At 41.4% G+C, this 57,671-nt stretch carries 41 protein-coding genes, 1 tRNA gene and 1 pseudogene (2 of these 43 cut by a window edge); 20 read left to right on the top strand and 23 right to left on the bottom strand.

The annotated features are described in order from the left end of the window. The 3 genes in view from RM347_RS21430 to RM347_RS21420 are tightly spaced (at most 10 nt apart) and all read right to left on the bottom strand, a layout consistent with a single transcriptional unit that may run on beyond the window. A protein-coding gene (locus RM347_RS21430) for a type 1 glutamine amidotransferase domain-containing protein (protein WP_322718338.1) crosses the window boundary here: on the bottom strand, nucleotides 1-258 show its beginning. It extends 594 nt beyond the left edge of the window; the window shows 258 of its 852 coding nt (coding positions 1-258); its start codon is at nucleotides 256-258; its stop codon lies beyond the left edge, outside the window. Between the two features lie 4 nt (nucleotides 259-262). Continuing rightward, a complete protein-coding gene (locus RM347_RS21425) occupies nucleotides 263-934 on the bottom strand; it encodes a DJ-1/PfpI family protein (RefSeq protein ID WP_322718339.1) in 672 nt (223 codons plus the stop codon). A 10-nt stretch (nucleotides 935-944) separates the two neighbouring features. After that, the gene (locus RM347_RS21420) at nucleotides 945-2,960 is read right to left on the bottom strand and encodes an AGE family epimerase/isomerase (protein WP_322718340.1); all 2,016 of its coding nucleotides are present in this window, start codon (nucleotides 2,958-2,960) and stop codon (nucleotides 945-947) included. Nucleotides 2,961-4,740: 1,780 nt separating this feature from the next. Here RM347_RS21420 and RM347_RS21415 point away from each other — a divergent pair. Further along, on the top strand, nucleotides 4,741-6,129 hold the full coding sequence (locus tag RM347_RS21415) for a CHASE2 domain-containing protein (protein WP_322718341.1): 1,389 nt from the start codon (nucleotides 4,741-4,743) through the stop codon (nucleotides 6,127-6,129). Between the two features lie 18 nt (nucleotides 6,130-6,147). Further along, nucleotides 6,148-6,909, top strand: coding sequence for a DUF928 domain-containing protein (locus RM347_RS21410; RefSeq protein ID WP_322718342.1), 762 nt, complete (start codon nucleotides 6,148-6,150; stop codon nucleotides 6,907-6,909). Here the strand turns inward: RM347_RS21410 and RM347_RS21405 are convergent. The 11 genes and pseudogenes from RM347_RS21405 to RM347_RS21355 form a co-directional block, all read right to left on the bottom strand. Beyond that, the gene (locus tag RM347_RS21405) at nucleotides 6,906-9,836 is read right to left on the bottom strand and encodes a CHAT domain-containing protein (RefSeq protein ID WP_322718343.1); all 2,931 of its coding nucleotides are present in this window, start codon (nucleotides 9,834-9,836) and stop codon (nucleotides 6,906-6,908) included. The two genes, RM347_RS21410 and RM347_RS21405, sit on opposite strands and share 4 nt — an antisense overlap. Nucleotides 9,837-9,948: 112 nt before the next feature. Then, nucleotides 9,949-12,627 carry an S-layer family protein gene (locus tag RM347_RS21400; protein WP_322718344.1) on the bottom strand — a complete coding sequence of 893 codons (2,679 nt, stop codon included), beginning with the start codon at nucleotides 12,625-12,627 and terminating at the stop codon, nucleotides 9,949-9,951. 183 nt (nucleotides 12,628-12,810) lie between these two features. Continuing rightward, nucleotides 12,811-16,620: a filamentous hemagglutinin N-terminal domain-containing protein gene (locus RM347_RS21395; protein WP_322718345.1), complete on the bottom strand. Its 3,810-nt coding sequence runs from the start codon at nucleotides 16,618-16,620 to the stop codon at nucleotides 12,811-12,813. A gap of 341 nt (nucleotides 16,621-16,961) precedes the next feature. Continuing rightward, nucleotides 16,962-18,800, bottom strand: coding sequence for a ShlB/FhaC/HecB family hemolysin secretion/activation protein (locus RM347_RS21390; RefSeq protein WP_322718346.1), 1,839 nt, complete (start codon nucleotides 18,798-18,800; stop codon nucleotides 16,962-16,964). 109 nt (nucleotides 18,801-18,909) lie between these two features. Beyond that, nucleotides 18,910-19,029, bottom strand: a pseudogene (locus RM347_RS21385) (IS630 family transposase); the annotation flags it as partial. A 61-nt stretch (nucleotides 19,030-19,090) separates the two neighbouring features. After that, a complete protein-coding gene (locus RM347_RS21380; RefSeq protein ID WP_322718347.1) occupies nucleotides 19,091-19,465 on the bottom strand; it encodes a hypothetical protein in 375 nt (124 codons plus the stop codon). 22 nt (nucleotides 19,466-19,487) lie between these two features. After that, nucleotides 19,488-20,015: a type II toxin-antitoxin system VapC family toxin gene (locus RM347_RS21375; RefSeq protein WP_322718348.1), complete on the bottom strand. Its 528-nt coding sequence runs from the start codon at nucleotides 20,013-20,015 to the stop codon at nucleotides 19,488-19,490. A 292-nt stretch (nucleotides 20,016-20,307) separates the two neighbouring features. Further along, a complete protein-coding gene (locus tag RM347_RS21370) occupies nucleotides 20,308-20,439 on the bottom strand; it encodes a hypothetical protein (protein WP_322718349.1) in 132 nt (43 codons plus the stop codon). Between the two features lie 11 nt (nucleotides 20,440-20,450). After that, a complete protein-coding gene (locus tag RM347_RS21365) occupies nucleotides 20,451-23,126 on the bottom strand; it encodes an NHLP bacteriocin export ABC transporter permease/ATPase subunit (RefSeq protein WP_322718350.1) in 2,676 nt (891 codons plus the stop codon). Next, nucleotides 23,119-25,395 (bottom strand): CHASE2 domain-containing protein, encoded by a 2,277-nt coding sequence (locus RM347_RS21360; RefSeq protein ID WP_322718351.1) that lies wholly within the window; start codon nucleotides 25,393-25,395, stop codon nucleotides 23,119-23,121. The genes RM347_RS21365 and RM347_RS21360 overlap by 8 nt, the downstream gene beginning before the upstream one ends. 3 nt (nucleotides 25,396-25,398) lie before the next feature. Beyond that, nucleotides 25,399-26,079, bottom strand: coding sequence for a DUF928 domain-containing protein (locus tag RM347_RS21355; protein ID WP_322718352.1), 681 nt, complete (start codon nucleotides 26,077-26,079; stop codon nucleotides 25,399-25,401). Nucleotides 26,080-26,669: 590 nt separating this feature from the next. Between RM347_RS21355 and RM347_RS21350 the strand changes: the two genes are divergently transcribed. The 3 genes from RM347_RS21350 to RM347_RS21340 all read left to right on the top strand — a co-directional run bounded on the left by RM347_RS21350 (nucleotide 26,670) and on the right by RM347_RS21340 (nucleotide 31,571). Then, nucleotides 26,670-27,710, top strand: a complete 1,041-nt coding sequence (locus tag RM347_RS21350) for a cyclic nucleotide-binding domain-containing protein (protein ID WP_322718353.1) — start codon at nucleotides 26,670-26,672, stop codon at nucleotides 27,708-27,710. A gap of 121 nt (nucleotides 27,711-27,831) precedes the next feature. Continuing rightward, entirely contained in the window at nucleotides 27,832-29,274 is a 1,443-nt protein-coding gene (locus RM347_RS21345) for an NHLP bacteriocin system secretion protein (protein WP_428850592.1), read from the top strand. Between the two features lie 152 nt (nucleotides 29,275-29,426). Beyond that, nucleotides 29,427-31,571 carry an NHLP family bacteriocin export ABC transporter peptidase/permease/ATPase subunit gene (locus RM347_RS21340; protein WP_416211894.1) on the top strand — a complete coding sequence of 715 codons (2,145 nt, stop codon included), beginning with the start codon at nucleotides 29,427-29,429 and terminating at the stop codon, nucleotides 31,569-31,571. Here the strand turns inward: RM347_RS21340 and RM347_RS21335 are convergent. Further along, the gene (locus tag RM347_RS21335) at nucleotides 31,551-32,558 is read right to left on the bottom strand and encodes a cupin-like domain-containing protein (RefSeq protein ID WP_322718355.1); all 1,008 of its coding nucleotides are present in this window, start codon (nucleotides 32,556-32,558) and stop codon (nucleotides 31,551-31,553) included. The genes RM347_RS21340 and RM347_RS21335 overlap by 21 nt on opposite strands. A gap of 105 nt (nucleotides 32,559-32,663) precedes the next feature. Between RM347_RS21335 and RM347_RS21330 the strand changes: the two genes are divergently transcribed. From RM347_RS21330 to rnc, 10 genes are all read left to right on the top strand, one after another. Next, on the top strand, nucleotides 32,664-33,506 hold the full coding sequence (locus RM347_RS21330) for a thiopeptide-type bacteriocin biosynthesis protein (protein ID WP_322718356.1): 843 nt from the start codon (nucleotides 32,664-32,666) through the stop codon (nucleotides 33,504-33,506). A gap of 343 nt (nucleotides 33,507-33,849) precedes the next feature. Beyond that, a complete protein-coding gene (locus RM347_RS21325) occupies nucleotides 33,850-34,215 on the top strand; it encodes a hypothetical protein (RefSeq protein WP_322718357.1) in 366 nt (121 codons plus the stop codon). Between the two features lie 209 nt (nucleotides 34,216-34,424). Continuing rightward, on the top strand, nucleotides 34,425-35,633 hold the full coding sequence (locus tag RM347_RS21320; RefSeq protein ID WP_322718358.1) for a YcaO-like family protein: 1,209 nt from the start codon (nucleotides 34,425-34,427) through the stop codon (nucleotides 35,631-35,633). An 8-nt stretch (nucleotides 35,634-35,641) separates the two neighbouring features. Further along, on the top strand, nucleotides 35,642-37,354 hold the full coding sequence (locus RM347_RS21315) for a TfuA-like protein (RefSeq protein ID WP_322718359.1): 1,713 nt from the start codon (nucleotides 35,642-35,644) through the stop codon (nucleotides 37,352-37,354). 324 nt (nucleotides 37,355-37,678) lie between these two features. Continuing rightward, on the top strand, nucleotides 37,679-37,987 hold the full coding sequence (locus RM347_RS21310; RefSeq protein WP_322718360.1) for an ArsR/SmtB family transcription factor: 309 nt from the start codon (nucleotides 37,679-37,681) through the stop codon (nucleotides 37,985-37,987). A 21-nt stretch (nucleotides 37,988-38,008) separates the two neighbouring features. Next, nucleotides 38,009-38,863, top strand: a complete 855-nt coding sequence (locus RM347_RS21305; RefSeq protein WP_322718361.1) for a phosphate ABC transporter substrate-binding protein — start codon at nucleotides 38,009-38,011, stop codon at nucleotides 38,861-38,863. Further along, nucleotides 38,844-39,335 (top strand): PstC family ABC transporter permease, encoded by a 492-nt coding sequence (locus RM347_RS21300; protein ID WP_322718362.1) that lies wholly within the window; start codon nucleotides 38,844-38,846, stop codon nucleotides 39,333-39,335. Before RM347_RS21305 ends, RM347_RS21300 begins: the two co-directional genes overlap by 20 nt. Nucleotides 39,336-39,383: 48 nt before the next feature. Then, a protein-coding gene (locus RM347_RS21295) for an IS5 family transposase (RefSeq protein ID WP_428850591.1) occupies nucleotides 39,384-40,144 on the top strand; the annotation gives its coding sequence in 2 pieces (ribosomal slippage) (nucleotides 39,384-39,719 and nucleotides 39,722-40,144; 759 coding nt in all). A 130-nt stretch (nucleotides 40,145-40,274) separates the two neighbouring features. Continuing rightward, on the top strand, nucleotides 40,275-41,075 hold the full coding sequence (locus tag RM347_RS21290; protein WP_322718323.1) for an NYN domain-containing protein: 801 nt from the start codon (nucleotides 40,275-40,277) through the stop codon (nucleotides 41,073-41,075). A 138-nt stretch (nucleotides 41,076-41,213) separates the two neighbouring features. Then, nucleotides 41,214-41,900 (top strand): ribonuclease III, encoded by a 687-nt coding sequence (gene rnc / locus RM347_RS21285; protein WP_322718322.1) that lies wholly within the window; start codon nucleotides 41,214-41,216, stop codon nucleotides 41,898-41,900. Nucleotides 41,901-42,051: 151 nt separating this feature from the next. On the opposite strand, the gene ftsH2 is transcribed toward rnc, so the two are convergent. The 8 genes from ftsH2 to RM347_RS21245 all read right to left on the bottom strand — a co-directional run bounded on the left by ftsH2 (nucleotide 42,052) and on the right by RM347_RS21245 (nucleotide 53,007). Further along, a complete protein-coding gene (ftsH2, locus tag RM347_RS21280; protein WP_322718321.1) occupies nucleotides 42,052-43,938 on the bottom strand; it encodes an ATP-dependent zinc metalloprotease FtsH2 in 1,887 nt (628 codons plus the stop codon). Nucleotides 43,939-44,225: 287 nt separating this feature from the next. Continuing rightward, the gene (locus RM347_RS21275) at nucleotides 44,226-44,720 is read right to left on the bottom strand and encodes a hypothetical protein (protein ID WP_322718320.1); all 495 of its coding nucleotides are present in this window, start codon (nucleotides 44,718-44,720) and stop codon (nucleotides 44,226-44,228) included. 223 nt (nucleotides 44,721-44,943) lie between these two features. After that, nucleotides 44,944-46,389 carry a glutamate--tRNA ligase gene (gene gltX / locus RM347_RS21270; RefSeq protein WP_322718319.1) on the bottom strand — a complete coding sequence of 482 codons (1,446 nt, stop codon included), beginning with the start codon at nucleotides 46,387-46,389 and terminating at the stop codon, nucleotides 44,944-44,946. A 138-nt stretch (nucleotides 46,390-46,527) separates the two neighbouring features. Continuing rightward, nucleotides 46,528-46,601: transfer RNA gene (locus tag RM347_RS21265), tRNA-Asp, on the bottom strand. A 110-nt stretch (nucleotides 46,602-46,711) separates the two neighbouring features. Further along, entirely contained in the window at nucleotides 46,712-48,235 is a 1,524-nt protein-coding gene (locus RM347_RS21260; RefSeq protein WP_322718324.1) for a serine/threonine protein kinase, read from the bottom strand. A 101-nt stretch (nucleotides 48,236-48,336) separates the two neighbouring features. Further along, nucleotides 48,337-49,959: a serine/threonine protein kinase gene (locus RM347_RS21255; protein ID WP_322718318.1), complete on the bottom strand. Its 1,623-nt coding sequence runs from the start codon at nucleotides 49,957-49,959 to the stop codon at nucleotides 48,337-48,339. Between the two features lie 286 nt (nucleotides 49,960-50,245). Continuing rightward, nucleotides 50,246-51,430 (bottom strand): esterase-like activity of phytase family protein, encoded by a 1,185-nt coding sequence (locus tag RM347_RS21250; protein ID WP_322718317.1) that lies wholly within the window; start codon nucleotides 51,428-51,430, stop codon nucleotides 50,246-50,248. A gap of 116 nt (nucleotides 51,431-51,546) precedes the next feature. Beyond that, nucleotides 51,547-53,007, bottom strand: a complete 1,461-nt coding sequence (locus RM347_RS21245; RefSeq protein ID WP_322718316.1) for a TM0106 family RecB-like putative nuclease — start codon at nucleotides 53,005-53,007, stop codon at nucleotides 51,547-51,549. 299 nt (nucleotides 53,008-53,306) lie between these two features. Here RM347_RS21245 and RM347_RS21240 point away from each other — a divergent pair, with 299 nt between their 5' ends. The 5 genes from RM347_RS21240 to RM347_RS21220 all read left to right on the top strand — a co-directional run. Continuing rightward, on the top strand, nucleotides 53,307-53,765 hold the full coding sequence (locus RM347_RS21240; protein WP_322718315.1) for an HIT family protein: 459 nt from the start codon (nucleotides 53,307-53,309) through the stop codon (nucleotides 53,763-53,765). A 116-nt stretch (nucleotides 53,766-53,881) separates the two neighbouring features. Beyond that, nucleotides 53,882-55,072, top strand: coding sequence for an aminotransferase class V-fold PLP-dependent enzyme (locus tag RM347_RS21235; protein ID WP_322718314.1), 1,191 nt, complete (start codon nucleotides 53,882-53,884; stop codon nucleotides 55,070-55,072). Nucleotides 55,073-55,205: 133 nt separating this feature from the next. Next, the gene (locus RM347_RS21230; RefSeq protein ID WP_322718313.1) at nucleotides 55,206-56,288 is read left to right on the top strand and encodes a glycosyl transferase; all 1,083 of its coding nucleotides are present in this window, start codon (nucleotides 55,206-55,208) and stop codon (nucleotides 56,286-56,288) included. Nucleotides 56,289-56,507: 219 nt separating this feature from the next. Continuing rightward, nucleotides 56,508-56,921, top strand: coding sequence for a secondary thiamine-phosphate synthase enzyme YjbQ (locus RM347_RS21225; protein WP_322718312.1), 414 nt, complete (start codon nucleotides 56,508-56,510; stop codon nucleotides 56,919-56,921). 296 nt (nucleotides 56,922-57,217) lie between these two features. Beyond that, on the top strand, nucleotides 57,218-57,671 hold the 5' portion of the coding sequence (locus tag RM347_RS21220) for a hypothetical protein (protein ID WP_322718311.1). It continues 296 nt past the right edge of the window; only the first 454 of its 750 coding nucleotides appear in the window; it begins with the start codon at nucleotides 57,218-57,220; the stop codon falls past the right edge of the window.

Raw genomic sequence — 57,671 nt, 5'->3', positions numbered from 1 at the left:
TTTTGGGTTGTTTAACCGTGGATTGTTGGTGTCATCTAGTTGTCTGACCTTATCAGCCATATCTTGGGTGGTGACTGGTCTGCCTAATGGTGGGTCAACAAAAGTAGGGTCCATGCTTACCCCTAGTGCTACAGGTCTTTTACCATTTGGGGTGGCGAAGTCAACTTGATACCCAGTTGCATCAAAGGTTTCTAGGGGACCCACTAGTTCTTCTCCCCAGTAACCCCACTCTGATAGCACAATCAGAATCTTGGTCATCGGATCATCTCCTTTGTGTTTCTAAGCAACGTTGTTCTTGAGATGCGATTTGGTGAGCGATCGCATCAATAAAGGCATACACATCATGTCCGGCTCGTCCTGTTACTAAGTCTCTATCAACCACAATATTTCCCGGATCATTTGGTTGAGAATTTACAGGTGGCGGTACGTAAACAGCACCAGCATTCGCAATATCCGCCAGCACCACTTCATGGCAGATTACCCTTCGTCCTCGGAGTAGTTCTGGCATTGGAGTCAGTAACCACAATCCATGACACAGTAAACCTTTGATAATCTTGTGATTTGCCATTGCTTGAGCAAAAAACTGAACTGCTGGTGCAGTACGAGTTTGCTCTGGACTAATCTGCTGTCCTGGCGGTGGTTGAAAGTAGCGCAGACGTACACTGGTGTAGTTAGCTGCCATAATTACGGCCGCATATTCATTCACATCTACGCTTTGAAAGTCGATATTGACATCTAGATATTGCAGAGATTTACCAATTTCATCCACATCACTAACAAATTGTACAGTTTCATTTCCCCAAAGCCGAGACATGAAATGCACAGTCGCCCCAAGTTCCTGAAAGTGTTGCCGATAAGCTGCAATTTCCTCAGGAATGAACTCTGTTTCTACAAGGATGGCGACTTTCTTTCCTTCTAGCATTTGGGTCACCATAACTTATCTCCTAAGTCTTGGGTGTAAATTCCACAATGATTTCTGCTTCTGAACCAAGTTCAAATTCTTTCTCTCCCAGTTCAATTTGAAAATTATCAGGGTCGATTGTGGTGCGATCGCTACCATTAATGCTGACTCTGTTAACTTCCAAAGTATTAGGTCTAAAAAAATCTGGTAAAACATTGAGAGAGCGCTGGCGACAATGTTTGTCAGGTTTGAAATACAAACAAAAGGGTTCTTTTGTCACATAACTACTGATATAGATATGAGCCAAATAATTTAACTCAAAGGCATGGTATCCAGAAATTGCATGTCCGCCTTTTTGTGCATATTGCCCTACAGTAATTGCATCTCCACTCTCACTGACTCGGAAGAAAATACCTTTATTGTCTTGGTCGAGAAAGAATAGATTCCAAAATGCGGCAGTTTCTCGTGCTAACCGCAAATACTCTTGTTTTTGGTCATTATCTTCATGACTGCAACCATGAAGAATTAAGTAGGCTAATAGGGCTTGTTCTTGTTGCCAGAAGTCTTTAGTGTTGAACCAAGGAAACTCTAGTGGCGTTCCATTTTGAGGGTTACGTTCTAAAGTATCAAAGATTCCACCCCTAAATAGATCTACGCCAATCTCTGCCATCTTCATGCCTAAATTGTCTGCTAGCTTCATCAATTTATCAGCTAAACGTTGTGATTCTTGGGCTTCTTGCGCGTTATCAGCAGCAGATTGGGCGGCTAAGGAGTAATAATAGTTAGCAACACGAGTCAGGTTCCAGGCTATCTTCAAATTGTGTCCGATAACGGCACGATCTTGTTGCCACCGCCAATTATGGTCTGGTTTCCAATCTCGCAAAAATCGCTCATTTACAAATGGAACGTTGGGATCGGGATCGGGAAATCTATCAGCAATGATTGTGGAGGCTGTTTTGAGAATCTTTTTGCAGGTTTCTAAAAATTTCCCGATTTCTTCATGACCATGATCGGTTAATGGCAAAGGTTCTAATGCCAAAATTACGTTAATTAAATAAGCCGGTATATGATCCCCAATCGAGTTCCAATTTTTTTTGGCTTGGTTATCACCAAGAGCAGGACTATCCCAATTTAACGTCACAGAATCAAGGTGTGAGAAATAATCACCGTAAGCATGTTTACCGTACTCTGATTCTGGATCGATGAAGAAATCATTAAAGACACGAACAGTCCGCTTGATATCATCAAGTACTTCCCAATCTAAAGTGATTCGATAGTACTGAGCTAATCCAGCTAAGGCGTAAATTTGTTCGTAAAGCGGGATTGTATCTCTATCATCCTCATTGAGAGAACGTATATACAACTGATAACTGTACTTTGTCTTGCGCTTGCCAAAAGCCCAAAAACAATGTTTGCCATCAGATGTCAAACTGCGAAAAGTTTCACGTTGGTATTGAACTCCAGCACGAGCCGCTGAAAGATAGCGTTCACCTCCAGTTAGCAAGTAAGCAGAGGAAAGACCATAGATCAGCCTGGAAAGAGTAGCACATTCTTGAATCTCATCATCTGTTGGTAAACCGATGATGTTTAGGTTAGTTCGGTAAAGAGCAAAATCATCGATTTCATAGGTTTGTTTATTTGGAAATAAAAAGCCTAACCAACTATCTGCTAGGCGGGCAATTTGGGTCAGCCACCAGTGAGTTTGCTCAAAAACTAATTCGTCTTGACCTCTATATGAATTTAGTAAGTTAACAATGCGGGCATCATATTGGCAGCTACCATTATTTTCTTGATACACCCCTTGCAGAACTACTAAGCTATCCGACTGGATGTATTTTCTCACTAAATCTGCTGGTGAGGACTGATGAAAATCTTCAGGATTCGGGACGCGATCGCGGTTTATACCATCTAAATTTTGTAGAAATTGAAATCGTGTTTCCCTACCAACTGCAACCTCGAACTCATCTCCACTACGGCATTTAATACTAAATTTTCCTTGCTCCTGTGCAATATCCGTAACTTTGCCCATCAGGGTTGTGTTCACAGTGAATTTTCTCATGTTTATTATCCTTTCGGTGTTATTTCAACCAAATACTTTTTATTGCTGTTTGGAGATATCATGGCTAACTATTTGTAACGATATATCCAAAGCAAAATCTTGTTTTCAAGAGTTATGACAAAACTAAAAATAGGCATTTTAAACAAGTCTCGTCAATGATTAATGAGAGACGGCTTTGTGAAACGCTAGAAAGAAAGCTTCAGATTTACTTGACGATTCGGAGTTGAATCTATATTTTTTTCACAAATTGAATATAAATTCTGAAACATAGCAATCCTAAATCATTTGTGAAAGCTTCTCTTTTTTTATTTTCTACGAGACCTATGCGTTTACGGAAGCCGACACACCACAAGGCGTTTCCTTAATTCTCAAAACTCTCAGATAGAATAGCTATAGTTATTTTTGTAGTGAAAATGAAAAACTTTTCAAAAAACTTTGAGCGTATTGAAATTTACCTTAATTTTCTCCGACTATAATTGAGTCAATCGACACTAATTCTCTATCTATGGTTAGAGAATTATGAATCGTTAGATGTAGATAACCTTCTTTAAAAAAACTATAAAAACTATAGCGGTTCTCACTTGAGTGGAATACAGTGTGGGAGGATGGAGTATATCAAGAACCATCTGCATCGATATCCCTCTCCTAAGAAACCGTATTTGCTTCGGGCTGAGGAATGAGTTCAAAACCTAAAGCTAAAGCCTTTTTTTGTAGGTTATTGATAGTTGCTGATTATTACATTGAGAGGACAGCGACCAGATTATTACGATCTCTGAAAGGTTCTGGTGGCTCTACTCCTCTACACCGCATTCAGGTTTCAAAAACAGTCATTCAATATTCGTTGGATCAAAAGCTAGCACAGGTAAAGAATACAGGACACGGGTTTTTGTTATCAGTCGTTGAAGATAGCTGATTTTAGGAGTAATTAAATACTCTAGCGTTTTACTCAACTACATCTTCTGTGCTGAGTTCCAGAAAGTAGAAGGAGTGACATGAAATTATTGGTAACTCTAAACTCTAACTTTTGACTAAACCTGATATAACTTTGGTTAGAGATTAAACCTTTTGGAATTGGTAATATTGATGATTATACTCCGTAGTTAAGGACAAATGAATAAAGCATCTAGTATTTATTTTTCATCCTAAAGTAGTATTTATACACGCTTGCAAAACTTATATTCATTATTGAATATAAGTTTTTTAATCTAGGATGGACTTTCCCTCGCTACATTTACAAACTTCAGTAATTTTTTAAGGGATAATTTATTACAGTAAATAACTTTAAAAGCAAAATTTTTAATTATTAAGTTACTTATCCCTCTTCTGTCACTCTCCGAGAGGGCGATCGCTAGAAGCCTGATGAGGCAATCAATGCAAGCTATACTATTAGAAAAAATGGGTCTTGTATTTGTTATTAGAAAAGAATTGTGCGTAGGCGTAGCCCGTCGTAGACATCGCTTGCTATACAAAAGCTCTAGAATCCAGAAATGGCAAAAGTTTTCGGAGAGTGACAGAACAGGGATAATATTTTAGAGATAGCTTAGAACCCAGGGCGGCCGCATCTAAATTACTCTTGATCGCAACGAAAGTTAAAAACCAACGAAAAAATCGGGATTTCGCGTTTAATTATTTTTTAAGACCCAAAGCGATGCCTGCGGTGGGCTTTGCCTACGCCTAAATTTTTCGCAATAAACAAACATACAAGTTCTGGTAAATAAGTTGGTATCGAAGCCAAAATTCCCTCTCATTGCCTGTTGGTAAACCTTTCTGGAGGTGTCCGATGGATTTTACCACCTTAATTTCAGCACTAGCAGGAGCTGCTACCGCATTAATAACAGTTTTACGATTTATGCGGGACACAGGAAGTACAGGAGAACTCTCAAGGACAAACGGAAAGGAAATACCTCTGCTACCTATGAGGAAATTCCAAACTGCATTCCTAGCTAGTGTAATAATAGTTGGTTTGTTGATGGGGTTGGTACGACCTTTAGGAATATTGCAGCCATCGGAGTTGACAGCATTTGATCGTTTGATGCGATCGCGTCCTACCGAACAACCAGATCCTCGCCTACTGGTAGTCACAATTAACGATGACGATCTGGAATATCAAGATCAGAACAAAATGGAAAGGGGAATTGCGTCGTTATCCGACAAAACACTTCAAACACTTTTACAGAAATTAAATCAGCATCAACCGCGAGTCGTTGCTTTAGATACTTTTCATGAATTAAGTATCAATTCCGAATTTTCATATTTACAAGAACAACTCAAGAAAAACGATAACTTAATTCTTACGTGCAGCATTGGAGGTATAAAAGCTCCTCCGGCAATTACACCAAAACAATATGAACGCCTTGGGTTTAGTAACATCCCCGAAGATGCGGATGGGGCGATCCGTCGCCAATTCTTTGGGATGCCACCTAGCTCGCAGTGTAATACAGATCAATCATTCAGCCTACGGGTTGCACTTAGTTATCTGGAAGCGGAAAATATCTCACCGATCCAACAAACTTCAGATGAAAGTTTACAAATTGGCAAGGTGATTTTCCCAAAGTTAATTTCAGATACTGGTGGGTATCAGTTACCGAGGTCAGAAGAACGAGGCAGCCAAATTCTCCTCAATTACCGAACACTGGAACCTGATAACTCAATTGCCCAGCAAATAAGCCTGACAGATATCCTTGATGGTTCGCAAGACGCTAAACTACCAAGTCTCGTTAATAATCGCATTATTTTAATCGGTACTACTGCCCCTAGTTTTAGGGATTTTCATATGACTCCCTATGGTACAGAAATGCCGGGAGTGTTAATTCAGGCACACATGGTAAGTCAAATTATTAGTGCTGTGTTAGATCAGCGCCCCTTGTTGTGGTGGTGGCCACAGGCGCTAGAAATTATCTGGGTTTGGCTTTGGGCAGTCCTCGTAGGGATATTGATTGAGTATTGGCGATCGCCACTTAGTAGGGCGTTAATTGTGGTTATAGCGATCGGCATTTTATATGGACTGTGTTTTTTAGCTTTTACAAAGGGTGGGTGGTTTCCACTTATACCCACGGCACTTGGTTTGATGCTAACTGGAGTGTGTGTAGTAATTGCCTTACCGTATGTGCAAATTACTACTACTACTCCTACTAATCCTACCACTCCTTTTACTCCTACCAATAGTTGATAGTTTTTAGAAGAAATTATGAGTATCAAGAAGTTAATTTTTTCCAAACATTCTCTTGTTATCTCTCTATCTTGGGTCATGGCTGGCTTGACTAGCTACCCCATTTCGGTACTCGCAGAATCTACTAGCTCAACCATAAATTCCCCCTTTTTGATCACACAATCATCTCAGAAACCAAAACTTGATTTTTCTTCTACAGGTAGACCAAATCGACAAACAGATGCTGCTAGCCGTGGCAATTGTGACGGAATAGAAAAAAAAGAACTAACTGCTTTGGTGCCTAAAGATGGAGGATTAACCATCTCTGAGTATCCTATATTTTGGGTTTATGTTCCCAATGACCTAAAAGATATTAGATATGCTGAGTTAGTCTTGCAGGATGAAGCTGAACAGAAAACCATAGAAAGAACCCGATACACACTGCAATCAACACCGGGGTTTGTTAGTGTTACTGTGCCATCAAAACCCAAAAATCCACTCGAACAAGGTAAAATTTATAATTGGTATTTTCGCCTTGTTTGTAATAGTGGAAATAGTTTTGATGTCGGTGGAACAGTGGAACGAGTAAGTTTGAGTTCTGCTGCTACTAATGATTACCAAAGTTTGTTAAATAATAAGCTTTGGTATGATGCGTTGAATAATTTAGGTGAACGTCGTCGTCGCAATCCCCAAGATCCAACTTTGAATAAGCAATGGGCTGATTTATTAGAAGCTAATGGTGTTGGTTTAGAAAGGCTTACTCAAGAGTCTGGTTTTGGTACTGTAGTTCCGCAAAGTTAAAGCCAATTTCCTACTAAAACAAAGGGGGCCCAATAATAAGGGCGCTCCCATTTTTTATTGGGATTCTTTAACAGCGCTAACTGAGCTTGCTGGAGAGCTTCAGCTTTATTGATATTTTTTCTGCCATTGGCATGAACTAATTCCCGATAAAATTCACCCATGAATTCAGATGTAGACTCATCATTTACTGACCACAAGCTGGCTAATGTACTCCTTGCTCCGGCTCGCACAGCAACACCAGCTAGCCCTAAAGTGGCGCGACTGTCTCCTGTGGCTGTTTTACAGGCACTGAGAACTAGTAGTTCAATAGAAATGGGTTGATTCGTCTGACCTGCTCGCAGTAAGCTATCCAAATCTTTGATTTTAATCAAGTGATCCCAGGTAGCAATAAAAGTCTTTTCGGGATCAGAGTTAAACTCTCCGTGAGTTGCTAAGTGAACAATAGTGTATTTGGCATTTGCTAGATGCTCTTGCAGTGTAGCTTTGAGAAAATCCCGATCCAGTAACTTTTCATTGTTTGGCACTTCCTTTTGAATTTTTTTTAATTCATCAGGTACAAAATTAAGATTAGAGAATAATTGATTTTCGTCAGGAAAACTACGCGGTTTACTCATGCCAGCAAGCATGGCACTTAGGCGGACATCTGCTAAAGGGCGAGGACTGATCAGTTGAAGACCAGGGGTAATAACTAAAGCATATTTTTGTACTAAATATTCCTGACTGGCGCGATCGTAGAGAACTGCCATCGGAATATTTCGTAATAGACCATCCAAGACAAATACTAAGGTTTTGACTTTACTATCAACTAGCTTGTTTTGTGCTGGTTTAATTAACCATTCGTATGTTTGCTGAGATAATTCCTGAATTTCATCAGCAAAGCGTGTTTTATCGTCGAGACGCTCTATTAATTGTGTTAGGTTGTCTTGTAATTGTGCTTGGGTAACTGTTGTAGTGTAGTGTTCTAAGTTTTCTTGCCCCGGCAATTTGAGAATTAACTCTAAGCGATCCGGCAAGGTAATTGTATATAAAACTGCTGCTGCTGGAGTAGCTCGATCTACCACTCGATCAATCTGTTGTGGTTTAGCTTCAATGCAAGCATCTCGAAAGTAATCATCCAGTTCTGCCAGCTGAAGTGCTTCAATTGCATCACGAGCTTGTTTGAGGTTTTTTTGGTTAGAGTTATTAGCTTGCAACAGTAAATCGACAAATTCCCGATAAACTGGTCCTACACTGTCTCGAAACGTGTATTGTACCTCTGGATTAATTACAGTCAGGTCTTTACGCAGTGACTTGAGAGTTTCAACGGCAGCTGTATACGCTGCGATCGCTCCTTGTTGGTTCTCCTGAATTCGCCGCAGTCGTCCTAATTGCCATTGCCAACGATAGGCAATGTGTGGTGCATCAAAAGCCGAAACGAGCTGTAATGCTTGTTCAGTTAACCTTTGAGCCTTTGGTATTTTCCCAATTTCTTGGTTAACTCCGCCTAAATAACCCAAAGCATAGGCTTCTGCTGACTTGTCTTGTAAAGCTTGAGCCTGGTTGCGAGCAATGGTGACAATTTTTGCAACATCTTCCCATGCAGGAATCAGTGCAGGTTGCAAGGTATTACCCCCAGTGTTAGTTGTTTTTTCTTGGGTTGCACCACATTGCTGAAGTAGAGGAGATGAAAGTTGAGATGCTTCTGGATTTACTGCTGATTTCAGACAGATGAGATTTTGTGCCAAATTTATTTGAGCATAGATAGCTTTGTGGCTAATAGGCAATTTATTTAGTTGGGGTTGGATTTTAGGCAGTAGTGTTGATATATCAGACCATTGTTGAGTCTGGATTAAAAGACTGAGTAAATTTAGTTCTGCGTTAGTCCTAGTGTTTGCATCGGTGGATAACTCAGCTTGGTGATAGCAGGCTGCTGCTTGTTGGTATAGTTCGGCAGCAGTATTATTTGCTCCTGCTATGCAGTCTTGAGATGATGTGAATGTAATTGGCGTGGGAATAGTTTCTGTTTGGACTTTTTGATTACCCAGAGAAAGCGCTGTATTACCTAAACTGAGGTAGCTTGCAGCCAAGTTTTGAGTATCGCCTAATTGTTGTGCTAATTTTACACTTGCTGTCAAAACCAGTTGGGACTGTTCCTTGTTACCAATGACTCGTAAAACATCACCGAGGCTACGTAATCCCAAGACTTGTAAAGATGCTAACTTTCCTGTCTTTGAAAGTTTTGCTGTCAGGCTTTGTAGCTGTTGTTTTGAGATAATCAAGTTTTGATGCTCAAGTTCTAAAGCTGCTAATAATGTTTCACAAGCTCGGCGATAAAGCCCTAATTCTTGCATTGCCTGAGCTTGGTTAATCTGATTCTGGATGAGTTCCTGTTTATTGCCGATATTTTTATATATATCAGCTGCCTGTTGCCAAGTTTTCAGGGCTGCTTGCGATCGCCCAACTCCTAGTTGTAGCTGTCCTTGAATATCGAAGGTTTGCGCCTGGATGCGGCGTTGCGCTGGTGTTTTTTCCTGAGTTTCTACGAGTTTGAGACTAGTAGCGATCGCCTGCTTTGCTTCATCCCATTTACCCAGTTGTTGCTGTGTAAGCGAAAGATTACTCAAAGCCATTGCCTGATTGAGCTTATCCCCTTGAGCAGCAAAAGCTTCAGCCGTTTGTTGCCAAACTAAAGCCGCCTGCTCAAACTGTCCGGTAGTGTAGAGTTTTTTGGCTTGTTCTACCAGTTGTAAGGGATTTTGCTGAGTTTGAACGATGACAGTTGATGCAGAGATTTGGTGAGCAACCAGAGGAATGCTCAAGGAGAGGACAAATAAGAGTATTAATAGGATGAGCGATCGCCTTTTGCTGACTTTAGGCGATCGTTTGGTATATAGTCTTTTGACCAGATTTTGTAATCTCTGAAATAGGTTAGACAGTTTGAAACTCATACTCTGCCTTCCTTGTCAATCTTTTCTATAACTTAATAGGCTACAGACGCAAACCTGGAAATCTAGATGAAATCTGACTTTCTTAATTACGAATTACGAATTACAAATTAGTTCAAGGTACTGGACAAACATCTGAATTAAGGGGACGTTGCGAACCTGTGCCTGTGGGGTCGTATGCTGTAAGCATCACCTCACCCTTTTTGTTGAATATCCATCCTTGTGCAGGCACAATTTTTTCCAAAGTTTGAGTTTGATTAACTACAGAAGAATCTAAATGAATTTTAGGTGTCTGCCGTTGTAGATTCCTTGATGGTGCTGGCTCAATCAAATCAACCTGGACTGCATCCGTATTGAAAGTTTCAGTAGGTCCGGGTGGAATTCCTCCACGTCCCGTAATCACAAATTTACTGCCAAGACCCCGCGTACAAGGATTTTGGGAGATTAAAGCAGCCGGATCAATAACATTGACAGGGAATTCTACAATATTTTTGGCAGGATCAAAAGTGGGAAGCTTCAGAGTGATTTCACCATTGAATGTGGGAGAAAGTTGAGAGATAGCTGTAATGTCACTTTTTGATGTAGGATACTTGCGAACTTCTAGCCCAAAAACCCTTTTTGCGGTGATGTTGATGGCTCCACCCTTACCTCCAGAGGAATCAGCAGTGATGTTGCTATCTTCATTAGGGATAGCAACTAGGAAGTCAGTGTTAATATTCATATTGCCACCTTTACCAAGGCCACGAGCAGTACCTGCGGTCGTGGAAATTTGACTGTTGCGACGTAGCAGAATCAAGTCTGGCACTTGCAGCGTGATATTTCCGGCATCTTCAGAAGCTGCCTTGGCATTGATAGCGGCTTTATCTACTAGGCGGAGGGTATTGGCAATGATGTCGATGTTACCTCCTATTCCCATACCATCATTATCTGCTGAAATGCTTGCACCATTTCTCACACTCAATTGGTCAGCTTTAATAGTTAAACTGCCGCCCTTGCCTTTGGGTGTATTAACTGTTCGCGGATCTCTTTGAATACCAACGAATATACCCGTGGAATAGTAGTTATTAGCGTTGGGTGTGTTAGACACGTCAATGTCGGAGGCCTTAATAAACAAACTGCCTGCATCACCTTGACCAAATGTAGCTACCTGCACTTTACTGCCATCACTAACACTCAAGCGTCCAGTGTTGATGGTCAAATTACCGCCACGTCCCGTACCATTGATATCAACTTGAGCAAACAAGCCACCGGGATATCCTTTTTCATTGCCAGGTATCTCGCCATTCAGGTCTACAGACTCAGAGGCGTGAACAGTTAAATTTGCTGCATTTCCTTTGCCAAAGGTAGTAGCTGACACTTGCGAATCTTGAACATTTAAATGCTTGGTGTCAATTGTCAAATTTCCTGCATCACCTTCACCATAGGTATTAGAAGTTACTTTTGCTCCATTCCGAACAATCAGCTTATTTGTTATAACCTTTAAATTTCCAGCATTGCCCGTACTAGTAGCCCCAGTATACAAACCGCTTCTATACAAACCGCTTCTATACAAACTGGCTCCTGTAAGATCCGCGTATTCGGAAGCTTGCACAGTCAGATTTCCTCCGTTTCCTCCGCCAAAAGAATAATTTCGTATATATGCACCATTGGTAGCAATTAACTTCCCTGTGTTAATCCTGATGTCTCCAGTTGAACCAGTACCTTGAGCTTCAATGGATAAGCTACTGGCATACTGACGATCTACTAATTCTCCAATCAGTTCTACAGAATTTGAGGTGTTAACAATAAAATTCCCCCCTGACTTTGAACCTTGGGTAATAGACAAAATTGCTGAACCGCCACGTAATAAAAGATGCCCACCTTGTACTTGGATTTCGCCTCCACCCTCACCGCTTACATCTACTAAGGCTTTTTGAGACAGTTCTATATCTCCGAAATGTTGCACGCCGGAATATCCCAAGGCAAAACCAGAGTCATTTTGGTTAAGAGTAACCAAACTGGGTGAATCCACACTCCCTAGTTCTATTCGTCCTGACTCAGCTGTGAGACTACCACCCTCTAGAGCTATATCACCACCTACCAACGCCAGAGTTTTCCCAGATGGTATCTGGAGACCTAAACTATCAGGTCGAATAGTTGAGCCTGTATTTGCGTAACTGAGATGATGACCCGACCCTTGCACGAGAATTTTCCCGCGAAGCTCACCGAATTGTAAACCCACAGGAATACTTATGGTCAGCAGAGGTGTGGTTTCGAGAGCATTGACGCTGAATTTTGTGCCATCGGCAAAATTCAAGCTAGTGGCTGTGCTAGCTAGGAAAGAACTTTTGATATCTAATTTGGCATCCCGACCGAAAATAATCCCATGAGGATTAATAAAAAATAGGTTGCCATTACCAAGAACACCAAGAGTACCAAAAATATTGCTAGGATTTTTACCTGTAACCCGACTGAGAATGTTTTCGATTCCAGCAGGATTGGAAAAATAGGCTTTTCCTTCTTGACCAACATTAAATTCACGAAAACTATGAAAAAGGTTTGCTCCCCGACGTGCACCGCCATTAATTAGATCGGTGTTGGCATTCGAGTTGACAACTGACTTTTCAGTACCGAGACTATTATCAGGAATTATCTGCCCTTTGGCGGTGTCTATAGAAGCAAGACACCCTAAGGTACCTAAAGGTAAGCTGATGACAAAGAGCGATCGCCATTTGCTGACTTTAGGCGATCGGCAGTATACTATTTTGACTAGATTCTGCAATCTCTGAACTAGGTTAGACAGTTTGAAACTCATATTCTGCCTTCCTTGTCAATATTTTCTAGAGCTTAATAGACTAAAAATCCCAAATTAGGCTACAAAAGCAACTCTGGAAATTTAGATAAAATCTGACGAATCTTAATTACCTAGCTTACTTACCGCAGGATATTACGTAGCTTGCTTCTCACCGGAGGCGAGTATTATGGATTACGAATTACTTCAAGGCACTGGGCAAGAATCTGGACTGAGAGGACGTTGAGAACCTGTGCCTGTGGGATCGTAGGCTGTGAGCATCACCTCACCATTTTTGTCGAATATCCATCCTTGGGTAGGCACAATTGGTTTGGTAACTGAAGATTTAGTTTTCTCTTGTGCACCTCTGCGCCTATGCTCCCCTGCTCCCCTGCTTCCCGCAAGTGCAGGCTCGACTAAATCGACTCGCACAGCGTCACTGCTAGTTGCGTCATTGGGGCTAGGTGGTAAGCCACCGCGTCCAGTGATGATAAATTTGCTGCTTACACCCCGCTGACAGGGATTTTGACCAATTTGCTCAGAGGGATTGACTAACTTTACTTGGGGAATTTCTGACGGCTGAACCTTTAGGTTTGGTTCTATCTTTAATTCTCCCGCAGCACTGATAATACTGTCGTGAGAAACAAGGACAACGAGTTTTCCATGCAAGTTAGAAATTTTGATATTGCTGCCTCCTTTTTGTGAAGTGGAGCCAACAGTTCGAATTTTGCTACTTCCATGTAAAACTAGTGTCTCAACCTTAATGTCAATATTACCTTCAAAAGCCGGGCCTGTATTGCTGCCAATAGATGATATATTACCTCGACGAATTAATAAGATGTCACGTACTCCTAGGACAATATTCCCGCCTTTCCCTATTGCAGATTCAGCTGGAAGACTTCCATTCTTGTTGCCACCTGTAATATATATGTCTACTTCTTCTCCCTGAACAAGGTTGCTGGCACTGATTTTAGCACCATTAGTAAGAGCTAGATTTTTTGTAGTGATATTAATGCTACCAGCAGCAGCAGAACTAGTGGCTTCCTTGTCCACAAAGCTAAAAGCTCCGCTAGAGAATCCATTCCTTCCTACTCCATCGAAGGATACGGTATCAGCAGCAGTAATATTAATCGTACCTGCTTTTCCCTTACCACTCCCAGGTATACCAACATAAAGTCGAGCGCCATCAGTAAGATTTAAGTTTTTTGTCTCGATAGTAATGTCACCACCATTGCCTATGGCTGTATTTTCCACACGGCTTAAAGCTCCACTGAACAATTGATTGCCTCCTACTCCCTTAAACTCAACGTTATCAGCACCAGTAATCGTAATATTGCCTGCATTCCCTTTACCAAAGGTACTAGCATTCAGCCGAGCGCCATTAGTAAGATTTAAGTTTTTTGTCTTGATGGTAATGTCACCACCCTTAGAATTATCCTTAGCGGTTTTTTGCACAATGCTAAAAGCTCCGCTAGAGTTTTCATTGCTTCCTACTCCGTCAAAGTTAACTTTATCAGCAGTTCCTACTCCGTCAAAGGATACGGTATCAGCAGCAGTAATCCTAATATTGCCTGCATTCCCTATTCCAGAGGTACTGCTATTGATCTGAGCGCCATTAGTAAGATTTAAGTTTTTTGTAGTGATATTAATGCTACCATCACCAAAACTAGTGGCTTTCTCGTCTACATAGCTGAAAGCTCCGCTCAAGAATCCATTCTTTCCTACTCCGTCAAACTTAACGTTATCAGCAGTAATATTAATCGTGCCTGCTTTCCCTTTAGCTTCTTTAAGTAGACCGACATACAGCCGAGCGCCATTAGTAAGATTTAAGTTTTTTGTCTCGATAGTAATGTCACCACCATTGCCTATGGCTTTATTTTCCACACGGCTTAAAGCTCCACTGAACAATTGATTGCTTCCTACTCCGTCAAAGGATACGGTATCAGCACCAGTAATCCTAATATTGCCTGCATTCCCTCTTCCCAAGGTGCTAGCATCCAGCCGAGCGCCATTAGTAAGATTTAAGTTTTTTGTCTCGATAGTAATGTCACCACCATTGCCTATAATATCTGTATCGTTCACAGCGCCATCAGTAAGATTTAAGTTTTTTGTACTGTTGTTAATGTCACCACCATTGCCTATATCTGTATCATTCACAACGCTAAAAGCTCCGCTCGAGAATCTATTCTTTCCTACTCCGTCAAACTGAACGTTATCAGTGTCAGTAATATTAATCGTGCCTGCATTCCCCTTACCACCTGGAAGTATACCGACATACAGCCGAGCACCATTAGTAAGCTTTAAGTTTTTTGTAGAGATATTAATGTCTCCACCATTCCCCTTACCTTCCGCTTCCACACGACTCAAAGCTCCACTGAACAATTGATTGCTTCCTACTCCGTCAAAGGATACGGTATCAGCACCAGTAATCCTAATATTGCCTGCATTCCCTCTTCCCAAGGTGCTAGCATTCAGCCGAGCGCCATTAGTAAGAATTAGGCTCTTTGTACTGATGTTAATGTTACCACCATTACCGTTACCTGTATCGTTCACAACACCATTAACAGTACCCGTATCGTTCACAACACCATTGCCGATACCTGTATCGTTCACAACGCTAAAAGCTCCGCTAGAGAATCCATTGCTTCCTACTCCCTCAAACTTAACGTTATCAGCGTCAGTAATATTAATCGTGCCTGCTTTTCCCTTACCACCTGGAACTATACCGACATACAGCCGAGCGCCATTAGTAAGATTTAAGTTTTTTGTAGAGATGTTAATGTCTCCACCATTCCCCTTGCCTTCCGCTTCCACACGACTCAAAGCTCCGGTAAATATAGATATAGTGTTTCCTAGATAATTTATAGTGCTGCCTACTCCCTCAAACTTAACGTTATCAGCGCCAGTAATATTAATCTTGCCTGCATTCCCTTTACCAAAGGTACTAGCATTCAGCCGAGCACCATTAGTAAGATTTAAGTTTTTTGTCTTGATGTTAATGTCTCCAGCATCGCCGATCGCACCAACATTTACAACATTTTCAACTTGACTACCTTGATTTATTGTCAAATTGTTCAGAGTATTTAACGTAACATTTCCAGCTTTACTTCCAGTGCCAAAATCTGATGCTCTTTTGCCACAAATTGGAGCTGCTCCAATCCCAGCACAGATAGCACTATTTTCCAAAATATTTAAATCTTGAGCATAGATGTTAATACTGCCTCCCCCTCCAGCAGTCACATCTACTTGAGCGCCATTGGTAAGTAATACATTGCCTCGTGCTACACCATCAGCAAAACTCAAGCCACCATCGCTAGCCAATCCAACGGTTCCTTCTCCAGCTAAACTTCCTAAAGCAATTTGTCCTCCTGCTGCGGTCAATCTTCCCCGATCTAAACTAATGTCCCCACCTACAAGAGATAAATTTTTCCCTGGACTGACCTTAAGTCCCACACCATCGGCTACAGACTGATTAGTGATACTCCCTGGATTTTCTCGAAATCGCAATCCAATAGGAATATTAATCGCCAGCATGGGTGGTACTTGCGGATTGATGGCACTAAATTCCAACCCACTATCAAACAATAAACTGTTCGCTGTACTAGCCAAGAATGAACCGCGCATATCTAAACGCGCATCTGGCCCAAATAAAATCCCATTAGGATTTATGAAAAATAGATTGGCGTTGCCATCTGCAACACCAAGTGTTCCGAATATATTGGAAGGTCTTCCCCCTGTAACCCGACTGAGAATGTTGTCAATTCCAGCCGGATTGGAAAAATAGGCTTTTCCTTCTTGACCAACATTAAATTCCTGAAAACTATGAAAAAGGTTTGCCCCCCGACGCGCACCGCCATCAATTAGATCGGTGTTGGCATTCGAGTTGACAACTGAATTTTCAGTACCGAGACTATTATCAGGAATTATCTGCCCTGTGGCGGTGTCCATAGAAGCAAGACATCCCAATATGGCTAGGGGTAAAGTGATGAGAAAGAGCGATCGCCTCAGTCCTTGCATACTCTCCAACCTCTGGAATATTAGTTAGGAAGGCGATGGTAAATTTCAACTATTTCACAGAAGGTTGATTAATGCTGAGATTGAAAGTTTAGTTGCCTAATAAAAACATCCAATCAGTCAGATATTCACTACCAATAAGAATTTTTCCCCACAACTCAAATAACAAGATTGAACACTTACGCATCGTACATCTGTACAGTAAGTAATATCTATATCTCCTCCATCATTCTTTAGTCTCATCCCACTTCTGTTCCTTTTGATAGAGATTAATCTCCAAATCTTGTTTTTCCTTACCTTGATAACGTCTCTCAACAAAGTTTTTTGTGATTAAAATAACTTGATTAAAACGACTTAACATTGATAGAAAAAGACAATCCATTTTCTTGCAATGAATTGTTACTGCCATCAACACCAATCAATGGTACTCCCCAGTCAAGGCGCATATTTAGCCAGTCTGACATTTGCCACTGCAAGCCTAAACCTGTTGACAGCAAAGTATTAGAATTTAGCTCAGAGTTTGCGGAACTATTCCAACCAACGCCAAAATCAACAAACGGAGTCAGGTGTAAAACTCCTTTGATTTCTGGTACTCGTAAAATTGGTAATTGCACCTCAGCAGATAAGAAAGCACCGTTGTCAGTTAGTAGTAAATCTTGGCGATAACCCCGGACACTCCCCAAGCCTCCGATCGCAAATTGTTCTAAAGGTACAAGTTGGCGTGTCGTCAATTGTAAATCTGAGCGCAGCACTAACAATGTCTCTGGAGCCAGAAGTCTGACATACTGTCCTTGTCCCCGCCAATAAAAAAAACGACTGTCTGGCGGCTCATTGTTAATTGTGGCGTTAAACGCACCTATCCCTAGATTGAATTGTGAACGTAAAGCAAATACTTCTGTGGAATTGCGACTCGTCCATTCTTGAAAAAATCGCAATGCAGAAATGCGAGTTCTGCCATTATCATCAGCACCTGGGGAAATGGGAAAATCTAATCCCAACAGAGATGTTTTACTTTGTTGTTGCGAGAAGGTCAAACCTATAGCAAATTCTTGTCTGGGAGTTTGCAATAAAGGCTGCCGTAGGGTTATTTCCAAAGATTGAGAATCACCTAGAATATCGAGGCGATCAAAAGGTGGTTCAATTACCTGAGTGGTGCTTGTGCCATATCCTACTTGTAGTGTACCATTCCGGGGATTGATGGGGATGGTGTAGCTAATATCGTAGGAATTACTACCATCAGTATTGCTGTAAGTTGCCCTGAGTTTATCCCCCAAGCCGAGTAGATTACCTTCACTCAATCGAAATCCCCGGCGAATGCTACCTACACTGGGGGCGCGACTATTATCAACAAAAAATTCTCCCTCTAAAGAATCAGCCTCCTTGACGGTAACTTTCAGGAGGCTTAACTCTGGACTTGTCCCCGCAGATAGTTCGGCGGAAATATTTTGAATGAGAGGGTCGAGTTGTAATAATTGTATGGCTTGCAGCAAGCGATCGCGATTTAAAGGTCTGCGGGCAGCGATCGCTAACCGACTTTTGATATACCCTGGATTTAACCGACTTGTGCCTATTACCTGAATATCTTCTAAACCACCTTCTACAATTTGAACTTTGACAACAGCCCGATCTTTGGGAAAACTTTGCTGGGCTGGAATGACTGCACCAGAATTGATATACCCAGCATCGGTATACAATTTGGTAATAATTGCCTCTACTTGTAGTAGTTCTGTAAAGGGAATCGGCTTGCCGATAAATGGCTGAGTTACTTTCGCCAATTCTTCATTACTAAAAGCAGTATTACCAAGAAATTCAAACCTTTTAATTAGAATCGTCTGGGGTATTTCGGGGGGTGGTAGGGGTGTAGGCAGACTGGGGGTTGGTGTTTGCAGTAAATCTTCGTCAGCAGGTGGCGGGCTTGGCTTTGCCGGAGGTTCAGGGATTGTTGGCCTAACTGGGGAGGGAATTTGAGTTAATACAAAGTTGTCTTCCTTTCTAGAAATTGGTAGTTTAGTTAAGTAATCAGACGATAAAGTATTTTTCGTCTGTGCTTCTCTCATTTGCCAAGTTTTTGTTGGACTAGCAAGAGATTTACTGCTGCTAAAAACGCTTACTGTGGTTACTATGATAATTAACCAAATTTCCTTTAAAATTTTTTTCAATTCCCCTCCCGTTTTATTCTTCATCAGATAAAACCGCTAACAACATCAATCAGTTGGTTTGGATAGATCCATAGCTAGGGATTAGGCTATGGACAAAACTTAACCCTATAGTCGATATTTTTCTATAGGATTCCTATTTGAGTTTTGAATAAATTCCGTACATCTGAAGGGATGCAAAATCAAATGTAGTGTGTCGAATAAACCATTCAAACATCCACTTCAAATGTGACAATGTTGGAATCAAATACCTAAAACTCTGTATTTTCTAAATGTGTAAACCTTATATCTATATTTAAAGTTGACAAAAATTATTTTTATTTCAATCCATCTATTGGATGATAATTTTTAAGAAAATAATTATAAAATTTAATCGCTAACACCGTACTCTTTCCTATCAAACTCAACAGCTTTTCTTCCACAGCAGTCAAATACGGTCGCTTCAATTCCCCCAAGTGCTTCAGCACAGCACTTGGGGCATCTTCTAAATTCTCGTTTTCCTGTAACCTATGAATGCGATCGCAAATTACCTGCATCTGCTGGCATTCTTGGGGCAAGTATTCATAAGACTTCAAATGCTGCACCCCAACCGTCAATTCTCCATCCCATAGCCTCACAGTACAGCTAAAGTCGTTTACTTGAGTAACAATCGCCCAACAGCCGCCTTCGCCCCCCAGTTCTGGATTGTTCAAGGTTTTGAACAAACAAAAGATATCATTGCTGTTGTTCCCAATCTTCAATCGTCAATCCACTGACACGACTGAATTCTCTGGTGTTGTGTGTGACTAAACCATCTGTGGTTATTTCCGCATTCTGTAAACAAATGGTTGACAAATTCTCCATAACTGTCGCCGCAGCAATTTTATAGGTTGCTGCCATTCGTGTATAACCAAACCGTGAACGGCAATACTCCTCAAAGGTTTTGTGCGTAGAGCGATATAATCTGCGATCGCAAAGTTCCATCAAAGCCTTTCCTGCCTCAAAAAATGCCCGCTCCACTTTCCTCTCCAAGTGCAGGCGTTCGCCCTTGGCGTTGGCGTTCGCGTAGCGTGTCGCAGACAAGCCATCGCTTTGCTCCTCTTGGGTCAACTCTGTTACTTCAACAGCAGTAACTGTAATTGTTGCTGTAGCTGGGTTTTCTTCTTGCGAGATATCCTCAAGGTCTTGGTCATTTGGTAATGTGCTGTCATCAGATGCGGCAGGGGTGGTTTTTTTCCGTCTTCTAGAAGGTGGTTGGTTCATACTTCCACCTCCTTTAATCCGATGCTATTTGCTTTGAGTTGATTGCAACGTAAATGTTGGATGTAACTGGCAACTGTGTAGACCTAGCCTGCCGCAGGCATTGCTTATTGAGAAACGGTGAAGGCAGAGCCAGAAGATGAATGCATTCACAATTCAGCATCTTCTTCAGGCTCTACAGCTTCATAAAGGTCTTTTGGTTCACAATTTAGTAACTCACAGAGTTTTGCAACTCGAACGAACATTTTGACTCCATCACGGCTTTTCTCCCAGTTACGAACCGTCGAGTCTTAGTCTAAACACCAAATACTAACAATGTTGCTCGACCACAGGGAGTTTTACCGATAACCTGGGTAAAATCATCGTTCCAGATAAATGCTCTGACCAAAGCTGCTGATGAAGATGAAGTTTTTCGTCTTCTTTCCACTCCCTGAACGCTTACGCCATTTGTCGTGCCATCAGATTAGCAAATAAGCCCTTTTGATTCACTAATTCTTCAAACTTACCTTGCTGAACAACTCGACCAGCTTCAATCACATAAATTCGGTCGGCGTTGCGGATAGTGCTGAGGCGATGGGCGATAATTATGCGCGTTACTCCTAACTGGTCTAAGCTGCTACTAACTATAGCTTGAGTACGATTATCTAAAGCACTGGTAGCTTCATCAAAAATTATAATTCTCGGTTTTAAGACTAAAGCACGAGCAATTAGTAGCCTTTGACGTTGCCCACCAGAGAGATTTGTACCCCCCTCGGAAATGACTGTGTGCATTTCCATTGGCATTGACTTAATATCATCGGCAAACCCAGCCATACCTACTGCTTCCCAGGCTTCTTCCATTGTCACTAATGCGCCACTAGAAATATTTTCAAAAATTGAGGCGCTATTGATGCGACCATTTTGCAGTACTACACCAATCTGTCTACGCACTGCTGATATATCTAACCCCGATAAGTCCTGACCATCATAGTAAATCGTGCCATCTTTTGGCGTTTCAAATCCCAATAACAGCCTAATAATCGTTGATTTACCACTACCAGAAGGTCCTACCAAAGCAATCAACTCTCCTGGTTCTGCCTGAATTGTCAGAGCGTCTAAATTGAGGGGGCCATCTTCACGGTAGCGGAAAGTCACACGATCGACTTTTACTTTACCCGTTAACCGTCCTGGATCGCTTTTGCTCAGGTCGATTTCTGGTTGAGCCTGAAAGATGGGCTTTGCACGTTCCCAAAAAATGCTGATATCTAATATGCTGACTATGGTGTTACTCAACTGAGTTGCCCCAGCGATAAATATGGCAAAGGCGGAATTAAATGCTAAAAATGTACCTGTAGATAATCCTGTTCCGCTTTCAGATGGGGCTTGTGCGATCAACGTAACTGCCAGCCAAAAGATAATTATTGAGCTGACAGTTGGCATGGCAGTGTTAAATATCGCTAAGACATCTTCAATTACCTCTGTACTCAGCTTGAGTTGTAGCTGCTGACTATACTTTTTTGCCCAGTAGGCAAAAGCGCGGTCTTCTGCATTGGTGACTCGAAGTTTGGACACACCAGCAACCATCTGTACAGTAAAACCAAAAATTTCTCCTTCTATTTCTTCTAAAGAACGCAACTTTTGGCGGCTAAGTAAGCCTGAGATAGTAGTGAAGATGATCGCTACCAACGCTACTGCTACTACAACTAAAGCTAGACTGGAACTGTAGATAAACAATAGTCCCAGATTTAGTAGAGAGAAGAAGCTGGTAAAAACAGTGCGTAGCACTGTGTCGTTAAGTTTCTGGCGGATTTGAGTGATTGCAGAAACACGAGATTGTAAATCTCCAATTGAATATTCACGAAAGAAAGATACGCGCAAATTAAATAATCTATCCCATAAGGCTGCTTGGGAGTCTAAACTGGCTTTACTTTCTAATCTCAGACCGGCAAAACCTTGGGCGATTTGAAAAATTATCGTCCCAAAGCTGGCGGCTATCAGGCCCAATCCGATTTGCACTAACAACTCTCTATCTGCATCGGGAATGACGGAATCGATGAGGATAGCAGTTGCTAAGGGGGTTAACATTCCCAACAATGCACCAACAACGCCAGTGAGGAAGATAACAATCAGTTCTCGAATTTTCCCCTTAAAGGCAAACAGAAGTAGGGCGATCGCAGTTAAATTGTTTTCTGGTATGGGACGATAAAATACATAGGCAAAGGGAGCTAGTTGTTGAGCAGTACGATTATTTACAGGTATGCGAACGTGTTTGTCTGGGTCAAAGATTTCATACTTTCCTACCCCTGCTGGTAGCAATGCAACAGGACAATTATCTTGATTAGTATATGCTAATAGAGGGCCGCTATCTTTTTGCCACCATCGCTCATTGAGTAATACCCGTCGGATGCGTATTCGGGATGCACGGGCGATCGCTTCTAATGGTTCTTTAATCCGCTTCATGTCTTCAGAACGCACAGGTGGCAGAATCTTAATTCCTAATGCCCTTCCAACTGCACCTGTGGCAATCAGCAACGGTGTACCTGACTGCATCAGTTCAGCTTGCTTGGGTTTGAGGACTGAGGCTAACTCTCCTAAGGCATTAACTTTTACCTGAGAGTTAAGTTGTTGCCGTGCTTGGAATTGAGTCCATTTTGCTGCCAATTCTTCCTGTTCTATTTGAGTCAGAATTTCGCAAAAATCGCTGTGTAGTTCGCTCAGAGTAACTTGGATCTCGTTCCAGTTGGTAAGTCTTTCAGTGTGGGAAAAAACTGGCACAATAGAAGAGCGCTCGCCTACACAACTTTGAATATTTTGCTCCCATATCTGCACTAACTTAATAAAACTTTCTGCCTTATCTTTCTCCTGACGCATCCATTGTTCGCATTCTTGTGCAGGTATTTGCAACAACATAGTATCTTCTATCGATACCGCCAAAAGTTTATGATTATTAGCAGATATCCCAAACAATGCTTCTCCCGCATTGACACTGAATAGATAACGGCGAGTACCCTCAATACCTTGGTCAACGAGAATAGCAAACACAGCGATCGCACCGGATTCAATTTGCCAAACTGTTAGGGGATTGTCTAATACTAAGGATTGATTATCTGTAAGCAGTAACTTAGAATCACTCATCTGGAGTTAGAGGTGCAATGGTTCTTTGGCGGAGGCGTAGGGCATTAAATTGCCCTTCCACTTCTAGTGGAATGTTAGTAAAACGAATATAAAAATTATCTGGTTCTGCCATTTTGTCTAAGACTTTAGCATAGATATCTTCACTAATTTCGGCATTACCCTGCATAAATAAGTTCAGTTTCACATTAGTAAAGGGCTGTAAAGCTAGATAATTTACTTTAGAGTCATAACATACTTGCGCCCCCTTAGCTGACAGCTTTACTAACTTTCCCTCCATCACAGTGTTATTTACATCTTTTCCATCCAAAACTGTATATTTTAAGGGAATTGCTTCTGGCAGTTCCAAGAATACTTTATCTTCGTCTTCAGTAAGATATAAATTGTATTCTCCAGTAATTCCACCTACTTCATAAATTTTTATCGGTTGTTTCACCCCTTTTGCTTGTACTTCTTTATGTTCAATAATTTTAACAATAGAACCAGTCTCATTAATAGTTGATTGCGAAGCAAAAATTTGTCCGCCGACTGTATACGATTCAATGCGATAGGTTAAATTAACTTGATCGCCGATAATTCCATATTTAGTCCGTTTTTCCGAACCAATATTACCGACCACTACTTCTGCTGTATTAATAGCAATACCCATTTCCAGCTTTGGGAATCCCATTTTCTGGATTTTTTTGTTCACTGGTTCCATTGCTAGTTGCATTGCCACTGCACAAGCGATCGCTCTTGTTGCATCATCTTTTCTAGTGATGGGAGCGCCGAACAAAACTAAAATACCATCACCCATAAATTCATCAATCGTACCTTGATATTGAGTAATAACATCTGCCATATATCCTAAATAAAGGTTAATTATTTTAATTACTTCTTCAGCAGATAACCTCTCAGATATAGCTGTAAAGCCTCTTAAATCAGAAGTGAGAATAGTAATTTTCTTGCGTTCACCACCAAGTTTTAGACCTTCAGGATTTTCCAATAAATTAGCGACGACTTCATCGGTGAGATAACGACCAAAGGTCTTGCGAATTGCTCCCGCAGTCCTGGCAATATAGGCAGTAACAGCAATTCCCGAACCAACTAATGTAAGTAATGGTGGGACAACAGGAATCCACCAACCTGCTATAAAGGCTAGATAACTACCACCCACAAGACAGCATCCAGCTAGCAAAATACTAATCAAAGGTAATAATGATTTTCTTTTAGAAGTACCGCTATATCTTTGTTGCCATATTAATATTGCACCAATCAGTGACCAAAGAAAAATCCACAACCATTCCTGTAATTTAGTCCATGTTCTGATTAACGGCCGGCGATCTAAAGTAGCGCTTAAAATTTGACTAATGGCATTAGCGTGAATAGTTACACCAGCCATTCGTTTAGGTGCTGTTAATATAGTACTGCTGTATGGTGTATAAAATAGGTCTTTGAGACTTTCGGCTGTGGGGCCAATCAACACAATGCGCCCTTTTACTAAGTCCTTGGGTATCCGCTTATCTAACACATCCATAATAGATATGTGCTGAAATTTTTCTTTAGAACTACGATAATTTACTAGTACTTGATAACCTTGGTCTTCAGCCCGAATATAACCACCATCATTACCTTGAAATAATGGGTAAACAACATTACCTGTTTTTACCAAATATTCTTTTGTTTGTCCGACATCAATTTGGCGATCGCTCAAATAAAGATAGGCAAGCTTAAAAGCAAAACTAAAGACATTTTCGCCATTTTTATCTGCCAAATACATTAAACTGCGGCGAACTTTCCCATCCCCATCTAAGAGAAAATCATTTGCACCTACTCGATCGAGTTTTTTCAACGCTGGTGGTGGTGCTACCGCTGAGCTATCTTCACTTTCAGCTACTTTTTGTACACCAACTAAATTTGGTGTAGACTCAAACACCTTAACTAATGATTGATGTCCAAAGCCTACTGGTAAATCTCGATATAAATCCAAACCAATAGCACTAGGTTTTTGTTGTTTTAAATTCTCTAAAACTTGTGCCAGCAAGCTGTCAGGTAGAGGCCAATAACCGCGCTTACCAAGTTTTTGCACATCAGATTCATTAATTTCTACTATGACAATCCGCGTATCAACAGGTTCTGGAGAACGTAACAGAAACATTTGATCCAGCGCTGCCAATTCCAACATCTGCAATAATCCACTCAAGCGCAGGATGAACACTAATGCTCCCGCACTGGGAGCGGCAATGAAGATGCCGCGACATTGCCAAAGTTGTTGCTTGATATGACTCCACATAAATTACTTAGTCTTGGCATCCCAGCTATTTACTAGAGGTTTGGAAACTAAATTGTTTAAACCCACTGACTCTAATAATGCTTGCCAATTAGCCATGACTGTGCAATCGTCCGGTTCGGTAAGACGTTGCTGTACTAAAGTATCCACCACTTCGTACCAAATACCAGATGTAGCATACAGTTGGGAAAGTTGTTTGGGATTTGTCCTGGCTATCTGCTTCAATAAATCAGCAGTAGGTTGGATTCGTTCTACCCAACCCTCGACACTTATTTCGTCTGCTAGTTCCTCTGAACTGGAAGCGATTGACATATACCAGTGATATTTCTTACCTACTTCGAGGCTTGGTGCTTTTGTCGGGAGAGTAAAACCAATAATTCCTGATTCATTAGGAAGTTTAAAAGTTGTTTTGTAGAATATACGGTTGTCTTCCATGAGTGAAAAATGAGCAGTTTGTCCTGGCATCTGCGGAACAAACCAGTAAAATGTCGGACGTTCTGCAAAGGTTAAACCTAGCTTATTCGGAGGCATTAACGGAATTAAAGTCCCTTGAGAGGAACCACCACGACTTCCCCCACCAGCCGTAGTTTGTGGTGCTTTTCGATTTGGTGGGATAAACCTCTGACTAATTTGCCAGCTCTGTAATCTCTGGAATTTAAGTGCTATTAGTGATTCAGCTCTTACCATTCTAGGCAAACTAGAGATTATCAATACCAGAGAGATAGGAAATGCTGTAAAGTTTACAAATTTTTGTATCCAATTCATATTAAGTCCTATTAATTTTTAATCATCTAACAAAGACAAATATTTGTGACAGCACGAAAAGGCGATATCTAGTTAAATTAACTACCAATGATAAAATCTATATTAACTTTTGTCTAAAAGCTTTGTTAAAGATTTTACCAAAAAACGAAGTAAGTATAACTTAGCACGCTATTCTATTAATTCATAGCGAATTAATCGAAACAAGCTTCGCGCTCCTCTGCGCCCCTAACCTGGAGGAAGGTGTTCGTGTAGCGTCTCGTAGAGAAGCGCCTATGCCTTTAAATTTCAAACCTAAATTGGCTACCAATTTGCGAAATTGTGTACTTAGTATAAGTAAGAAGCTAGTTGTCTAGTAACTTTACCTTTTCATGTACCTCCACCCCTTTTCTGAAAAACCTTGTTTTTACTGACTTTTTACTACTTCTGTCAGCCAGCCAGGTTAAAAACTTCCAAAAAACTGCGTTTTGCTGCAACAAATGATTTAATTCCACTCCTAACCAAGTTTAATTTCTATGCTTAGACAAATGCTGGTTAATACTCCCAATTTTGCTGCCTTTAGGAAAAGTGATATTGATTGGATGCTCAGTGTAGGCAGATATAAAGAACATCGTCCTAATCAAATTCTCATTCAAGAAGGTGAAGATATTATTGATACAGTAGAAATTTTGTTAGAGGGAGCATTAAGCATTTGTGTCTCTCTCACAGGTAATGTCAAAGACGCACAAGAAATCGATCGCGTATCGCCAGGGGAAATTGTAGAAACTTTATCTTTTATAGATAATCGTCCTCCATCTACTACTTTTATTGCTCTGGAACCCTCACGAGTATTAGCACTGCCGAGAGAATTATTACTCAATAAACTTGAGCAAGATCCAGAATTCGCCGCGCATTTTTATCAAACAATGGCTGTTTTGCTGTCACAGCAGTTGCGGGGACTCACTGATTTTCTTGCCAAAAACAAAGTAGTTCCAGGAGAATCACTGCGAAAGGTTTTGTTTGTGTTTGCTATTTTGAACGATAGCGATATTGATTGGATGATTTCCCAAGGAGTAAGAACTAAAGTTAATCCAGGTAAAGTAATAATTGAAGAAGGGAAACCTGTTGAAGCATTATATATATTATTAGATGGGAAGTTAGGGATTTTTGTTTCCACCCCACAAAATCAAGTTGCCGAAAAAGAAATTGCTCAATCTGTAAAAGGCGAAATTTTAGGGGAAATGTCTTTTGTAGAAGCAACAACTGCCTCTGCCACAGTCAAGGCGATAGAATCTTCTATATTACTAGCTTTACCACAAGAGAAACTAGCTAAACAATTAAAGCAAAATACAGGATTCACAGCTCGTTTTTATCGAGCGATCGCTGTAGTTTTAGTAGATCGGATTCGCGATCGCCTCTTCCGCCGTGGATTTGGGAAATTGGCTTACCAACTAGACCAACTTTTAGCAGAAGATATCGAAGTTGAAGATGAACTCAACTTCGATACATTAGACAACACCGCCCTAGCAGGTGCTAGATTTGACTGGATGATTAAACGTCTAAATCGGGAATCTTAAAAAAGGCAGGAGAAGAGGACGCAAAAACGCAGTCAAAGAACTTTCCGTGCGCCACAATCCCAGTCTCCAGTCCCCAGTCCCCAATCCCCAATCCCCAGTCCCCAACCCCTCCCTCAAGCGAATGCCTGAAGAGCAAGATAGTATATTTCGCAAAGAATCACTGGAGCGTTTATCTTCTCCAGAAAGATTGGATCAGTTAATGCAGGTAGTCAATCCCGTAGATTGGCTACCTTTGGCGACGCTGGGTACTTTTGTCTTATTGGGGTTAATTTGGAGTATTTTTGGACGTATTCCCGTCACAGTCGCAGGAAAGGGAATACTTATTCAACCTAATCAAGTTGTCACTTTTGAGTCGCCAATCTCAGGACAGTTAAAAAGTCTGAATGTTAAAACAGGACAATGTATAGATCGAGGATATGTCATAGCAACGATCGATCCGACGGATCTCAAACAGCAATTGCAACTGCAACGCTCAAAACTGGGGCAATTACAAACACAAGAACAAAATTCATCTTTGCTTCAGCGACAACGTACCGCTAAAGAAAAAGAGGCGATCGCTTCTTCTAAAGCTAGTTACATTCAACGTTTGCGGGATACTCAAACTCTCACGCCTGCATTTTATGAAAAAGGCTTAAATGCCATTCGCGAACAGCGCATTAGTTTACAGCAACGGCTCAATGATGCTGTAACTGTCGTACCAATACTGAAAGATAGATTACAGAAGCGCCAGGAACTCGTAGATGCAGGAGCCATTGCTAAAGATACATATTTACAAGCAGAGCAAGAATATAAACAGGCAATGCAAACCGTTTCTGATATCAAAGTGCAGCTCAAGCAATTGGATGTACAAGAAACAGAAGCCCAGCAGAGATACTTACAAAATTTGAGTTCTGTAGGCGAACTGCAAGCGCAGTTAAAAGACTTAGAGACTAAGAGCCAACGTATCGATCAAGAAAACGTAGAAAATCTTAATACCAAAATTAATCAAATTCAAGAAGTTAATCGAGCGATCGCTCAACTAGAAAAACAAATATTAGAAAATAGCCAAATTATTAGCCCTAGTAGCGGCTGTGTATTAGAAGTGACTGCTTTTGTGGGACAAGTTACCAGCCCGAAAACTCCGCTTGTCACCTTAAATGTTGGTGACAAAAAGACTTCACTAATTGCCCTCTCCTACTTTCATATCCAAGATGGTAAACAAATTCAACCAGGAATGATTGTGCAAATCACCCCCACTTCTGTCAAAAGAGAACGCTTTGGCGGTATTGTCGGCAAAGTTACCTCTGTTTCCCCCTTACCTGTGACTAAAGAAGGCGCAAAGTCTGTGATTGGGAACGCCGATCTAGTAACAAACATCTTGTCAACTGGCGGCGGAGACATAGAAGTACGAACAGAAATGGAACTAGCTCCATCCAACTTTAGCGGTTATCGCTGGTCTTCTTCCCAAGGGCCAAAATTAAACATTTCTGCCGGAACAACTACCAGCGTTCGGGTTAAAGTAGCAGAGCAAGCACCAATTACTTATGTCTTGCCTATTCTCAGAGAATTTACTGGCATTAACTAAAGTTTTAGGGGAATGGTCTTGTGCAATTGATTCAGCAGTTAGTATCCTTAATTCAAAACCTTAATCCCTTACGCCAAAAAGCCCCATTATTAGATTTAGAAACGGCACCAAGTCACATCCCTTCTCGCGTCAAAACTCCTACTCTATTGCAAATGGAAGCGGTGGAATGTGGAGCAGCAGCTTTCGGGATTATTTTGGCCTACCATCGTAAAATTGTGCCTTTAGCAGAACTGCGGCAAAATTGCGGTGTTTCTCGTGATGGAAGCAAAGCCTCTAACATGATTAAAGCTGCGAGAAACTATGGAATGCAAGCCAAGGGTTTTAAAAAGCAATTGGCACAATTACAACAACTTCCTCCGCCATACATTGTATTTTGGAATTTTAATCATTTCCTAGTAGTAGAGGGATTTAAAAAAGATTGGGTTTATCTCAATGACCCAGCTACCGGGCCGAGGCGAATCTCCTTTAAAGAATTTGATGAAGCCTATACAGGGGTTGTTCTAGTAATGGAACCAGGCCCAGAATTCCAACGCGGTGGTCGCAAACCGAGCTTAATAGGCGCGCTCATTGACCGCTTGCGGGGTTCTTGGGGAGCCATTCTCTATTGTTTCTTAGCAGGATTTTTTCTCGTCATTCCAGGGTTAGTTTTACCAGTCTTTAATCAAATTTTTGTTGATAATATTTTGGTAGAAAATCGCACAGACTGGTTGCGTCCATTGATTTTGGGAATGACAATTACAGTCATTATTCAGGTGTTACTGACATTACTACAAAGACGGTTTCTGAGAAAACTAAATATCAAATTATCGGTGGAAATGTCTGGGCAATTCATCCACCATATTCTTCGCTTGCCAGTGGCGTTTTATGCCCAAAGATTTGCCGGAGAAATTAGCAGTCGAATCAATATCAATACGAAAGTTGCGGAAGTGCTATCGGGACAGTTAGCCAGGACTGTAATTGATACCGTCATGGTAGTATTTTATGCCTTAGTTATGTTTGCTTATGATGGAGTGCTGACTGCGATCGGTATCTGTTTTGCTGCGATTAATATTTTGACTTTGCAGTGGATTTCCCGACAGCGCACAGATATTTATATGCGAATCATCCAAGACCGGGGCAAAGTTGCAGGGACAGAAATTGCTGCCCTTCAGAGTATGGAAACCCTCAAAGCATCAGCGTTGGAATCTGATTTTTTCTCGCGTTGGTCAGGTTACTATACAAAATTTATTAACGGTCAGCAAGAGTTAGGTGTTACTAATCAAGTACTAGGCGTTTTACCTGTTTTCTTAACTAGTTTAAGCTCCCTATCAGTTTTAGTTATCGGTGGTCTACGAGTCATGGATGGGCATCTCAGCATTGGGATGTTGATTGCTTTCCAAAGTTTAATGACTAGCTTTTTGACTCCAGTCAACTCTCTAGTCAATTTCGGCAGTACCTTACAGGAACTAGAAGGAGACTTAAATCGCCTGGATGATGTGTTGCAAAACTCAACCGATTCAGAATTGGATAATCATAATTTACATACCTCAACAGCCGAATCCTTACAGTATGCTTCAGCCTGCGAACTTAAGGGATATGTAGAATTAAAAAATGTCACATTTGGCTACTCACGGACAGATGGACCTCTAATTCAAGACCTGAGTTTTCAACTGAAACCAGGGCAGAGAGTGGCTTTAGTTGGTAGTAGTGGTTCTGGTAAATCAACAGTTGCCAAATTAGTAGCAGGGCTGTATCAACCTTGGTCGGGAGAAATTCTTTTTGATGGTATCCCCAGAGAGCAAATTACTAGGGCGATACTTTCTAATTCCTTGGGAATGGTAGAACAGGAAATTTTTCTGTTTGCTGGCAGTGTCCGAGATAACTTGACCTTGTGGGATGATACGGTGTCTAATTCTCAATTAGTCCGAGCTTGTAAAGATGCAGTTATTCATGAAGTGATTTTAGCTTTACCTGGAGGCTATGAAGGTAACTTACTTGAAGGTGCTGCTAATTTCAGTGGGGGACAGCGCCAGCGTTTAGAAATTGCCCGTGCATTAGTCAACGATCCCACAATTCTGATCATGGACGAAGCAACTAGTGCCTTAGATGCCGATACGGAAAAAATTATTGACCGAAATCTGCGTTATCGAGGCTGTTCTTGCATTATTGTCGCTCACCGTCTTAGTACCATCCGCGACTGTGATGAAATTATTGTTCTAGAAAAAGGTAAAGTAGTGCAACGCGGTACCCACAAAGAAATGTTGCAGCTTGATGGTTCTTATGCACGGTTGATTCGGTCAGAGCAGGCAAGTGTTTAGCATCGCTTCACGTCTTCTCAACTCTCGAATATTCTTGATCGGCTCAAGACCAAGATATTGCCCCCGAATTCTTAGGCAAAGGTAGTTCAAAGTGTCCCTGCGATCGCTTTCACTCCCCGACCATGAATCGCTTACAGCCTCTAGTTTATTTAACCATTCTAGATGATGCGATCGCGCTTCTGTTTCATCTTGCAGCAACAGCGATAGGGACTGAACATCAACCGAGGGCGCTGGAAAAAGTTTAGCCAATCGCTGATTATAAGCGTTGCGTCCTAAACGATAAGCAATTGACATGGCTGGTTCTAAGTACTCAATGTAGTGCCAGATCATCATCGGCATGAAAATAGTTTCACCAGGATGAAGTACCACATCATAAGCGTTGGTATATTGGAGAAAATCCGTTTTCTCGGCTTCTGAGAAATTTTCCAGAAAGATACCACTGGTACGGCAGAGATTAGGCTGATCGATCGCATCTAGCTTTTGAGTTTCACGCGGATGAATCAATACAAATCGCTTTGTGCCAAAAACTTGAAACAACAAAACATTACGTTGATCGGCATCATAGTGCAAATGAGCATAATTATTGCTGGCAGCGACAAACATGTTGGAGTATAAGTCGCTTTCATCATTTAAATGTTGGTATGAATTCAGCGGCAATAACTGAAGTAGCTTTTGGGGCGTAGGATACTCAACACAGATATCAAGAGTTGTGGGTTGTGCTTGTAGAAAATCAAGATATTCACCTAAATTCATCATTCGGGGAACATCAGCTGATGTCGAATTTAGCAGATCGGCAATGTAATTTGGACAGATTTGAACTGGGATGTCAGTTAGCCCTGTTTTTACCTTTTCAAGGCTATCCATCTGACGCAGTGGTGAATTTTCAAAGAGATTGGTGATAATCGCTGGACGCTGGGGCAGAATATACTCTCGGTAAAAGACATCTGCTGGAGGTGCTTCGATACGGTCGATGTTGTCGAGAACCACGTTTTTTTTATTGCTAACATGCCGTAATGCTGCTTTAAGCCAGCTTCTATTGTCAACCTTTCTTTTCTTGATTTAACATCAGTGAACTGTGGTAAAAAACATTTCATGACCGACGAATCAACTTCAACTACACAAGCTAGTAGTCAGGACTGGGAAAATGGGGATTGGGTGCAACTTAACGTGGGACTCGTCAGGGATGAGGGTAATGCACTATCGAGTGCGCGTGCCCTCTTTGCCCGACTCGAACCATTGGTTACTCACTGGCGGAGTAATGATTTGTTGCGCTGTTTCTTCTTTATGAGAAAACCGCCAGATGTCCGGGTGCGCTTTTTTACAACAGTGGATCGGCAACAAGCGATCGCGAATATCTCCGATCTCATGTATGCACTTCGGCGTGAGAATTTGATTAATTTATTTTTCTTCAGTGATTACGAGCCTGAAACAGAACGTTTTGGCGGACTGCAAGCCATGAAGTTGGTTCATCAGCACTTCGACGCAGACACATCAATGTGGCTCATGCTTGACTATCTCGATCGGCATAACCTTGGTGTTGTCTCCAAAGACTTACTTGTGCCAACTATGTTGCACAACCTCTTTACCCGTACTCTGTCAGATCCGGTAGCTATTCTTGCAACCTGGCAGAGTTTAGCGGCTTTGATTCCCACACCTCCTGAAGCCACAATTCCAACAGTTGAAATACTTTCTCTCGAAACTTTGTATGAGTCTCCAAGAGCAGATATATTGCAAAAATATGCAACAGCTAACGACATACTTGCAAAAGAATTACTTAATCTCCAACATCTTGGTCAATTGACTCAGGATCTGGTTGACATACTGCCCGCAGTCGCAATGTTCAATTTTCACCGCCACGGGTTTGATTCGCATCGTTCAGGAAGGCTGATTGCAGCGATAATCCGAACCCTTGAGGAAAAGAATGCAAAAGGATGAAACTCCTACAATCTATTCATTAGCCAAAAGATTAAAGATTTTTAGACGACGATTATAGAACATTTTAAGGTTAAAGCGGCACTAACTTGTCAATTCCAATGTTAATTTTTGTATTTTGATATACAAAAAAGATGTTTTATTAGTTACAAAATTTGACTTAAGCGATCTGGACATTAGCCTATACTCCAAGCAATTATTGTATTGAACAATACTGAAATTTAAGTGATTGTTCTGTTGTCTAGCGATTGGTGAACAATACTTTTGGAGTTAATCACCTAGCTTTCAGATTTAGTTACCTACTTCAAGGTAAAGGCTAAGTATCTTATCTTAAGGAGAGTTCATAATGTCTCAGCAAAGTTTTGTCGAATACTATGAAAATTTTTTAGCTCAACCAGCCAATTCGCCGCTGCGTGAAGCGTTGGATGCTACTGAAGCAGGTGAGTTTGCAAGAATCGCTGTTGAACAAGGACAGACAAACGGTTTTGATTTTAACGCTGATGATGTGAAAGCCGTGATGGTTTCTGCTGAAAGGAAGGTTCTAGGTTTGTCAACTGCTTCTCCATCCGTGAATATCCGGTCTATTAATAGCGTTAACGGTATTAAAGCAAGACCAACTAACCGAGAATTGTCAGAAGATGAGTTAGAAAGTGTAGCTGGTGGACTGGCTTCAAACACTGAAAAGACATCGACAACTATGTGTTGCTGGTAGCCTTGATTTAAGGCTTGCGATGTCAGTATAAATGAACATCGTGGCTCAAAGGAAGGCGTTGCTAAATTGCGACGCTAACCTTTTACTATATTTTGATATTGCAATTTTTAAAGGCGCTAATTATAACGTAATGTTTTATGTGCTTAATAGAACACATTACTAAATACTTAAGTGTTATAAATAGCGAGTATTTATTGTAACTAGCAGTAATGGTTGGGGAAAGAAACAAGCGAATGTGGCAAAATCTGAATGCTCCTAAGCTGAATCTTGATGGCACGTTTCGGACAGAGCAACCTAATTCTACTTGGAAGAAGCTACAAGAACTTTTGACTGCTTTTGGCATTACGCGTGTTGCAGACATTACTGGTCTTGACTGCATTGGTATTCCTGTTGCTCAAGCGATTCGTCCTAACGGAAAAGCCTTTTCTGGTTCTCAAGGCAAAGGAATTTCACTTCTGCTAGCGATGATCTCGGCGGTGATGGAATCTGTGGAGTCTTATCATGCAGAAAATCTCCCACAACCAGAGATAGTTGCCTCTTATGAGGAACTCTGCCGACATCACCAGGCAATCGATCCTAGCGTTTTAGAGCCAGGTAAGCGATCGCAATCCTATCATCCTGCTAGATCGTTAGATTGGATTTGTGGAACCGATCTATTTACGAATGAACCTGTTTACGTACCACAGGCGTATCTTGATTTAGACACCACAACAGAAAAACGTGATACTCATCTGTTCAGCACTTCTAGCAATGGACTAGCATCAGGAAACCATTTACTAGAAGCGATCGCTCATGGATTGTTTGAAGTCATTGAGCGCGAAGCTGAGTGGCGTTGGTGGCGCTTACCTCTGGAGGAACGGATTAACTGTTTGGTTGATAGTCAAACTATCCAGTCTCCGCTTTTGCAATCTTTACTCTATCAAGTTGAACTTGCCGGGGCAACAGCCGTGATTACTGATTTAAGCTCGACTATGGGGATACCTACCTATAAATGCTTGATTATTGATAATGAAAATTGGCATGGACGACCGACAGCAGCAGGGTGGGGATGCCACAGTTCCAAAGAAATTTCCCTAGCACGAGCGATTACTGAAGCAGCTCAGTCAAGAGTAACGGTGATTGCAGGTAGTCGGGATGACATTCATCCAGATAGCTATACTCTTGGACGCATCAGGATGCCAGGTAGCCCAGCGATGAAGTCTAACAGCAAAAGACCGATCGCTACCCTGATTGATTTTGAAACTCAGCCTGAGCTAGCCTTTACCCCAACGTTTGCAGAAGAAATTCAACAAATTCTAAGTTGTCTGAGTACTCAGGGATTTAAGCAAGCTGTCTTTGTCAATCATACGCGACCGGAGTATGGTATTCCAGTGGTGCATGTGATTGTACCGGGTATGCATCTCCCTTCGTCTTTGTAAAATTCAATATGCAATCGAATTCTTTGGAACCTAGCCAAATTCTCATTTTTCTTGGCCCCACCCTATCCGTTACCCAAGCCAGTCAAATCTTACCGGCCCGTTACCTCGATCCTGTCCGTTGTGGTGATATTCTTGCCTATATGCGGTTACAGCCGCGTGTAATTGCCATTATTGACGGTTTTTTTGACCGCAGCGCTTCAGTTTGGCATAAGGAAATTCTCTGGGCATTAGAAGCAGGAGTGCGAGTATTTGGGGCAAGTAGTATGGGTGCGCTCCGAGCCGCTGAACTGGAAGCCTTTGGCATGGAGGGATTTGGAGCTATTTTTGCAGCCTACCGAGACAAACGGTACATTGGGGATGATGAAGTGGCAATTTTGCATAGCAACCCTCAATTCCAATACCAACCCTTAACTGATGCCTTAGTAAACATCCGCGCTACAGTTCAACTGGCGGTAGACAAAAATATTATTGATGTAGCGATCGCTAGTTTAATTATCAGTTGTGCCAAACGGCAGTTCTTCAGTCAACGACATTTGAGCGAAGCAGTAGCTGATGCTGAGGAACAGGGAGGCGATCGCCAGATGCTAGCCCAGTTTTTGGAATTTGTGCAAAATGGCGGATATGTGGATCAGAAACAGTTAGATGCCATTGAACTGCTGAAACATTTGGCCGCTATGGTTGGAGAAAGTGGTGGTACTGCTGCCAATCAGCAAGTAAAGTTTCAACTCAACAAGTCCATTTTCATAGAGGAACTTCAAGCTAGAGTTGCTATTCGTCCATTACGGACAGCATATTCCTGGTTGCCTCTAACTGAAAAATTAAGCCAAGAAGCCCGATTTCTAGGCAAGGTTTACATTCAATTGCGTAATCTCGCTGGGCTAATTCGTTGGTGTGATGCTGTAGCCCAACAACATAAGCTGCAACCCTTGGAGGCTGATTTAGCTGATGTTTATAGTTCTCAAATATTGAGTTCTCATGCTAATGAACTAGAGTTAGACGTGGATGCATCAGCAATACCAGTCTTAGTTGAACGTTTGGGTCGGATTCAGGCATTGCTGAAACTTCATAGTGCAGACGATACCTTTGCCAAAAAGGTTGAGCAATTACATCAATTTATCTTGATGATTGTTGGTAAGGATATCTCCTCAGTTCAGCAAGAGACAACTAACGCAGATGCAGATATGATTACTGCATTAGCGAGTTGTGAACGTAGATTGTATCGTCAGGTTGCCATCCTCTGGGCTTTAGCCGAACAGACAAACAGCCAATCGGAAGCGAGTTTGAGAACTAGTATTACTCAAAAAATTACGCAACATTTTTTCCAAGAAAGGGGAGTTACTAACGAGGCTGAATTTCCGGCTTGGCTATCAAGCAATTCCTTGACTCCAGGTGAATTTTCTCAGATGATGGAAGCGATCGCACGGTTAGAGGGGTTTGTTAATGTACCCCGATGGTGGGGGCAGTGGGGACGAGGCATGAGCAACTATTTTTCAGTCAGTGAGTGCTTTCTTCCCGATGCCTTAAGGTTGTCTGGATTTTATCCAATTTTAAGCAAAAGAGTTCAGCTGGCTGAACAAACACAAAACTATCCTTGGGAAACCGATTTGAGAAACTGGCGTCAGGTAAATGCCTTTCCGCAGGCATGTAACATTACCCAAGTGGCTTTTTGGCTAGATTTTAGCGAACCAGAAGAATTTGTAAAAGAACTAAGTATAAGGTAGGAGACAGAAGGGAAAAGCCTGAACAGCAGCGGGTTTCTTTGCTTTGTCGCTTCCGGCTTTTGTTGATCGAAATAATTACCTCCTAATTCCTTACACCAGTAGACAGCATCAAGACTATCTGAAACCTCTTGAGGTGCTGGAGTGTGAAAAGTTCAGAATTGTGGAAACTTACGGCATGAGCGTTACCTCGGATTTAGCCCGTCGTAGACATCGCTCACCTAACAACCCACAATTTCTATCACTCTCGAAGAAGAAATATGATAAACTCTGGAAGGCTTGAAAGATTTTTCATATCAATAATTATTCAAGCCATACCAAGGGTAAATGATGAACTTTAAAAATGCATCATCTCCAGACTTTTGCGCCCGTCAACTTAAAGCTTTAGCAGATACGACACGTCTATCTGTTGTGAAAATTCTCATGGAAGGCCCGAAACACGTCGGAGAACTGAATGCTGTCTTGAAGCTAGAGCAGAGTTTGTTATCCCACCATTTAAAAATTTTGCGGGAAGCAGGTTTTGTGGAGGCGACACGAGATGGCAAGGCAGTACTTTATCATTTTGTACCGACAATTCGACAGGTCAACACTGGTAAAGCAATTGATTTAGGCTGTTGTCTGCTCTGTTTTGAATAAAAATTTAGACGCAATTTTTCGATGAAACAACTCAAAACCCTAGCATTTATTCCTGTCGGTTTCACAATTTGCTTGGGACTACTATCTTGTACGCAATCTTCAAAAACAGCTACTCAACCAACCAATCAATTACAGGGAAAGTTAGTTTTAACAGGCTCTAGTACAGTAGCACCGTTGGCAGCAGAAATTGGTAAGCGATTTGAATCAGAGCATCCTGATGTACGAGTGGATGTGCAAACAGGAGGTTCATCTCGCGGTATTGCTGATGCGCGTACAGGCGTTGCCAATATTGGGATGGCATCTCGTAGCCTCAAAGAGGAAGAAAAAGACTTACAAGCTTTTGCTATTGCCCGCGATGGAATTGGCATTATTTTGCATAAAGAAAACTCCATAAAATCCCTCTCAAATCAACAAGTTATCGATATTTACACTGGTAAGATTAACAACTGGCAACAAGTTAGTGGCAAAAATGCACCGATTACAGTTGTCAATAAAGCTGAGGGACGTTCTACCCTGGAATTGTTTCTTGGCTACTTCAAACTCAAGAATAGCGATATCAAATCATCGGTTGTGATTGGGGACAATCAGCAAGGTATTAAGACAGTAGCAGGTAATCCTAACGCCATTGGTTATGTATCTATTGGTACTGCTGAATTTAGTATCAACAACGGCGATCCGATCAAGTTATTGCCCCTGAATGGAGTCGCGGCCACCACAGAAAATGTCCGAAATGGAAAGTTTCCACTTTCCCGTCCCCTGAATTTGGTTACTAAAACCCAGCCACCAGGGTTAGAGCGAGCATTTATTGAGTTTGCACAGTCGCCACAAGTCCATGAAATTGTTAAAAAGCAAGATTTTGTCCCCGTCTCAAAGTGATATCGTTCTCCTGTGGATATTACGGTTATTAGCTTTAATCACAAGTATTATTGTTGTCTTAATTACCGGATTCTTATTACTCGAAGCATTGCCGATACTGCGACAGGTAGGATGGTTGCGTTTTGTTAGCGATCGCTCTTGGCATCCAGTTGAAGGATTATATAACCTGATGCCGATGCTGTGGGGAAGTCTGTTGGTGACACTCGGTTCTGTACTGTTAGCTGCACCTTTAGGAATTGGCTCGGCAATATTTTGTCAGTATTATGCTCCTCCTTTGGTTGGCGGATTTTATCGGCAGTTAATTGAGTTACTGGCGGGCATTCCTTCTGTAGTTTACGGGTTCTGGGGTTTGGTCGTCCTCGTGCCACTGATTGGCAAACTCCAACCACCAGGAGCTAGCCTGCTTGCGGGAATCGCTATTTTGACATTAATGATTTTGCCAACGATCGCCTTAGGGCGTGTCACCAATTAGGTAAACTGGAATGATAACTGCTGAAGAAAAATAGGCAACAGGGAAACGATGACAGGCCGATACGCACTACGAGATGACCAGTGGGAGAAAATCAAAGACCTGCTACCTGGGCGAGAGGGCTATGTGGGAGTCACTGCCAAGGATAATAGGTTGTTTGTCGAAGCTGTATTGTATCGTTATCGAGCAGGTATTCCTTGGCGAGATTTGCCAACACGATTCGGCGATTTCCGAGTGCTCCACACCCGCTTCAGTCGTTGGGCAAAGACGGGGGTGTGGGAACAAGTCTTTCATCATCTAGCAGACGATGCCGACAACGAGTATGCCATGATTGATTCCACGATTGTCCGCGCTCATCAGCACAGTGCAGGAGCAAAGGGGGGGATGCAGACCAAGAAGCCATTGGTCGCAGTAAAGGCGGATTGAGTACCAAGATTCATGCCGTGGTGGATGCATTGGGTAACCCATTGAGCTTCCACCTGACCCCAGGACAAGCCTGCGATCTTGATGGAGCGGACAAACTGCTGCCCACTTTGGTTGCTAACACCGTACTGGCAGACAAAGGATACGATGCTGATGAGCGCGTCATTGAACCTCTACTACTCCAGGGCAAAACTGTCGTGATTCCGCCCAAACGCAACCGCACCCATCCTCGTGATTACGACAAAGACTTGTACAAAGCTCGTCATTTAATTGAAAACTTTTTTGCCAAACTCAAGCAGTACCGGGCGATTGCAACTCGCTATGATAAACGGGCAACCAACTTTCTAGGTGCAATTTATCTGGCTGCTTCTGTCATCTGGCTCAATTGATGACACGCCCTAGCGAGGAAAAGAGAAATACTTTTTTAGTATAAATCTTTTTCATAAAGCTAGGCTGCTACTAGATGTGTAATTTGTTAAAGCTGTCCGGTTTCCTTAAACCAACTCTGGACATACTCAAATGACAAGCTATCATTTACCCTCCAAAAAACAAGCAAGCCAGAAAAAAGATTATACTGGCATTTTTTGCGATATTCAGAACGTTCCCTCAATCATAAAATTTGCTAGTTTGGTACTGCAATTTGCAGAATCTAACGGGACTGTATCGTGCAAAAATATTTATTACAATTCACAGCGTCAAGACCAAGTAGCTTCCTCAAATAAGCTAAAAGAGCTTGGTTTTAGATGTGTTAATGTTCCTGACACCTCAAAGAATAGTGCAGATAAACGACTTAAAGATGACTGTTATGAGGCAGTTGCTTTTAATTCTTCTCTAAAGAATATTATCCTATTCTCAGGAGATAAGGATTTTGCTGTATTAATTTCCATTCTCAAAGCTATGGGTAAAAAAGTCATAGTCTTTGCTCAACGAGGTAGTGAGAGTCCAAAGTTGATTAAACTGGTTGGGAATGATAATTTCTACTTTGTAGATGAATTACCTGAGCTAGTTGACAATAGCAATAAGACTCAACCTCAAAACACAGCTATTGTGTCTCGGATTAATTGCAAAGAGGCTATAGAGTATCTAATTGAAGCTATCAAAACTGCCTCAAGCCAAGGTAAGCCTACCGTATTTGGTCGCATTGATAAATTGATGCGTAAACATTGTGCTAACTATCAAGGATACTTATCTATTTCTACAGATGATGGAAAGAAATTTAAGAGTTTTAGCCAGTTTATTGATGTTGCGATAAAGGATGGCAAAGTCAAAAAGCAAAATCAGCAGTTATTTTTAACTGAATTAGATAAACTGGCTGCCTAAAATAGCTTTGAAAAACCCAGTTGAATAAAAAACTGAGTTTTCCCAAGACACCGCGATTTGCGGTTTTTTCATGTCTGAACAAAACAACACTTGTAAACTATCCCAACAGTGAATTTCTGCAACAAAATATAAGATAAAATGCACAAACTTCTAATATTTCATAATGAAAAACTTCTACGCCGTGCGCTTACCCACCGGTCTTACGTCCATGAAAACCCCGGAGAAGGTGAACATAATGAACGCCTAGAATTTCTTGGTGATGCTTTGCTAAATTTCTTAAGTGGCGAGTATCTATACAAGAGTCACCCAGAAATGGGAGAAGATGAATTAACCCGGCGGCGTTCGGCACTGGTAGATGAGAAGCAATTGGCGAAGTTTGCTGAGGAGGTAGGTTTAGACTTTAGGATGCGGTTAGGAAAAGGCGCAATTCGAGATGGAGGCTACCAAAATCCTAATTTGCTCAGTAGTACGTTTGAAGCAGTTCTTGGTGCTTACTATTTGGATAACGATTCTAATATTGAAACAGTTCGCGCAATTATAGAACCACTATTTGATTCTGTAGATCCCAAGCATATAATTGTGCCTCGTTCTAATGTAGACTCAAAAAACCGCTTTCAAGAATGGGTGCAACGCAACGTTACTCCAAATCCCCCCAAATACTTTACAGACCAAATAGGAGGCCCTTCTCATGCACCAGAATTCATCGCCAAAGTATTGGTAGATGAAAAAATTTACGGAGAAGGTAAGGGACGTAATAAAAAAGATGCAGAAAAAGCTGCTGCGGAAGATGCGCTAGCTAAGTTGAAAAAACAAGGTTTGTTGTAGAGTTTATGGGTTTATAAATTTTGAGAATTTTAAAATTAGAAGCTTCCTAACACTGAAAAATCGCAAAAAAATGAGGATGGTATACGCCATCCTCATTTTACTTTTTGTTACTTTACTCATTTCCAGATAGTAGCTAGAAAAGAGTCAGCTATTACAGTTGCGGTACGTACTGTTGCTTCTCAGGTACTTCAGCGTACTCAGCCACAATCTGGCGGAATTCTTCGCCGTCAATGGTTTCTTTTTCGATGAGCAGATCGACTAAGCGATCGGTCACAGTGCGATGGTCACGGATGATCTTCTTAGCATTGTCGTAGCACTGCTCAACAATTTCCCTGACTTGAGCATCAATGCGGGAAGCGATGGATTCGGAATACTCAGAGCGGGTTGTCCAATCACGGCCCAAAAATACTTCTCCCTGTTGGCTTTCTAAGGAAAGTGGGCCTAAGTTTGACATCCCGAAACGGGTCACCATCTGCCGTGCCATTCCTGATAACTGCTGCAAGTCTCCACCAGCGCCAGTGGTAACTTCCGCAGCGCCAAAAATTACTTCTTCAGCGGCGCGACCACCTAAAGCACCAGTAATTCTGGCTTTCAGTTGAGAACGGGAAATTAACCCCTGTTCTTCGTTGGGTGTAAACCAAGTTAAACCCTGTGCTTGTCCCCGTGGGATTAAGGTAACTTTCTGTACTGGGTCATGGTCTTTTAACAAAGTCCCCACTAAGGCGTGTCCAATTTCGTGGTAAGCAATTAAGCGCTTGCTCTTGCTATCTACCAAAGGAGTACCTTCCATCCCTGCAACTACGCGATCCACCGCATCATCAATTTCGCGGAGGGTGATGGCTTCTTTGCGTCTTCTAGCAGTCAAAATTGCTGCTTCGTTGAGTAAGTTGGCTAAGTCAGCACCAGTGAATCCAGGAGTGCGGCGAGCGATCGCATCTAAAGATACGCTAGGGTCTAGTTTCTTGTTCCGCGCATGGACTTGCAAAATTTCCAAACGCCCTTTGATATCGGGTGCATCGACTGTTACTTGTCGGTCAAAGCGACCGGGACGCAATAAGGCTGAGTCTAGTACGTCGGGACGGTTGGTAGCAGCAATAATAATGATGCCTGTGTTACCTTCAAACCCGTCCATTTCGGTGAGGAGTTGGTTGAGGGTTTGCTCTCTCTCGTCGTTACCGCCACCGATGCCAGCACCCCGTTGGCGTCCTACAGCATCAATTTCATCGATGAAGATGATACAGGGGGCGTTATCTTTAGCTTTCTTGAATAAATCGCGGACGCGGGATGCACCGACACCAACGAACATTTCCACGAATTCTGAACCAGAAATACTGAAGAAAGGTACGCCTGCTTCGCCAGCGATCGCTTTTGCCAAGAGAGTTTTACCAGTTCCAGGAGGCCCAACTAACAGCACTCCCTTAGGAATCCTTGCGCCTACAGCGGTAAATCTTTCTGGCTGTTTCAAAAAGGTAACGACTTCTTGCAATTCTTCCTTAGCTTCTTCGATACCTGCTACGTCGTCAAATTTGACCCCGGTTTTCGCCTCCATTTGGAAACGCGCTTTGGATTTGCCGAAGTTCATCGCTTGACCTGGCCCGCCGGGGAGGTTGCTAGAACGCCGGAACAAAAAGAACAGCCCGGTAATCAATAAAACTGGAAACACGAGATTGCCCAACAATCCCCAAATTGCGCCATCATTCCGCATGGGGTGAGCATCAAAACTAATCGCTTTTTCTTTGAGCTTGCTGATTAACTCAGGAGCGTTAACAGGCAAATCCACACGCCACCTTTGGACACGATTCTCGATGTCTGGATCGCGGGCTTCTATAATTGCTGTCCTACCGCCTTCGTACAGATCCACGCTGGTGACGCGATCGCCGTCCAAGTATTCTAGAAAGCGACCATAGGTCATGCGGGTATTGGCTGCATTCTTACTCATGTCAGTAGGAGCGCCTGCAAAGGCCCCTTGCCAGAAGAAAAAACCAATTACCAAAGCCGGCAATGTCCAGAGTACTAGGACTTTCCAAGAGAATTTCATCTTAATTTGCCTCTAGATGCCTATACAACTCATCAGCCTCAGCAACCGAATGTTAATCATTCTGTCACTTTAAACTGTTAAACGGATGTCTATAAATCCATTTTGTTTAATTTGATCTCTTACATGCACTGCCATAGAGCGATTGGCGCATTATGGCGATGCCAACAAGAATCTTAATCAAAGTTAACTTAATTTTAATACAATATCGTACGAGAAAAGGGAGCGCAAACAAGTGAGAGACGCCAAGAAAATTTCTTGCGTCTGGTGTCTCTCTTCAACCAAGCCCTTTACTTCACTTCTGTAATTTGTAGAGTGTAAGGGAGATACTTGCCTTTTTCGTAAGAACCAACCCAAATTTGGTAACTTCCAGCCAGCCATTCACCAACAATACCGGCATTTTTGCCGTCAACATCGTCATTGCACCAAGTACCACCGGGACCCTTGACAATTATGGTGGTGTCCTCAGGACTTTGTACTTGCAGCTTTAGGTAGTCAAATTTACTTGTTAGGGCTAATGTGTGGTCTGGTGTTTCATCAACAAATCCTGTACAAGGGCCAGTGGCTGTTTCACTTCTCTCACCTACCTGATTCCCAGATATTGAGCCACCACTCATCCCGCGAACTGTTAGGGGGTCTGGGGAAAACTGAGGGCCAATGGTGACATCTCCAAATATCGTTGGCGCTTCCTGAGCATCAACCGCAGCATTAACTGTTGATGTGATGAAGAGCGTAACTATCATGATCGATAATCTCATCCCTCTATTGAGCGCTTTTGTCGGCATTGTAATTACGTTTGCTTCTAAGTGTTTTTGAAGACATGAATTTTACACACCAAGTTCCCAATATGAGGAGAATTGACTACCTGTTTTAGATTTAAAATTGGAGATAATTCATTAGTAATTAGTCAATGATTTCTTGTTTCTATAGTTGCTCTACCCTATGGATAGGGGCACAGATACGTGCACCCCTACAATCTAAAAAATTTCTAAAATCTGGCAGTAATCGCTAATTAGCTTCGGTTATTGCCCTAGTCAAGCGCGACTTATCTAAACCAATCTGATTTAGTAGCAACCAAGATTGGATCAAGTCGGGGCCATGAACATCTCCAGTTAAAGCTGCTCTGAGCGATCGCATTACCAAGCCTTTTTTGACTTTTTGTTCTTTCACAACTTGTTTAATAATCTCCTGGGCGGCGGCTTCCGAGAGTTGCGGCTGATTTTCTAAAGCTGTGACAATTGCCTCAAGGACAGCAGTAGAACCTTCTTGCTTTAGTTGTGTACTGCCTTCTTGACTAAATTCAACTGTATCGCTAAAAAACAGTTGGCTTTGAGGTACTGCATCTACCAGGCGAGTCAAACTCTGGCTAATTAAAGTTACTAGCTGCTCTAACCAGGGGCGTTCTCTTCCACCATCAAATTCATATCCAGCCGCTTGCCAATAGGGGATGAGTAAATCTGTGAGTTTATCTACTGGCGTCTTGTGGATATACTGACTGTTCAACCAATCCAGCTTATCCCAGTCAAACTTTGCACCCGCTTTATTTACACGCTCAAAACCAAATTCTTTGGCTGCTGTTTCTAAGGTAAATATTTCTTGCGTCGAGTCTGGTGGCGACCAACCCAGCAATGTCATGTAATTCACCAAACCTTCAGCAGTAAAGCCCATTTGCTGAAAGTCAGAAATAGAAGTGACACCATCCCGCTTAGAAAGCTTGCGCCCTTCCATGTTCAAAATTAGCGGCGTGTGGGAAAACTCTGGAATTTTTGCACCCATTGCTTCATACAGCAGAATTTGCTTGGCGGTGTTGGCGATGTGGTCTTCTCCCCGAATGACATGGGTGATTTGCATATCGATGTCATCCACTACAACTACAAAGTTGTATAAAGGTTGACCGCTTCCTTCTTCTGAGGCGCGGGCGATGACCATATCACCACCTAAATCGCTACCTCGCCAAGACATCTTTCCCCTTACTAGATCGTTCCAGACAATTTCCCGCCCATCTTCGATTTTGAAGCGAATTACAGAGGAGCGACCTTCTGCTTCAAATTCGGCGCGTTGTTCTGGCGTGAGGTTACGGTGACGGTTGTCATAGCGAGGAGCTTCACCTCTAGCTTTTTGGGCTTCTCTGAGAGCTTCTAGTTCTTCGGAGGTGGTGTAGCAGCGATAGGCTAATCCTTGATCTAGGAGTTTTTGCACTGCTTCTTTATAAAGATCTAGACGTTGGGATTGGAAAAATGGTCCTTCATCCCAGTTCAGTCCTAGCCAGCGCAATCCTTCAAGAATATTGTCGGTGTATTCCGGACGCGATCGCTCTATATCTGTGTCTTCTATTCGCAGAATGAACTTCCCACCGTGGTGGCGGGCAAATAACCAGTTAAATACAGCCGTTCTAGCTGTACCAATATGTAAATTTCCGGTTGGACTCGGCGCAATACGAACTCTGACAGTCACAGTTGATTCTCTCTTTCGCAAAGCATGATAAATGTAGCTTATATTTAAACCCTGAATCCTGAGTCAATTCCTTTAGGGAATTCAAAGTTCAAAACCACCGAGGTTAATTTCGGTGATTCACTACTTATAAGTTTAGAACGGGACTGACGGGGCTCGAACCCGCAACTTCCGCCGTGACAGGGCGGTGCTCTAACCAATTGAACTACAGTCCCTTGTTTGGCAACTTTGCTATTATCACTATTTTTTTTCTAATTGTCAAGTGTTTTGGAGTTAGGAATTAGAAATTATTTTTGACCCATCTCTCCAAGGTGCGGATTTTTCGTTATAACCTAGATAATACAACCTGTGGCTCTGATTCCAGATGCTGCAATATCCGGGATTGCATTTGTTTATACTGCTGCTTTAATAGCTGTTTGCTCAACTGGGGTTGAGAAGCCGGTGGTAGACTATGACTCTGTTGCACCCAGGTTTTCAACATTTGCCGCTGAGTCGGCTCGATGCGACTGCTGAGAACGTTGATGCAGGAATGTGGTGCTTCCAGAGTGAAGAAAATCAAAGGATAGTGTTCATTTTCAGCCAGGAAACTTACCATCTTCAGATTTTGGGGATTTTGCATATCTAAGTAGCACGGTAGCCACTTAGGAGCCAATTGCCGATTGTAGAGTACAGCCACCCACAACAGCATTGGGTGAGGGGATGTTATAAAGATAAACTGGTTATAACGGGTAGAAACCGCATAGTTTTTGATTTCTTGTTTAGGTAACATCAACCATAGAGCTGTCATAGATCCTTGTGTGGTGTCTAGAAGCTGGGGAAAAACAATTTCTTGAATTGGTTTATTTTGAGGCCATAAAAGTTGCCGACAGCTTTGTTGTACTGTAATTGGTAATCCAGAATTCAAGGGACGGCTAAGGATAGAACTAGAGGATAAAGTTGTAGGTAAACTGGGACAATTTGACTGTTCTAAACTGTTTAATAATTGCAATATTTGAGCGATATTTTGTGGACGATCGCTTGCTTTTTTAGCAAGACAAGCCATGATTAAACTATTTAGCTTCTGAGGTATTTTCAGAGTTGGTTTAACATCTGCGATCGCTTTTGGTGCTTCAAAGTGATGTGCTTTATACCAAGCACCAAAGTAATCAGTTTCTGGTTGCCAAGGTTTTTTGCCTGTGAGCATTTCAAACATCATTACACCCAGGCTATAAATATCAGAGCGACTATCTAATTTTTCACCATCTAGCTGTTCTGGAGAACAGTAGGGTAAAGTGCCATTAAATCCCCTACTTGTACTAGCTGTTGATGCATAATTTAAAAATCTAGCAATACCAAAATCGAGAATTTTAACTAACTGACCTAATATCGGATCGGGAATAACTAATATATTGGCAGGCTTGATATCTCTATGAACTAACGGACAAATTTTACCATCAATGTTAATACCTTGATGAGCGCACTGTAAGCCTAAACAAATCTGGCGAGAGAGAGTCAAAAACATGGGTAAAGGTAACGGAATCAAATCCTTTAAACTTTTGCCACATAGATATTCCATGACATAGTATGGTTTTCCTTTCTCATTCACACCATAATCATACGCCCGCACTATGTGTATGCTCTTTTGACTCAAAGCTGCACTCATTAAAGCTTCACGAGCAAAGTCTTGTTGCATCTTGCTATCAACAACAGTTTGAGTCAAAAACTTGATAGCAACTGGTATGCCTCCTAACAAAATATCATGTGCTAAAAAAACTTCACCCATGCCACCGCTGCCAATTAATTGCTTGAGTTGATAACGATTGGCAAGCAAGCCCGTACTACTTGGAGATATAAATGGGCTTTGATTCACTTTATTCACCTCTACTGCTGAGTCCATTTAAAGTTAGCAATACGCACATAAAAATATGATTAGGTAATGGTGGCAAGCATTTTGATTTTGATAGCACACTTTCAAGAACGTGATAAAAGTTTAAAAAAAACCTCCAAGAATTTAGCCATCCAATTTTTTAAACCTTCTTTTTCAGCTTTTTGATCTGCTGCTAGCTTTCGTAAAATCTCTAACTTTAGCTTTTCATAATCTGTTTTTAGAAGATTTTTAGCTTGATTAGGCAAAATTAATTCATTTGACTGTTGACTCATATCTAACCAATCTACAAGTTGCTGACGCTGGTTAGCCGTAAGGCTTAAAGTTTTTACATGAGAGCAACGGTTTGGATCTTCTAGGGTAAAAAATAGTAGATGATAATAGCCTACCTCTGCTAAACTACGTGCTATATTTTGCCCTTTACTATCTTTTAAATCCAGAAAATAAGGTAGCCATTTAGTCATAGAAGGCTGGGAATCATATAGTACTGTTACCCACAATAGCATCGGGTATACATTAATTTGACTAATAAATTCAGTGCCATGTATTTGATCCAAAAATTTTGTAATCTCTTGCTTGGGCAACATTGCCCAAAAAGTTGGTATAGGTCTTTGAGGAGTTTGTAGTAAATGAGGAAAACCAATTGGCGCAATTGGTTTATTTTTAGGCCAGTTTTTCTGCAAACACTCTTTTTCTGATAATAAAGTCGCAGGTACTAATTGAACTGGAAATGATAGTTTAATAATCTCACTACTATTACTAGGAATAACATCATTAAGCTGAATATTAGCCTTTTCTAAGTCTTCTAAAATTTGTCCGATATTTTGAGGGCGATCGCTTACTTCTTTCGCTAAACAACTCATCAATATTTTTTCTAATATCTGTGGGATTTTGACTTGCGGATTCACTTCTTCAACTGTCGGTGGCATTTGAAAGCGATGCGCTTGATACCAAGTACCAAAGGAGTTACTTTTTGTTTGAAATGGATGTTTCCCTGTTAGCATCTCAAACATTAGTACTCCCAAACTGTAAATATCAGAGCGGACATCTAGCAGTTTGCGTCCTTCCATGTGTTCTGGAGAACAGTACGGCAAACTGCCAATAAAAGAATCCGTCAGAGTCATCCCACTTCGCTCTGTTAAAAACTTGGCAATCCCAAAATCTAGTATTTTAACAATTTCTCCTTGTTTATTATCTTCACTAATAAATATATTTTCTGGTTTAATATCCCTATGAACAATAGGATAAATCTCTCCTTTAAGGCTAATACCTTGGTGGGCACATTGTAAACCTAAACAAATTTGATTACAAATATCCAAAAATTTTGATATTGTTAAGGGCTGAATTTTGAGAATTTGTTTGAGATTTTTCCCTTGGAGGTATTCCATTACATAAAATGGAGTTTTATCCTCAGTAACGCCATAACTTAAAATGCGAACAATATGTTTACTTTTGCGACCCAATTGAGCGCCAATAAAAATCTCTCTGGCAAAGCGTTGAGACATTTGTTGGTTCGCCAAACTGAGTGACAAGATTTTGACTGCGATCGGCATACCACCTTTAGCAGTATCTTCAGCTAGATAAACTCTACCCATTCCTCCTTTACCAATCAAATCTCTGATTAAATAACGATTGTTTAAAAATTGCCCAATGTAATTGTCTACTTCTGCTTTTTGCCCTACCATATTCTCAATTTTATTTTGTTTCATAAAAATCATTTTTGAAAAATATTGTTGGCAAAATACTTTAATAAGTCTAGCTAATTTTTAAATTTAAATCTAAAATATATTCAGAGTTTAGAGATAATTAATCATCTGTTGTAATCATGCTTGATCTCTCTACAAAAGATCCTAAACATTGTGTAACATATTTATTAAGGATTACGGTTGAGAAATTACACGTAAACTACGAATAGGCAAGATAAAGTTGCCTAGTAGATTCCGTGAATACACAGAATTAAGCTTAAAACAAGTAAATAGCAGTAACTCTGTACAGCTAACGGTTGAGATTTGGCAGTAAACGGCGTAAGAATCTGATTAGTGGTGTTTCAATTTTCATTTTAAAGGCTAGGATCTGGGTGCGTTGCAGGGAGTTAAAATTGTTATCACTGATAAGAATTAATGATTGCTGACCATCGGGTAGTTTAGGGCCAAGAGTTAAGCCTTCGATATTGTCTAACAGTACATCTAGGGTTCTCAAATCTAACAGCAGTTTTTTCTGAACTGGTTTAATATTTTTGGAGTCGACTGCTAAAAGACTATCTATATTATGAATATTGTCAGCTTTTTCTAAAGAAACCTGAAACAGGGAAATAGCAAATCCTAAACCAGTAAAAGACCGTTCTAAACTTAGAAAGTGTCCTTGATTATCAAGAGCAACTAAATCAGGTAATCCACTCGCAAATTTGCCAATCAGATTCAAAAATGGTGTAACTGGTTCAGTTTGGTAAAGAAATTCTTTTTCTGGCTGGTTGGTGAGCAAGTTGTATTGCAAAATTCGGCAAGGACTACCGATGTTCGGTTTAGCTGCGACACCATCTTGAAGTAGAGCATTTTCTGTGGCTGTGAATAGATGCTTTTTATCGGGTGTGATGGTGAGGCTTTCAAAGGCCAAATTGTTGCGGATACCTTTTTTACGACTTTTCTCTGGCAAAAATTTGTGTGGTACGGGAAGTGTTGTAATTTCTCTGCCAGAGGATAGTGAGAACTCTTTAATAAAAGGATTAATTAATTTGGCAGCATCGCCTTCAGAAGAAATAAACACAGTTGCTTTATTAGTTAAGGCAATACCTTCTGTATCAGTTTCACTAGGGCGAAATGTTTGACCATTTTCATTTAACAATGTGGTAAAACTGACAGGAACAACTCTATCCTTTTGTAGGGAACCCTTGCTTAAGTCGATTTTCAGGGTGTAGAAGCGGGCATTAGCTTTTTGTCCCCGGTCATCGGAAATAGCATAAAAAAGGTTGTTTTTTGCATCATAGGTAATTCCAGATAAACCTCCAAGTTCAGCTTTTTTAAAGATTAAACCTTTTGGTAAAGTAGCTTCTCCTATGAACTCTATGCTATTGATTTCAACAGCATTTGTAGGTAAAATTCTGAATAATAATATAATAATTATAATTGTAATAAAAAAGTAAATAATTCTGGGAATTGCGAAGATTTTTTTTATTAGCTGCATAGAATTGTTTTGTGAAACTATGAAAATTCAAATAAAATATCAGGTGCACATCTGTGCGCCGCCAGAAACAACATGTTTTCCAACCAATTGAAAACCTTTAGAAAATACAAAATTACTTAAGCTAGTCGCAAACCATATTCATCCTGAAAAAAGTTGACAAGCCAGTCTTTCACTTTGCGGGTAGCGCGGCAATCATCTTCGTTGTAGCTTTGGATAATTTCTAGTAAGGTGCGATCGCCTGTTTCTAGCCACTGATCGTACCAGTAAATACACTTGGCACCACTAGCTTCTTTTTCCCGCCATTCAAATCCTAACCAACGAGCGATCGCTTTCAGGGCATAGCTTTCTACTGGCAATGCTACACTTTGGGTTAATTGTTCATATACATCCACAAATCGATTCAGTACAGGACGCACTGAGGAGTGCGGTGTGTGGTAAAGCTTTGCTAGCCGTTTGACTGTATCAAACTCGTAGACACAAAAATGATAAATTGGCGCTTCGGGATATTGCCAAACCAAATCCAAAAATTGCTGCCAAACTAATTCTTCATCTTCTGGTTTGTCTGCCAAAAACGAATAAAACTGTTCCGTATTGGCTTGTCTATCAACGACCAAAACTCCCAAGAGATAATTTAAATCCAAGTCTGGCTGTGCTTCAATATCAAAGTAAAGCTCTATGGGTGCTGTGAATGTAATATCTTCTATTGGTAGCGGGTAGGGTAAGATTAACGGTCGTCTTTCCAGGGCAGATTGAGCTTGCACTAACAGCTTGGGCGCTACTTCGCTGTCAAAACCAAGGAGGTTTTCTAAGGTGCTGGAACTGGTGTTCGCAAGAGATTCCAGTGTAGTGATGCCTAAAGCTTGAAGTTGAGTGTAGCGAATCGGTGTTACGCCTGGTAGCAGTGAAAGGTGTTTTTCAGATTGAGCGATCGCATAACATTCACTATACCAATGACAAAGATTGCACTTTTGCCGCGAAATAAACACCTCTGGCGGATTTGGTAACTCTAAAACTTGAATAAACTCCTCCAGAATCTGCTGCATTCGTGGTGTCCATTTGAACAGATCAATTGCATAATTGGTGTTTTTAGTTCGCAATATGAGCCAAGCTGTTTCTGGTATAACTCCCTGCACTGTTGCCAACACTTGGGCATGAAATGCAGCGACAACTTGATATTCTTGCTTAGGACGCTTACCCAGTTCAATACTAGCCGGGACGTAGATCCAATCTCCAAAATGGGATTGTCCTGGTTGTTTCACAAGTAAATTTGGACGACTTAGCAGAGTGTATTTTTCAGAATAAGTTGCTAACAGTACTCCCTTATAAATGTACTCAACCCCGCGCTGCATCAATTCTAAAGTTGCCTTCTCTGCTTTTTCCCAGTTTCCATAAGAGTAATCTGGTTGGTGATAAGTCATCTGTGCTAAAGCACTCAGCTGATGAGCGATTTTGTCCTCTTGCAGTTTCTGTAGCAACTCATTGGGAGCATCGCGCTGACTTTTGTCACCGTGGATATCTAGAAAAGGTCGGCGTTTACAGCGTTGGTATTGCAGTAGGAGTTCAGCATTAATTAGCATCCTTTTAAGTTAACAAGAATTAGCACACTCTGGGAGTAACTCAGACAATTAAAGTCTTAAGGTGGCGATACCTTCTCTGCGTTCGCGCAGCGTGTCGTAGACAGACGCTACGCGTAGCTTGCTTCCCCCTAGGGGTACGGTGGGCTACGCCAACGCGTCCACACCTAATTTGCTGTTTATTCTATACTGTCAACAGCTAGCCATTGGCGTAAACAGCACAAGCGTTTGCTTTTCTCCCAAGTTACAACTGAGGGAAAGTAACACAACCACGGTTTGTTTATTCATTATTACAAGGGTACATGACAGAACAACATGAGCCGTGTCTCATCTGTGAGCGTGTCACACTCTGGAGGAACGGTCAGAATCCCTACTTTATTCACGAATTCGAGCATTCAATCTTTGTGATTGGCGATCATCAGTTTCATCGCGGATACTCCCTTATTCTTCTGAAAAAACATATTAGAGAGTTGCATGAAGTTCCCTCACCTATCCAGTCTGCCCTATTTAAAGAAGTGATGCTGGCAGGACAAGCTATTGTTAACGCTTTTAGTCCGTGGAAAATGAATTATGCCTGTTATGGAAATAGTGAGCCACATATTCATTGGCATCTCTTTCCCCGCTACGAGTCCGATCCAGATCGCAAGGCTAATCCGTGGCGTCATGCATCAGAGTTCAAACACCATCTGATTACTTCTCAAACAGCCCAGAATCTCGGACAAAAAGTCACAGAGCATTTATCGTTACTGATTACAAAATGAGATTTGGCAGCGAGGTCTTAAATTAATCTCATCCCTATTTTTAGCGTCGCTCCTACACAAAGTACAAATACCTCTAATATCAATAGCCTGCAAACAGCAGATATCCCTTGTAAATTATGACTATTTCTGCATCACCAATCAAGCTGCATCAGCATCGAGAGCAATTTCCCGCTTTAGCGAATAAGACTTATTTTAATTATGGGGGACAAGGGCCGATGCCCCAAAGAGCAATGGATGCTATGGCCCAAACTCAAGCTTATGTTCAGCAAATAGGCCCCTTTGGCAATGAGGCGTATCGCTGGATAGCGCCCCAGACTCAAGCCGCTAGAGTTGCGATCGCTTCGGAGTTACATGCACCAAGTCAAACAATTACTCTCACCCAGAATGTCACTGTTGGCTGTAATATCGCCATGTGGGGCATTGAGTGGCGTGCTGGCGACCACATACTGCTCTCAGACTGCGAACATCCAGGTGTAATTGCCACATCCCAAGAAATCTCGCGGAGATTCTCTGTGGAAGTTACTACCTGTCCCCTCAAGGCAACTTTAAATGAGGGCGACCCCGTAACCGTCATTGCCCAGCACTTACGTCCTAATACGCGTCTTGTAATATTGAGTCATGTTTTCTGGAATACTGGTCAAGTTTTACCTCTTGATAAAATTGCCGAAGTATGCAGAAATAATCATTCTTTTTTACTGATAGATGCTGCCCAATCTGCTGGTCTGTTGCCTTTAAACTTGACAGAATTGGGTGTAGATTTTTATGCTTTCACTGGTCACAAATGGTTATGTGGCCCTGCGGGTGCTGGTGGCTTGTACGTCCGACCAGAAGCACGAGAAAACCTGAAACCTACGTTTATTGGTTTGAATGGTATTGTTGTGGATAGTCAATCTCAACCTGTGGATTGGCTTCCCGATGGACGGCGATATGAAGTGTCTACATTAGCTTATCCGTTGTATGTTGGCTTGAAGGAAGCGATCGCTATCCATCAGCAATGGGGAACATCACAGGAACGTTACGAGCAAATTTGCCACAACAGTGACTACCTTTGGCGGCAGTTAGTAGCGTTACCTAATGTCAAGTGTCTGCGAACTTCCCCACCCGAAAGCGGTATAGTTTCTTTTCAACTCACAAATAATCAGCCCCAACCTCATTTGAAGTTAGTACAATTTTTAGACTCACAAAGCATATTAACTCGGACAATTGCCGATCCTAGCTGTATACGCGCCACCGTCCATTACCTTACTTTAGAATCGGAAATCGACCAATTGATTGAGGCAATTCAAAGTTTTTGTAAACTTAATTAAAAGTTAGGAGTTATAAGTTATCAGTTTCGAAATTATGATTTTAACTCTTAACAGACGCGATTAATCGCGTCTCTACTCCTAACTCTTGTACAGACGCGATTAATCGCATCTCTCCTAATCTCCTAATTATAAAATGGAACGCCCAATATTATACTTAGCCATAACTAACCACGGCTTTGGTCATGCTACCCGCACGGCTTCTGTAGCTGCAACAATTCAAAAATTATGTCCAGAAGTTCTGCTAATTATGGTGAGTACTGCCCCACGCTGGTTGCTAGAGTGCTATATAGAAGGCGATTTTATCTATCGTCCCCGTGCATTTGATTTGGGTGTGGTGCAAACTGATAGTTTGACAATGGATAAAGTAGCGACTTTAGAAAAGTTGCTGGATATTAAGAAGCATCAAAATTCGCTGATTGCCTCAGAAGTGAATTTTATCCGCCAAAATCGCGTTAATCTCATCTTGGCAGATATTCCCTTCTTGGCTCCTGGGTTTGCCAAAGCTGCAAACATTCCCTGCTGGATGATGAGTAACTTTGGCTGGGACTTTATCTACCGAGATTGGGGAGGCGAATTTACCGCAGTTGCTGATTGGATTAGTGATTGGTACTCAAAGTGCGATCGCCTGTTTCGTCTTCCTTTCCACGAACCAATGCCAGCTTTTAACAATATCACAGATGTTGGCTTAACAGGCGGTTCTCCCCGTTACTCTGCTGATGATTTACGCTCTATTTGGGGAATAACTGCACCAGTTGAAAAAACTATTTTGTTGACCTTTGGCGGTTTGGGTTTACAGCAAATCCCTTATGATAACCTGCGGCGATTTCCAGATTGGCAATTTATCGTCTTCGATCAATCTGCTCCTGATTTACCTAATTTAGTCAAAATTGATGACCGCAAATACCGCCCTGTGGATTTTATGCCGATTTGTGGACGAGTCGTTTCTAAACCTGGTTACAGCACTTTTTCTGAAGCCACAATACTAGGAGTGCCTATTATTACCATACCGCGTGATGACTTTGCCGAAGCAAATTTTATACTAAAAGGCATAACTAATTATAACCAGCATCAAATCATCACCCCATCTGAGTTTTTTCAAGGGACTTGGGATTTTCTATGTGACTTACCTCAACCACCAAAGCAATCTCAACCAATTGCAAAGAATGGTAATGAAGCGATCGCTCATGCTATTCTCAACCATTTTCGCAGTAATTAAACTTTACTTAACTGATAGCGTCTCATCCGCTGCTAGCTTTCCTATGGGAAGATTATAGCTGTTCTCAATTACGTAAAATATAGTATGGGCGTACATCTGTGCGTCCATAGCGCGTATTGCATCCAAATGAGAAGCGCTATAAACTTTAGTTATATGGTGAGACAAATCATCCAAACTAAAAAATTAACGGTTATTAGTCAATAATTAATCAAATTACAGATGACTCACTACCAAAAGTTACTAAAAATTTCCACCACTGGTAAATCTTTTTACAACATCACTGCAAAAATTGAGGACACCGTTGCAGAATCGGGAGTCGAAACTGGTCTTTGTACTCTATTTTTGCGCCACACTTCAGCCAGTTTAGTGATCCAAGAAAATGCCGATCCTGATGTCCTTGTGGATTTAGCTAACTTTATGGCAAAACTCGTACCAGAATCGGGAAAATACATCCACGATGCTGAAGGTCCCGATGATATGCCAGCACACATTCGTACTGCACTCACCCAAACTTCTGAGCATATCCCCATTAATCAAGGTCATTTAGTACTGGGAACTTGGCAGGGAATTTATATTTGGGAACACCGCCAGCGAAGTCATCTAAGAGAATTGGTTGTTCACATCTCTGGATAGCCGATTCTCAAGTTTTATTTATTTAAAGTCTAGTTTAGTAGAGTTTAAATACTCTGTTTATACTGCCTAACCTTTGGACATAACATAGTAAACCACACGGTAATATGCATTAAATAAATTTTGCCGTGATAGCTTTGTCATGAAAATTATTGATGGTAATTTAAGCAGATATAGACCAAATAATTCGTGTAAATTTGTAAATTCAAAAGTTAAGATTATTTATGGTTATTAAAAATTCTAATTACTTAGATATATACTAATATTTAGTGTAAGTTATATGGGCGATTTCAATTAATATGAAGCAAAAACTAACACCAACTCATACTTTTCAATTTATTGATGAAATCCTTGCCCAACAGTCTGTTAACTTATTGTCACTTAATCCCCAAAAAACGTTAATTACCAGCTTTGCAGAATTGGGAAATTTGAGTGCTGAACGAAACACCGACGTTCAAATTATCATAACCCTACAAGAAACTCTCGAAAGCATAGTCTTTACTCAGTTGCAAAACTTCCCAGAAAATATCTTCTGGGATTTTGATTTTCTGGTAAGTAGTATGATTAAGCAGGCTTTAATTGCGGAGGAGGGAGCTGTTCCTTTCTTAAAAAGTTTTGGTAAAAAGATGGTTTACCTAACGGAGATGTTCGGAAATAAAACGGAAATGCGCTTCCGTTATGTTCATGATTTTATGTATGGATTTGAGTGGGCAAGATGGGTACAAAAAGAGCCACAAAAACGCGCACATATAG

Origin of the sequence: Nostoc sp. ChiQUE02 (genome assembly GCF_034531305.2) — a bacterium.
Taxonomy (GTDB): domain Bacteria; phylum Cyanobacteriota; class Cyanobacteriia; order Cyanobacteriales; family Nostocaceae; genus Nostoc.
This window is presented reverse-complemented; position numbering and strand designations above follow the sequence as displayed.

Coding starts and splice junctions, on each gene's coding strand:
- RM347_RS21425 (WP_322718339.1), bottom strand. CDS start 934: ATGGTGACCCAAATGCTAGAAGGAAAGAAAGTCGCCATCCTTGTAGAA.
- RM347_RS21420 (WP_322718340.1), bottom strand. CDS start 2,960: ATGAGAAAATTCACTGTGAACACAACCCTGATGGGCAAAGTTACGGAT.
- RM347_RS21415 (WP_322718341.1), top strand. CDS start 4,741: ATGGATTTTACCACCTTAATTTCAGCACTAGCAGGAGCTGCTACCGCA.
- RM347_RS21410 (WP_322718342.1), top strand. CDS start 6,148: ATGAGTATCAAGAAGTTAATTTTTTCCAAACATTCTCTTGTTATCTCT.
- RM347_RS21405 (WP_322718343.1), bottom strand. CDS start 9,836: ATGAGTTTCAAACTGTCTAACCTATTTCAGAGATTACAAAATCTGGTC.
- RM347_RS21400 (WP_322718344.1), bottom strand. CDS start 12,627: ATGAGTTTCAAACTGTCTAACCTAGTTCAGAGATTGCAGAATCTAGTC.
- RM347_RS21395 (WP_322718345.1), bottom strand. CDS start 16,620: ATGCAAGGACTGAGGCGATCGCTCTTTCTCATCACTTTACCCCTAGCC.
- RM347_RS21390 (WP_322718346.1), bottom strand. CDS start 18,800: ATGAAGAATAAAACGGGAGGGGAATTGAAAAAAATTTTAAAGGAAATT.
- RM347_RS21375 (WP_322718348.1), bottom strand. CDS start 20,015: ATGAACCAACCACCTTCTAGAAGACGGAAAAAAACCACCCCTGCCGCA.
- RM347_RS21365 (WP_322718350.1), bottom strand. CDS start 23,126: ATGAGTGATTCTAAGTTACTGCTTACAGATAATCAATCCTTAGTATTA.
- RM347_RS21360 (WP_322718351.1), bottom strand. CDS start 25,395: ATGTGGAGTCATATCAAGCAACAACTTTGGCAATGTCGCGGCATCTTC.
- RM347_RS21355 (WP_322718352.1), bottom strand. CDS start 26,079: ATGGTAAGAGCTGAATCACTAATAGCACTTAAATTCCAGAGATTACAG.
- RM347_RS21350 (WP_322718353.1), top strand. CDS start 26,670: ATGCTTAGACAAATGCTGGTTAATACTCCCAATTTTGCTGCCTTTAGG.
- RM347_RS21345 (WP_428850592.1), top strand. CDS start 27,832: ATGCCTGAAGAGCAAGATAGTATATTTCGCAAAGAATCACTGGAGCGT.
- RM347_RS21340 (WP_416211894.1), top strand. CDS start 29,427: ATGGAAGCGGTGGAATGTGGAGCAGCAGCTTTCGGGATTATTTTGGCC.
- RM347_RS21330 (WP_322718356.1), top strand. CDS start 32,664: ATGACCGACGAATCAACTTCAACTACACAAGCTAGTAGTCAGGACTGG.
- RM347_RS21325 (WP_322718357.1), top strand. CDS start 33,850: ATGTCTCAGCAAAGTTTTGTCGAATACTATGAAAATTTTTTAGCTCAA.
- RM347_RS21320 (WP_322718358.1), top strand. CDS start 34,425: ATGGTTGGGGAAAGAAACAAGCGAATGTGGCAAAATCTGAATGCTCCT.
- RM347_RS21315 (WP_322718359.1), top strand. CDS start 35,642: ATGCAATCGAATTCTTTGGAACCTAGCCAAATTCTCATTTTTCTTGGC.
- RM347_RS21310 (WP_322718360.1), top strand. CDS start 37,679: ATGATGAACTTTAAAAATGCATCATCTCCAGACTTTTGCGCCCGTCAA.
- RM347_RS21305 (WP_322718361.1), top strand. CDS start 38,009: ATGAAACAACTCAAAACCCTAGCATTTATTCCTGTCGGTTTCACAATT.
- RM347_RS21290 (WP_322718323.1), top strand. CDS start 40,275: ATGACAAGCTATCATTTACCCTCCAAAAAACAAGCAAGCCAGAAAAAA.
- rnc (WP_322718322.1), top strand. CDS start 41,214: ATGCACAAACTTCTAATATTTCATAATGAAAAACTTCTACGCCGTGCG.
- ftsH2 (WP_322718321.1), bottom strand. CDS start 43,938: ATGAAATTCTCTTGGAAAGTCCTAGTACTCTGGACATTGCCGGCTTTG.
- RM347_RS21275 (WP_322718320.1), bottom strand. CDS start 44,720: ATGCCGACAAAAGCGCTCAATAGAGGGATGAGATTATCGATCATGATA.
- RM347_RS21255 (WP_322718318.1), bottom strand. CDS start 49,959: ATGAAACAAAATAAAATTGAGAATATGGTAGGGCAAAAAGCAGAAGTA.
- RM347_RS21250 (WP_322718317.1), bottom strand. CDS start 51,430: ATGCAGCTAATAAAAAAAATCTTCGCAATTCCCAGAATTATTTACTTT.
- RM347_RS21245 (WP_322718316.1), bottom strand. CDS start 53,007: ATGCTAATTAATGCTGAACTCCTACTGCAATACCAACGCTGTAAACGC.
- RM347_RS21240 (WP_322718315.1), top strand. CDS start 53,307: ATGACAGAACAACATGAGCCGTGTCTCATCTGTGAGCGTGTCACACTC.
- RM347_RS21235 (WP_322718314.1), top strand. CDS start 53,882: ATGACTATTTCTGCATCACCAATCAAGCTGCATCAGCATCGAGAGCAA.
- RM347_RS21230 (WP_322718313.1), top strand. CDS start 55,206: ATGGAACGCCCAATATTATACTTAGCCATAACTAACCACGGCTTTGGT.
- RM347_RS21225 (WP_322718312.1), top strand. CDS start 56,508: ATGACTCACTACCAAAAGTTACTAAAAATTTCCACCACTGGTAAATCT.